Source organism: Infirmifilum sp. NZ (genome assembly GCF_022693705.1).
Lineage (GTDB): Archaea > Thermoproteota > Thermoprotei > Thermofilales > Thermofilaceae > Thermofilum.
This window is the reverse complement of sequence record NZ_CP094288.1, coordinates 1,350,451-1,406,081: the sequence shown is the minus strand read 5'-3', so window position 1 is coordinate 1,406,081 and position 55,631 is coordinate 1,350,451. Positions and strand designations below refer to the sequence as shown.

Genomic DNA, 55,631 nt, shown 5'->3' with positions numbered 1-55,631 from the left:
CGCCCACGGTCTTCCCGGCCCTCTCTTTATCCCATATCCATACGAGCGGAGCGCGAGCCTGGGGCACTGTCATCTTTGACCTCCGCGGAGTTCTAGCGAACTCCTTGAAGTGTTACAGGCTACGTGAGTCCGACTCTTAGGGTGGTAGGAGAAGGTTTTGGGAGTGCTTCCTGTCTGAGAAGTATATAGATCTCGACAGGCCCAGGAGAGGAGTACATCCAGATCTTAAAGGGCTATACAGCCGCTGGCGAAGTAGCGGAGAAGGTGTTCAGTGCATCTTCTAAGCTGCCGAATACGAATATATCGTGCTTCTCTGAAAGCTTCATGTAGCCTATGCCTGCGCGGCTCTCCTCAGGTATACTTTCTATGCGTTCGCGTAGCTCCTGCAACGCTTCTGGAGGCATACCAGACTCCACGCCTCTCTCGTACTCCATCCAGTACACCATCTTCTGGAAAACACCAGCCTTAGTCCCGTTCACATATATCATTGAGCCTCTGTCGGCGAACAGCATGATCATCTCCTTAACCTCTTCTCTACCCGCATTCTCTGCAAGCCACTCATCACTCAAAACAAGCACCGTGGATCTGCCCGCGTACCGCAGAATTTCCGGGTTGAAGCCGCTGTACACGATCACCTTATCAACTCTACCGCTGAGCCTCTCAGCAATCACTCCGGCGAATTTCCCGGGACCCAGAACCACGACTGTTACATTAAGCTTGGTAATCCTCGGAGGGATCACCGGGCGAGTAGCTGATGATGCGTAGTTATATAAGACCACTGCAATTACAATAGTCGCAATTACGAGGACTAACACTACCAGAGCAATGTATCTTGTTCTTGTCATACTGTCTATATCTAACTAAATTCTAAACTAACAAATTAATAAACGTTGTCTAAGATTCATAAAAAGGAGGCTTCATTGATGTTATAAAGGCTTACACCATCGAAGAAAAGCGAGCCCACCTTAGACTCAAGCCTAGTGGACGCGCCGTGCTTTTAGCCCTCATGACGGTCTGCGGTTCGGAGAGAGTGAGGGAGAAGAGAGTTAGAGAGGGATTCGAGAAGAATAGGTGCAAAGCCCTCGTATACATTGTCCTAGACCTCCTAGCAACTGCGCTCCGTGCTCTCTACGGAGAAGCTAGGGGAGAGGCCTGGGTCAGCCTCCTTAAGCCTTGGGACATGACTCTTCGCAGGTGTCTTATGGGTTGACAAGAAAAGTGACTTGGGCCTGTTGCTGCGGTGGATCAAGAGGACTCCCAGCCTTGGCATGCCAGCCCGCGAGCTTGAGCCTATCTAGAGGAGCTGTCTGCACTCGAAGTGCTTAAAGTAATGGCCATTACGCTGTATTTCTCTACAGCCTTCGTTGAGGTCGTATACCAGGCATGCATGGAGGGGGATAACGGGTCTAGTTAGGGGCTCACCGATCTCTGGCAGAGGGGATCATAGGGGGAGAGGCTTACCCTTACTGCGAGGCCGCTGGAGCTCAGGATGGGGGTGTGCCGGGGCTACGTGAAGATCGCAGCCGTGCTGCTGGCCAACTTCTACCCGGGCGGCGAGGTCTACCTGCTCAACTTATCGTTGCACACGGCCAAGGCGTGAGGCTGGGCGGGAGGGTGTACGTCCTCGACCAGAAGCTGCCCGTACCGGTGTATGTGACGTGGCTCGCCAAGTGAGGCAAGGAGGAGGCGCGGGTGCATAAGGAATCCCGGGAAGAGCTAAAAATAGCATTGCTACCTAAAAACGGTTCACTGAATTAATCGAAGATCAGGTGTCAGATACCCCAGGACCAGCTCACCGCTCGCGCTTGCATGACTGTCATCATCACCCTTTAGCTCGGCAAGCGGTATTTTAATAGGTTTCGCGCTATGCTAGCGGGGAGTATGGTCAGCGAGGTCGTTGCGAGGCGCAGAAACGCGTTCAACGTGGAGCGCAGGCTGGTGAAGTTGCTCTCGGCGAATAAGGAGAACCACGTGTTCAGGGTCCCGGTGAGCGGGGTGGGCGAGAGCTTCCCGGACGTCTTCATGGTGAACAACGTCGAGGACAGGATAGTTGCCTTCGAGGTGAAAGCGACCAGCGGTAAAAAGGTCAAGGTTAAGAGCTTCCAGGTCTCGAAGCTCTACCGTTTCCTCGAGGCGTTCAAAAAGTACTCGAGGAGAGAAGCCGTGCTGGCTGTCTGGTTCTCGAGCGAGCAGAAGTGGGTTTTCAAGCGCGTGGACGGCCTCTTCAGCGAAGACATCGTAGTGCGCTCAGATGAGGCGAGCGACTGGGAGCCGAACGTCAAGATGAGAAGAAAGGCTTAAATTATCGCTTCTTAAAAAACTTTTCGATGATCGCGGTGGCTGAACGCGTCGGAACGCACAGCCACATTAGGGGGCTGGGCGTCAGAAATGGAGAAGTTCTGCCCGTCGGAGACGGCCTAGTCGGCCAGGTGGAGGCCAGGAAGGCTGCTTGGCTCGTCGTGCAGCTCATCAAAGCTGGGAAAATGGCCGGTCGCGCCATCCTGCTGGTTGGCCCCCCGGGGACGGGGAAGACGGCGCTGGCCGTCGCTATAGCCCGCGAGCTCGGGGCGGAGACGCCATTCATGGCCCTCTCCGGGAGCGAAATCTACTCCGCGGAGCTGAAGAAGACGGAGGTCCTCATGCAGGCCATGAGGAAATCTATAGGCGTGAGGATCAGGGAGAGGAGGTGGGTCTACGAGGGTGTTCTCGAGAAGTTGGATGTGCGGTACGACAGGCACCCGCTCAACCCCTACTCCCAGGTCCCAGTCGGCGGTACGATCACTCTGAAAACCGACAGGGAGACGCGGAGCCTGCGCGTCGACTCCAACGTCATTTACCAGATTCTATCGAAGGGCATCAGCGAGGGGGACGTCATCTGGATCGACGAGGAGACTGGCAGGGTTTCGCGCGCGGGGAGGGCTAAGGGCTACGGCGAGTACGATGTGAGGCCCCGGGACCTCGTGGACATCCCGACGGGCCCGATCTACAAGGAGAAGGAGTTCGTCTACACCTTGACGCTTCACGACCTAGATGAGATGGAGAGCCGGAGCGAGAGCATACTTTCGATCTTCTTCGGCGCTCCCTCGGCTAAAGAGATCCCGCCGGATGTGAGGGCCAGGGTCGATAAGACCGTGAAGGAGTGGGTTGAGTCGAAGAGGGCGGAGCTGATCCCTGGGGTCCTCTTCATCGACGATGCTCACATGCTTGACATCGAGGCGTACAGCTTCCTCTCGCGGGCGATGGAGAGCGAGCTGAGCCCGATCATTATACTCGCTACTAACAGGGGGTTCACGAGGATTAGGGGGACGGACATCGAGGCCCCTCACGGGATGCCCTTGGACCTCCTAGACAGGCTCCTCATAATCAGGACGAGACCCTACACTCCTGACGAGATCAGGGAGATCATCAAGATCAGGGCGCACGAGGAGGGTGTGGAGCTCGAGCCGGATGCCCTCGAGGAGCTCGTAAGGCTGGGGAGCGAGAAGAGCCTCCGCTACGCCACCCAGCTGCTCGCTCCCGCTAGGCTGATGGCTGAGCAGAGGGGGAGAAGCAGGGTAATGAGGGAGGACGTCGCCGAGGTTTCTCAGCTCTTCATAAGCACTAAGGAGTCTTCGAGCTACCTTAAGGAGCTAGAGGAGAAGATGCTCAAGTAGGTTCACCGGTTTCGCCTCAAGGCAGAGATTATTTCTTTTCGGAACGCTAATAGCGTTAGAATAGCCACGAGCTGGCCGAGGTCGAGCGTGGGTGGGCTGTTGCCCACCGTGAAAATCAGCAGCGTAACCGTTACCGGGATGCGCGTCGAGACAATGAAGAGCGTCCAGTAGTGGAAGGCCACAAATGACGCCGCCGAGCCCAGGAAGAACTCCTTCAGCCAGTACCGCTTGTCGCTGTAAAGGGCGCCGCTCAGGAGCCACAGGATAATCGAGGCCGTCGCGCCCCGCCAGGGGACGTACCAGATAAAGGTGCTCGGAACGGGGTAGACGCTGAGGATGCTCTCGAAGGGTATGGCTGTGAGAGTGGAGGCGATGAGAGCGGGCGAGACAACGAGGACCAGATCCCTCACGAACTCTTTAGACAAAGCAATCACCTACGGGAATGGGAGCAAGCCGAATATGTTCGTGGAGAGATAAATGTTCACCGCTACCAAAGCCACCGTGTACAGAGTTGCCGCGCCCGCCGCGAACCTCGCCTTCTGCTCACCTATAAGCTTCTCGAGTAAAGCCTTGAAGATGCGCCCGCCGTCCAGCGGGACTATGGGAAGCATGTTTATCACGGCTACGCTTGAGGTAACCATCAGACTCCACATGAGAAGGTTGTAGGCGTTCTCGTCGCTGACCGCCTGCTGTATTTGGACACCGAGGAAGCCTCTTGAGGCGTTCCCAGGGTGGGTGGCCAGGGTGAGCGAGAAGGTCAGCTCGCTCCGGCCTCGTAGGACCGTAAGGTTAACCTTTTCGCCGGGGTGGAGCCCAGCCATAACGTTCGTGAAGGTCTCCAGCGTGGGCGTCTTAACTCCGTTCAAGCTGATTATGATGTCCCCTGGCTTCAGGGAGCTCGCGGCCGGGTACCCCGGCATAACGCCCGTGACCTTCACACCTACAGGTTGCACAAGCGCAACCATCAGAGGCAGTAGGATGATGAAGGTTAGGATGTTGGCCGTGCTCCCGGAGGAGAGCACTCTGAGCTTCGCCCTGAGCCCTGCCTTCTCGAGCTGGTCCTCGTCGATCTCGGCGAACCCACCGGGAAAAACCGCGGCCAGGAAAAGCCCTGTGGACTTCACCCTTAGGCCCTCAGCGCTCGCTGTCAAGGCGTGCGCCAGCTCGTGCGGTGCTATAGCCACGAAAACCGCCAGGAGGAAGTAGGGAAGAACGTCTAGACCCACCGTCAGGCCTGGAACCACAGGCGACACGGGGCTCGCGGTCTCGGGGTGCGCGAGGAAGCTGATAAGGTTCCGGTGGAAAAAGTACAGGCCGTAAACCATGAGCGCGAAACCCGCGACGGCGGACAAGTCCCCAAATACCTTCACTGCCGTTGCGTGCCTTTCAGCCACTCTGGCTATTGAGCGGTTTAACTTCTCTGTCCGGTAGAGTATAACTCCTCCCTCGAGCTTAAGGCCGAGCTTTTTTAGGGCTTCAGGTCTCCGCCGCTGCACTACGAGGACAGCTATGTAGATAGCCGCAACTACCAAGAAGAAAGCGACGCTGCTGTTAAAACTCGATATCAGCCTGAACGCCACAGCCGCTAACCTCGTAGCCGAAGTCGTAGCTGTTAAACCTCTTTAATATCGTTTTCCTGGCTTCCATGCTTGTGGAGTGTAAGGGGAGCACTAGCTCAAGCCCGCAGCGAGCGAGCCTTCCGATAAAACTCATGTTGAAGACGTCCCTCGAGGAGATGTTGAGACCTCCGATAAGCCCGATAATCCTGCCTAAACCCACTAGCTCGGCTCCGAAAGTTCGCCTAAGCCCGTGCACGCTGCAGCCGACCAGGACAAGCCACCCCTTAGGCGTCCTCAAGGCTAGCCCCTGCTCGTTCCAGTAAGAGTCGCTCGGCAATACAAAAACGCCGGGAAAGCCCTGTAGCTGGGAAAAATCCCTGCTCGTTGCCGAGAGAGGGGGAGGCGGTAGAACTCGTGGCGTGCTAGGGAAGCCGCTCTGGAGAGCGCCGATGTGGTGAAAGTGCGGCAGGCTCCCGAACACAGCATCAGGATTCAGGTCCACTCCAAGGGTCTCCGCGTTTCTAAGCAGCACACGGTAGCTGGGACCTGTGTCGAAAAGCAGTTTCTTCACTATCCCTTCCTCGTACTCGACGCTCACCAGCACGGAGAGCCCGTGGAGGGGGAAAACCCCTTCCACTGCGGGTATGTCGTCGACGAGCACATCCAGGTGTATGCGTGATATCGTATCCATGGTCGCTAAAGCTTATCAGGCTCTCGGCTTCTATATTAATTTGTGATGCGTGGCGACGAGCTGCTCGATGTCGTGCGCAATGATAGCGGACACAGGGTTGTGTACATCTACTACGAGGACGCGCGCGAGCCCGAGCCCGGGCCCCTCGTGGAGGAGGTTTTGAGGGAAAAACTGCTCGTCGAGGCTCTGAGAAGCAGGGGTATCACCAGGCTCTACAGGTTTCAAGCCGAGGCTATCGAGAAGATAAGGAGGGGGAGGAACGTCTTCATCATCGCTGGCACGGGTGTGGGCAAGACCGAGGCTTTTCTGCTACCCATACTCGAGAGGCTACTGGGAGAAGCTGAGGGAATCGCGTCCCTAGTCTACCCGACTAAAGCGCTCGCCCGGGACCAGCTCGAGAGAATAGAGTGGTACGCTGGGAGGGTCTTCGGCTTCCGCGTGAGCGCACTCGACGGTGACACGCCGGAGGAGGAGCGAAAAAGGATCCTGCTCTACCCTCCGCGTGTACTAGTAACGAACCCTGACATGCTTCACGTGACTCTACACTCTGCCCCCGAATACAGGGATTTGTTCGGCAAGACGAAGTACGTTGTGCTGGACGACGCACACGTGTACAGCGGGGTTTTCGGCTCCCACGTGCACTACGTTCTCAGGAGGTTTAAGCGGGTCCTTAGGGAGAAACCCACGTTCGTCGCTGCCTCCGCGACCGTCGGCAACCCGTCTGAGTTCGCCGAGAAGCTTTTCGGCGAAGAGGCTGACATTGTGGACGCCGGCAGGACCAGGAAAGCTCCGGTCTTCCACGTCATGCTCTCACCCCGAGCTAGGTCCCGCTCCTCGGAGGTGCTCTGGCTTCTCGGAAAGCTATCCGAGAGGGGGATGAAGACAATAGTTTTCGTCGACAGCCACCGAATAGCGGAGAGTCTGGCGATCCAGGCCTCAGGCATGGGAGTCAGGGCGACGGTCCACCGAGCTGGCCTACTTCCCGAGGAGAGGCGGAGGGTTGAAAGAGCCCTCAAGTCAGGTGAGCTCGACGCCGTGATAGCAACCCCCACCCTTGAGCTAGGGATCGACATTGGGGAGCTCGACGCGGCTATACTCTACGGGGTCCCGCCGACCTTCTCGAAGTACCTCCAGCGGGCCGGGCGCGTTGGTAGGAGGCGGAGGACGGGGTACGTCTTCCTATTGCTGGGAAACGACCCCATTAGCGCCTACTACGAGAGAAACCCCGAGGAGTTCTTCGGCCAGGCTCCCGATCCCGTTTTCCTTGAACCCGAAAACTACGAGGTGGTGAAGGTACACCTAGTGGCGATGGCTGCTGACGCCCCGGTTCGTCCCGCAGAGCTGTCCGGGTGGGAGCGTGCACAGCTTGAGGAGCTGGTTAGGCTAGGGTACTTGAAAGTAATAAAGAGCGGATTCATCGCGCCGACTAGGAGCGGTTTGAAGTTCCTTCGCGAGCACGAGAACCTGAGAGGTGTTGGTGATCAGGTAAAGATAGTGACCGAGGGTGGAAAGGTCATAGGCTACAGGGAGAAGCAGATGGCCATTAAGGAGCTTTTCCCGGGAGCTATATACCTGCACGGGGGGAGGAGCTACCTCTCGATCCGCTTCGAGGGTGACAGGGCTGTCGTCAAACCTTTACCATCCAAGGTACCTCCCGTGGTGACCTCGGCGCTATACTACACACTTCCAGAGGAGGGTGAGGTTCACTTCGAGAGGGAGGTTGCGGGCATAAGAGTATCGTACCTTGACCTCACGGTCACGGACGTCGTCTACGGCTACGCGACGAAGACTTTCCCTGAGGGGCAGACCATCAGCCAGAGGCTTCTCGAGGCGGAGCTGCACTACAAGTTCAGCACCAAGGGCCTGCTCCTCGAGTTCCAGCCGGTACACGAGTGGAGCGAGATGCAGAATGCTGAGGCATTTCACGCGGTTGAGCACGCTCTGATCTACGCGGGCCAGCTGGTACTCGGCGCCTCACCCACCGATATGGGCGGTATAAGCTTCCCCTCGGGGCACATATTCATCTACGATAGCTTTCCCGGCGGGTCAGGCGTGACAAAAGCGCTCTACCACAGGCTTGAAGAGGCGCTCAGAAAGGCTTTCGACATTGTATCGCGCTGCACCTGTGAGGACGGGTGCCCCAGGTGCATATTCTCCCCCTACTGCGGTAACAACAACAGAATCCTCTCGCGCAGGAGAGCCGAGAGGGTGCTAGGGGAAGCGTTGACCTTGAAGCTCAGGGCTGAGCGCTCTCAGAGGAGCGGTAAGCCCCTGGTTTGAGCAACACGACGTAGATGTTGTCCCCCAAGCCCCTGCCCCTCGCCAGAACAACTCCAAGACTGTGGGGCGGCTTCCCGGAGGCTAGGTCGCTCACCGCGAAGAGAGCCCAGCCCCTCTTCTTCGCGACGCGGTAGCAATCCCTCACCATTGCTTTGAAGACCTCAAGCTCTCTGCCGCCCGCGAGGGGCAGGTCTCTGTCGTCTTTCCGCTCGTAGGGCAGAAAGGGAGGGTTCGTCACGCAGACGTCCGCCGACCCACTCCTCAGGCAGCTCCCCGCGTCGCACGCCACGAAGTCGGTCAGGCTGTAGACCCCGTTGCGGATCGCGTTCACCCTAGCCGCCTTTAGACACGTAACTGAGACGTCGGTCCCGACAGCGTAGAAGCCCTTCCCAGCAAGGAGAAGCGTGAGGCTACCCGGACCGCACCCGACGTCCACCGCGCGCCCGGCGCTTAGCGGGATCGCGGTGAATGCGATCGAGAGCAGCTCGGTGGTGACGGTCCTGAGCGGGGGGAAGCAACCCGGGAGTAGTAGAAGGCGGAGCCCCTGGAATTCCTGGAGCTTCTGAGGGGTGAGGTAGATCTTAAGCAAAGTTTTTGTAGCAAGCGTGAATAGGGTCTCCTTGATGCGGTTTATGACAGGCACAGGCATCTTGCCGATCAGTGAGGCTTTAAAGCTTCAGCCCGGCGCAGAGGTGCGAGTCAGGGGCTGGGTTTACCGGAGGAGAGATCTCGGGGACAAGGCTTTCGTGGTGGTCAGGGACTCGACCGGGATAATACAATCGGTTTTCACTCCGGAGTCAAGGAGCCACGCGGAGGCCAGGCGGGTCACCGTTGAGAGCTCAGTCGTCGTGCAGGGAAAGCTCCGCGAGGACCCGCGGGCTCCAGGCGGGAAGGAGATACAGGGCGAGGAGCTGGTGATAATCGGCCTGGCTGAGAACTTCCCGATTAGGAGGGACGCTTCGAGGGAGTTCCTTCTCAATGTGCGCCACCTTGCAGTGAGGTCTAGGAAAATGACGGCCGTCCTCAAGATAAGGCACACGGTTTTCGGCGCTCTTCACGAGTGGTTCCGTGAGAACGGTTTCTACGAGGTCCAGTGCCCCATGTTCATCTCAGCGGCTGTGGAAGGTGGGGCCACTCTCTTCCCGGTCAAGTACGTCGACGAGTCCACGGTGTACCTCACGCAGTCGTCCCAGTTCTACCTTGAGGCGCTGATATTCAGCCTCGAAAAAGTGTACACGGTGGCGCCCTCGTTCAGGGCTGAGAAGTCAAGGACAAGGAGGCATCTTACAGAGTTCTGGCACGCGGAAGCCGAGGTAGCATGGGTGGGCCTCGAGGGTATCCTTAAGGTGGAGGAGGAGCTCGTATCCCACATTGTGAGGAGAGTCCTAGAGAGAAATAGGGAGGAGCTCGACCTCCTAGGTAGAAACCTCGAAGGGCTGAAGCAGGTCGAGCCGCCCTTCCCGCGCGTCAGCTACGATAATGCCATCGAGATCCTGCAGAGCAAGGGCATCCAAGTCGCTTGGGGCGACGACCTGGGTGCGGACGAAGAGCGCGCGCTCACGCTGGAGTTCGACAAGCCCTTCTTCCTTTACGGCTTCCCGGAGAAAGCTAAGGCGTTCTACCACAAGAACGACCCCTCACGCCCCGAGGTCACGCTCTCAGCAGACCTCCTAGCCCCGGAAGGCTACGGGGAGATAATCGGCGGCGGTGAGAGGATCGACAGGCTCGACGAGCTTGTCGAGAAGATTAAGAGGTTCGGCCTCAACCCGAAGGACTACGAGTGGTACTTAGACCTGAGAAGGTTCGGCACCGTCCCCCACGCGGGGTTCGGGCTCGGGATGGATAGGCTCGTGATGTGGATCGGCGGCCTCGAGCACATAGTGGACTCCGTGCCTTTCCCGAGAACGGTCGCTAGGACCTACCCCTGATCCGGCTAAACGTTTTTAAGTTGCGCGGCGATACTACGACGGAGCTTTATATGACGGTGTCAAGCGCGATCCCTTTGACCTTCGCTAGGCCAGGTGCGCTCGTGAGGGTTGTGGAGGTCCGCGGGGGGAGGGGGGCTTTCAGGCGTCTCTTCGAGCTAGGCATCATCCCCGGTCAGACTCTGAAGGTTGTGTTCAATGACGCTGGTCCCGTCGTCGTCGAAAGAGGCGGTACACGGTTCGCCATCGGAAGAGGATTAGCTGCTAAGATACTCGTCGAGGTGGTGGGATGAAGGAAATCAGGGTGGCGCTCGCAGGCCCCCCCAATGTTGGGAAGAGCACCCTCTTCAACATGCTCGTTGGAGCCAACAGGTTTGTTGGAAACTGGCCTGGGAAGACCGTGGATAAGTACGAGGGTTACTTTGAACACATGGGGTACCGAATCAGGGTCGTCGACCTTCCCGGCACTTACAGCCTTAACGCGTACACGGAGGAGGAGGCTATAGCGCGCGAGTACATTGTCACCGAGAAGCCTGACATCGTGGTCGTCCTTGTCAACGCTGTCTCGCTTGAGACCACGCTATACCTGGCCGTGCAGGTTCTGGAGCTCTACGACAAAGTCGTCGTAGCGGTGAACAAGGTCGATGCTGCATTGAAAAGGGGGATCCACGTCAGCACCGAGAGGCTGAGTAGGCGTCTAGGCGTTCCCGTTGTTGCGATCTCAGCTCTCAAGAGGGAGGGGCTCCACGAGCTCGTGGACACAATTATCCTCGTCGCCGAGGGTCGCGTCCCCACAAGCAGGCTGGAGCTGAACTACAGGGGGCTCGACTACTTCGCGCACACCTTAGCCGAGGCTATTAAGGGCTGCCCAGGTGTCAGCAAGTACCCTTTAAGTTGGAGCTCGCTGAGGTTGCTCGAGGGAGATGCGGAGCTGGAGCGCGCTCTAGCGAGCGAGGGGTGCGCTGAAGCTCTAAGCCTTGTCGAGAGAGTTCGCGAGAAAGTCGAGGAGGAGCTGGGCTCTCCCCCCTCTCTCATAGCGGCTAGCGTCAGGTATTCCTTCATTGAGGAGGTGGTCGCAGAGAGCGTCTCTACAACGGGCGTGGTCAAACGGGAAATAACCGAGAGGCTTGACAGCGTCCTTCTCCACCCACTGCTCGGCCCCCTGGCGAGCCTCGGGCTGATCTTGCTCGTCCTCTTGGCGACGCTTTCGGTGAACACGGGGTTTCCCCTCAAGCAACTGCTGGAGTTCACGGGTAATGAGGAGCTAGCCCAGTTTTTCGAGAATTACACGTTAGCTGGTCTGCTGTCATCGCTCTTCGACTCTCTCAGCAAGGCTCTCAGCGAGTACCTGGTTCAGGTGGGCGTCCCGTACCCAATAGTGTCACTGATAGCTGACGGCGTCATCGGGGGGGTTGGGGCAGTCATAACCTTCCTGCCCCTCATCTTCTTAGTCTTTGTAGCCTTCGGGTTTCTAGAGGACACTGGCCTCATGGCACGCATAGCGACGGTCTACCACAGCGTTATGCGTAAGGCCGGGCTTTCGGGAAAGGCTCTGATGCCGCTGCTCCTCGGCTTGGGTTGCAACGTTCCCGCAATAATGGGTACAAAGATCCTTGAGACGGACCGGGAGAAAATCATAGCCTCGCTAGTCGCGCCTCTAATACCTTGTCAGGCAAGGCTCGTGGTCCTGCTGATACTAGTATCCGCTCTACCCGTTTCCCCGACCTCCAAGTTGGTTGCCATCGTGGCCGTCTACCTCTACTCACTGCTGCTCGTAGCAGTGGTCGCGAGGGCGCTGTCCAGGCTTCTCGTACCCGGTGAGGCGCCCGAGCTTGTGCTGGAGCTACCTCCCTACCACAGGCCGAGCTTAAAGGTCATATGGTGGTTCGCTTGGGACAACACTCTGCACTTCCTCAAGAAGGCAGGTAGCGTGATTTTAGGCCTCTCTGTACTCGTCTGGCTGCTTCTGCATATCGGTCCTAGCGGGTTCACAGATGACGCATCAGCGTCAATGGCTAGGGTGATCGGCGAGTCTCTAACGCCTTTAACGTCGATCATCGGTCTACCGCAGTGGCAGGTCGCATTGGCGTTGCTGACCGGCTTCGTTGCTAAGGAAACAATCGCGTCCACGCTGATGGTGATAACGGGAACCCTGAACCCGGCGCAAGCGATTCAGGCCTTATCTCTGACACCCGCTCAGGTCGCCAGCTTGATGGTGTTTTCCACGCTGTACACCCCTTGCGTCGCCACCCTCTCGGCCTTCCACGCGCAGTTCCGCCGGCGTAAGCTGACGGCTCTACTCGTACTCTACGAGTTCCTGGTAGCTACAATTTCAGCCATAATCGTTTATTTAGCCGTTAACCTACTTGTTTTTTGATGGGAGCCTTTCTCTGGGTTGGAGGCTGGAAGGAGAACAGTTTAGTTGACGTGCTTGAGAACGTTAGCTTCACCGTTTGGTTCTCGTACTGCAACTTCCGGTGCCCCTGGTGCGCGAACTCCAGGCTCGCCCGCGGCCTCGAGAAGAGGGCTGTGGCGCTGGAAGAAATTTTAGAGGCTGTCAAGCAGGCGGCTCCATTCGTGGATTACTTCCACGTCACTGGCGGGGAGCCCACACTGCAGTACAGGGCCTTGGCGGAGCTCCTATTCCGCGTAAAGGCGGATACGGGCCTGAGGGTCAGCTTCGACACGAATGCGAGCATACCGGAGGCCGTCTCCTACATCATGAGCCGAGTCGATGTGGATCACATAGCCATCGATGTGAAAGCTCCGTTATCCAAGCCCGAGCTGTACGCGCGGGTCATCGGATTATGGGAGGGAGCCGGGAAGGTGGTGGTGGAGAAGGTTAAAAGGGGGATTAAGAGCTCCGTCGGCGTCAGGGACTTCCTTGAGCTTCGGACGCTTCTCGTACCCGGGCTCATCACGGTCGAGGACGTGGCACAGATATCGCGCGAGCTACGCGACATGGGTCTCGAGAAAGCCCCACGCATCGTTTACGTCGTGCAACAGTTCATACCCTATGAGGGCGTTCCGGAGGAGTACCGGCGGGCACCCAAAACTCCGCGCGAGCAGGTTGTCGCTGCCGCGAAGCTCGCGTCTGAGGAGCTGAGGGGACTCGCGGACGTGTACTACAGGACGATAGAGGATGGGAGCAAAAGAGTGTGATCACATCGACTCTATCTTCTCGGGCGGTATCGCCGCGTGCTTGTATGCGATTATCCTGATTATGTCGGCGGCGTCCTGGAAGTCGTCCGAAGATATCTCTATTAGGTTCACAGCCTCCATGACGTTGAGCGCCGACATCAGGTCGATTTTCCCCTCTTCGACAAGCCTTCTAACCTCCTGTAGAACCTCGAACCTGAGAACGTCGACCCTCCTCTCGCCAGCGTCAATCTCAGCCGTGATGTTAACGGCGTAGGCGGGTGAGAGACGGAGCATCTGCATGTTGTCTATGAGCTTCTTCGAGAGCTTCTCCGTCTCCTCGATCATTTCCAGGATTTTCGGCTCGAGCTTCTTGATCTCTGGGCTGTACTTCACCCACAGCAGCCTCTCGTTGCACTCTATCACGGCCCCGGCAACTTTGTCGATCTCCTCTACAAGGCGCTCGAAGTCCATCCTGCTTGAAACGGGTATGAAGCCAGACCATATCCGCCACATCAGCTCTCTCTTTATCCTGTCAGCCTTCCTCTCGAGGCTCTTTACCTCCCCCATTTTGGCCTGAGCTTCCTCAATTCTCCCAGCGAAGATGTCGCTGACCACCTCTTTCTGAACCGAGAGGATCTCGCCGATCGTTTCGAGGTGCCTGATCACAAGGTCGAAGAAAGGCCACGTCGGCCTCGTCTCCCTGAAGAACACGGAGTAGAAGGCCGCCGTTATCGCGAGTAAAGCGCCGATGTTCGTGAACACAGAGGAGTAGTTACCTTGAGCCCCCTGTAGGAGTAGGCTCCCTATTATGGCGCCCGTGGCGTACCCCGAGTCCCTGGCGAAGCGGTAGAAGCCGACAGCAATATCTCTCACAGCAGGGGGGCTCATGTCGGATATAGGCGCGGGGAGCACGGGGTAGTACATCGCGTAGCTAATCCCCAGGGCCAGTGCGACGAGGAGGATCTCCGGGAACGACCTGGTGCTGGGGAGAGCGATAAGCATGAAGGCGGTTACCATGAGCCCTAGCGTGGACACGAGCCTTCTCCCAGCCCTGTCCGAGTAGGAGGACCAGAAGGGCATTGTCGCCGACCAGACGAGCAAGAGTAGCGACTGCGCGTAGCCGGCGTAGTAAACGTCAAGCCCCTTGCTCAGAACGTAAAGGGGCATAACGCCCCACACTACGCTGTCCGCAACCTTGGCCATGTGCGCCGCGATGAGGGCTGAGAGAGTGCTCGGGTTTGTGACAACGATCCTGAGGGCCCCCTGAGGCTTGGGCGTCAAAGAGAACCTTCTCCGATCGGCCTCAGAGTAAGCCTTCGTCTCGATGCTCGAGAGAGCCACGAGTGCGGCTAAACCCGATGAAATCGCTATGTAGGTCAGCGTCTCACGCGGCCCGAGAGCGTTCCACACCCACCCTCCCACGTAGGCGCCCAGCGCGTAACCTACGTAGCACGCGCTCTCGATGTAACCGAATGTCAGCGAGGACCTCTCTATGCCCAGGATATCTCCAATTGCTATAGCCGAGGTGGCGAATACGATTCCCTCCCCCACGCCGACCAGAACGTTACCGAGGATGAAGTTCGCAGGGGGCTCGAGTAGCAGGATTACGAGAGCACCCAGGAAGTACGCGAGAGTCCCGGAGACGAGAGCAGCCTTTCTCCCTTTCTTGTGCGAGATGAAGCCCGCCGCCAGGTCGAAGGTGGCCTTGAATATGCCGAAGGAGAGTATTGGGAGAAGCGTTGGAAGGCTTCCCAGGGCTTCGTGGGTGGCAACCGTGAGTATCGTCCTTTGGACGCCTGTAGCGCTGCCAATAAGCACTTCCGTCGCTAGTATGAGCAGGAGGGCTAAAGTTTCCCTGCGCAAGCAGATACCCCAACTTACTCTCCAGGAGGGACTTTTATAAAATTATTTTTATGTAAATTCTATATAACTATTTAATGTATCGTCGAGGTATATAGAGGATAATTTTTAAGCATGAAACTTGTGAGGTAAACCAGTGGAATAATGAGCCAGGAGAGGCTTGACGTGCAACGTTACCTGAGGGCTGGCTACAGGCTCGTTGGGGAGCACAGTGCCGTGGCCATCTGCAGGTGGACGAGGTCGGCGCTGAGGGGGGAGCGCCTGTGCTACAAGAATTGGTACGGTATTCAGAGCCACAGGTGCGTTCAGATGACGCCTGTTCTCAACTTCTGTGATTTCTCCTGCAAGTTCTGCTGGAGGATGCACCAGCCGGGGAGGTTCAAGATCCCGCCCAACTGGAAGTGGGACACGCCGGACGAGATAATCGATGGATCCATAATCGCCCAGCGGCTTCTGCTGATCGGCTTTAAGGGTAACCCGCGGGTGACGCGGGAGCGCTTCCTGGAGGCGATGTTCCCGAGGCACTTCACCATGAGCCTTGACGGCGAGCCCACACTGTACCCCATGCTTCCCGAACTTATAAAGCGCGTCAAGGAGAGGAACATGACCGCGTTCCTGGTAACCAACGGCTCCATCCCCGTTAGGCTCGAACAGCTCATCAAGAGGGACGCCCAGCCCACGAACCTCTACGTCAGCGTGTACGGGCCCAACGAGGAGGTATTCAACTACACAGCGGAGCCGAAGATTCCGCGCGCCTGGGAGATGGTGAAGCGGAGCCTCGAGATTCTGGACAGGTTCACCGAAAGCAGGACGGTCATCAGGTTCACGATGGTTAAGGGTGTGAACATGACAGATCCCGACGGCTACGCTTCGCTCGTAAAGCTGGGGAACCCCATGTTCGTGGAGCTGAAGGGCTACACCTGGGTCGGCGAGAGCCAGAAAAGGCTGCCCATCACCGCTATGCCCACGCAGGACGAGATGCTCAAGTTCGCTGAGGAGATCTCGAGGAGAACAGGCTACCAGATCAAGCTGACGGACGAGAAGAGCCGCGTGGTCCTGCTCGTGCGCGACGAGGACGCTTGGGAGAGGAACCTAAAGATGCGGGAGGAGTGGTTCAAGAGAGTCGAGAAGCTGGACGAAAAGTGGAAGAGCAAGGTCGAGGACTTCACGATGGAGGAGCACGGCTACAAGATACTGAACTACTAGAATCATGGACGACAGGTGAGCATGATTTATAAGCTGTAAGCAAGAATGTTGCTGGGGTGTAGCGTATGGCGCTTGAGGACCTCAGGCTCTCGATGATCCTGACTCTAGCATTCATCTTCGGTTTAACGACGCTGGCGTTCGTCTTCCTGCTGGACGTCTTTGGCCTGGCATCGCCGCTCGCGGCGCTCATCATCGCCGTAGTGTTCAACGTGGGGCAGTGGCTTGTCTCACCGTTCCTCGTCGAGCTCTTCTACCACGTGCGGGAGCTACCTTACAGCGAGGCCCCCCACGTGCACCAGGCTTTGGAGGAGGTGGTGGCGAGGAGCGGGCTGCGGGAGAAGCCGAAGCTCATGATTGCCGAGGTCCCTTACCCCAACGCCTTCGCCTACGGATCCCCCTTGACGGGTAACAGGGTTGCTGTAACGCGCGGCCTGCTAAACACGCTTAGCAAGGAGGAGATAGCGGGGGTGCTGGGCCACGAGGTTGGGCACATTGTCCACAGGGACGTGCAGATAATGACCTTCGTATCCGTGCTACCGGCGTTCTTCTACATTCTCGGCAGGATGTTTCTCTACTCTGGAGGCGACAGGGATAGGGACAGGAGCGGGGTTATCGCCTTAGGTTTTCTGAGCCTGTTCATCTACTTTATCCTAAGCTTAGCGAACCTGCACCTCAGCAGGATCAGGGAGTACTACGCTGACTACCATAGCGTCAAAACCGCACCGTCGCCGTCGGTAGGCGCCGCAAGGCTCATGTCCGCGCTCGCGAAGATCGTTAGCTACACTGGTAGGATGAAGCTTCAGGGCGCTGAGCTTCGGGTTGCAGGCTTCAAGGAGCTTTTCATAGCCGACCCGGACAGAGCAGTGGAGGACATGGAGAGCCTGGAGGGCTACCAGCTCGCGAGGAGGATCGCCGAGAGGAGAGTGACGTTAGCAGACAAGATACTTGAGCTCTTCTCAACCCACCCTAACATAGTTGAGAGGCTTAGGAGGCTCGAGGAGCTGGGACGATACGAGAAGCTTTAAACGGGCCTTTTTCTCCCAGTTTCACGTGGATGATCTAGCCGAGAGAATACGCGAATCCATCAGGAGGAGGGAAGTAATCGTCATTGTCGGGGACTGCGAGGTTGAGTACAGGGGCCGCGCCTCCTCGAGGCTCGGCCGCGGGGAGAGGGTGATACTGATTAAAGGAGACGGCACGGTGCTCGTGCACAGGCCTTCTGGCGCGAATCCCGTAAACTACCAGCCTGAGGGTAGCATTGTGAGCGTCTACGAGCAGGATGGTAGGCTTGTGTTAAGGTCCCTTCGGCCTAGGCCTGAGGAGGAGCTCGTTATCGTGCTTCACAGGGTCCTGGACTTTCGCTCCTACAGGCTCGAAGACACAGCTACGTTTGAAATGTGGGGTGACGAGGAGAGCATTAAAAAAGCGATTCTGCTGGAGCCTGAGGCGATCCTCGGGGAGAGCCTGAAGCCCGTCGAGGAGGAGGTGCGTTTGGGAGCAGCCGGCTACGCCGATTTGATTTTCGTCGATGAGAGCGGGAACTACGTGGTGGTTGAGGTGAAGAAGAACACCGCTGGCGTGGAGACGGTCTACCAGCTTAAGAGGTACGTGGACAGGCTGAGAAACGCTACAGGGTTTCGTGTCAGGGGTATCCTAGCGGCCCCGGGCTTCACAAGGTCCGCGATCATAGCCCTGGGGAAGGAGGGGCTGGAGTTTAGACGCGTGAATATGAGGAAGGTTTACGAGCTGACGAGAGGGGGCATCGCTAGCTTCCTCTGAAGAGCGGGCACGCCTCTCGGAACTCGCAGTAGTCGCAGAGCCAGCCTTTCTCGGGGTCGGGCGGGTTTCCCTGCTTGAGAGACAGGCTGAGCCTGATCGCGCGGTCCAGCAGAGATTTTATCCTCTCCTCGTCCCTCGCGACGGGGAATGCCTTTACCTGACCTGTCGTTTTCGAGACGTAGACTATGAAGCCCCTCGAGCGGTCTGTCAGCCAGAAGTAGAGCTGCATCTGGTCCACGTGGTGTTCCCGGGGCTCCCTCGGTATAGCACTCGCGGTTTTGAACTCGAATATCGTCTCACCCGCTATCCTGTCAACGCGGCCTCTGAGCCTCACGCCTTGGAATTCCTTCTCGAAGCTCTTCTCCCCCTCCCCCAGGGGGAACTCGCTGTTTATGAGTAGGTGGACGTCGTCGCCCAGTAGGAGGATGACTATCTTCTCGTCGGGTAGCGGTCCCCCCATGGCCCGTATGTACCATGACCTCCTTAGGCAGCCTGTAACCTCGGTGACGTACACGACGTCTGGAGGAGCCGTCCACACGTCTCTGTCCTTCTCGTAGGCTGTGCGGAGAGACCTATAGACGATCCTTTCAACGTCCTGAGGTGTGAGGGACATATACCGTTAAAATTACGCGTTAGTATAATAAAAAAGGTTTTCCAGAGTAACTTGGTGGTAGTAATTGCCTCTAGCTTACACTGTTTTTGAAGTTAGGGAGAACGTCTCGGCGGAGGAGATACTCGAGAAGCTGAGCAACTTCTCCCTTATGAAGGGTAGCTTAGAGGTGTTTGGGCAAAAGTACAGCCTAGGGGTTAGGGTCACCGACCTTGAGGGCTTCGAGGGTGGTGTGAGCGGTAAGTACGAGGAGGTTGCCCCTTACACCTTACCCGTGAACGAGGAGACGATAAGGGTACCGAGGGTCTTACGATTAGGGTTTCACTTCACATGGGTTAGGAGCGGGATTTTCCTCCTTGTGGCGTCGGGCAAGCGAAAGAGCCTCAGGGTGTCTTCCACTCTCTCGGAGGCGATATTCGGCAAACCAGACCTCATCTCGCCGGTCTACATACCCCCGCAGAGGCTACGTGAGCTTTACAGCGAGGGGGCTGAGCCTAGGCAGGTGGTCTTCACAGGCCTCAGGGAGGTCGCCGGGGTCGACACTGTGGCCCTCTACGGTAAGCTCCTTGCTCAGAGCTCGCTTCTTAAGCGGTACATGCAGGTGGGGCAGGAGAGGTACGTCGTTTACCGCGACGAGAGGGGGCTGTTTGGGGTCTCGGCCGGAGGGCTTATCATAGCCTTCTCACGCATAGAGGATGAGGAGTTCAGAAGCTACATCGTTGAAAGGATACTGCCAAAGGTTGAGCCCGTCCCGATCTAAGAGCAAGGATAAGCTAGGTGGGTAGACTACCTGAAACGCCTGAGAGCTCTCGAAAGGTCGACGGGGCTCGGCACCCTAGCGGCGGGCGGCGGGTTCATGGCGTGGCTGAAGGCCTCCTCCAGCGTGGGGGCCTGCGTCCTGTAGAAAACACCAATTGGTATTCGGCCGTCGCTGAGCATCGCCATTTTCATAGCGCTCTCCAGGTCTGAAGGGTCGTGCCCAGCCTCTTCGAGCTTGAACACGCGCTCACGGATCACCTGGTACGTGTTGAAAAACGTCACGCACGGCTGAAGGACGTCTATGAACGCGAAGCCCTTGTGGAGTATGCCCGCCTTTATCACCTCTTTCAGGTGCTCCACGTCTCCGCTAAAGCCACGGGCAACGAATGTCGCGCCGCTCGCGAGCGCGAGCAGGACAGGGTTTAACGGCTGCTCGGGGTTCCCGAAGGGGGTTGACCTGGTCTTGACGCCACGGGGTGTCGTGGGGGTGACCTGCCCGGTTGTCAAGCCGAAGACCATGTTGTTGTGCACAATGTAGGTCATGTCGACGTTACGCCTCGCGGCGTGAGGGAGGTGACCTAGGCCGATGGCGTAGGCATCGCCGTCGCCGGCATGTCCTATCACTGTAAGCTTCGGGTTTGCCAGCTTTATGCCGGTGGCAAGCGGGAGGACTCTACCGTGTATCGTGTGGAAAGCGTTAGTGCGCATGTAGTCGCTGATGCGCCCATGGCAGCCGATGCCCGTAACTATCACGACTTCCTCGGGGCTCAGCTTCAGCTCCGCCAACGCCTTTCTGAGAGCGAGCAGGATGCCGTAGTTGCCGCAGCCTGGACACCAGACCGGTCTTTTACCGGTGTCGTAGAGCTCTAAGCTCATCTAAACCCACCCCTTCTTCCTCAGGAAGTCCTCGATTTCCTCCGCTTCGAACTGCCTGCCGTCGTACTTCCCCAGGAATCCCTCGGGCTCGACAAGGAGCTTCTCGCGTATAAGGGATACCAGCTGTCCCGTCATGTTGTTCTCAACGACAATGAAGGGCCTTCCTCTCAGCTCTCCTCGCAACCGATCTACGGGAAACGGCTCGAGCCATAGAACCTGAACCACCTTCACGCTGCTCACGTTCTTCACCGCCTCCAGGACCGGCATCTTCGTGGACCCCCAAGTCACAACCGCACGATCACCCTCACCGTACGTCTTGACGCCCTCAGTCTCAGCGATCGCTCTCAGCTTCGGAAGCTTCCTGAACCTCTTCTCCTGCATCGCTTTGACAACGGACGGGTCGATGCTTCCCTGACCGTATTCATCGTGCTCGCTGGTGTTCGCGTAAACGAGTGCCCCTCTAGTGCCAGGCAGAGCCATCGGAGACACTCCGTCCTCCGTTATCCTGTAGCGAGCGTAACCACCTCCAACCTCACCGCGCACCACCGAGCCCGCGCTGGGGGTCATCTGCGGGAGCTGCTGGACCGTCCAGTAACTCTCCCCCAGGAACTTGTCCGAGAGCAGGATCACCGGTATCTGGAACGCCCACGCCACCTCCATAGCCTTGAAGCCTAGCAAGTACGCCTCGTAGGGGTCACCCGGGGCCAGCACAGCTCTAGGGAACTCGCCCTGAGAAGCGTGTATAACGAACCTTAAGTCACCCTGAGCTGTGTGGGTTGGCAGGCCTGTGCTTGGCCCGGGCCTCTGAACCTCGACTACGACTAGTGGGGTCTCGGTCATAGCGGCTTGCCCGAGAGCCTCAACCATCAGTGAAAAGCCGCCCCCGCTTGTTGCTACCATGGAGCGCGCTCCAGCATACGCTGCACCGATGGCCATGTTTATAGCCGCTATCTCGCTCTCAGGCTGAAACACTACGATATTGTAATCACGTTGTATCTCCGCAAGGAAGTGAAGTATGGGGGATGCTGGGGTCATAGGGTACGCCACGAAGAACGACATGCCTCCGGCAAGAGCCCCTAGGGCAACGGCGGAGTTCCCATCTATTAGTAGCCTCTCTTCACCGTTTCCCAGAATTTCAAGGCTCGGGAAAGCACCGGTGTTTAGGCCTACGCCTAGCTCATAGCCCTTCTCGGCTAGGCTTACGTTTAGCCTAGCCAAATCCTCACGGGCCGCGAATTGGTCACGTATGACGGAGCCGACGATCTCGCGCGAAGCTCCGAGGATCCCGAAGACAACGCCTGAAGCAAGGGTGTTGAGCGCTACGGGTGGAGCTCCAAGCTCCTTCAGGATTCGCCTGAGGGGTAGGGGCTTGACGCGGGGGTCCTGGGCTGGGGCGCAGTCGGCCTCGTCGCAGATGACTATGCCTCTCTCGCTTAGCCGCCCCACGTAGGCAAACGCTGAGCTCCTGTCTAGCGCTATGATGATATCTATGATCCTCCTGTGGGAGTATATGTACTCGTCAGGGGAGCTCCTCACGAGGGCCCACTGGTGGCCGCCCCGTATGAGAGAGGGGTACTCGTTTGTCACGAAAACATAGTGGCCGTGTCTTAGTAAGGTCTTCCCGATAATGAGGCTGGTGGCGAATACTCCAGCCCCGGCTGGGCCAGCCACAAGCACTGACAACGGCCATCCTTTAGCCACTGGGCACCGAGGTTTTAACTATGTAAAAAAGCCTATAAATTTATTGTAATCGGCATAATAAGCAGTGATGAAGTTGCTGCATCACGACTGCGAAAGAGGCATCTACGCACTGGTGGTGGAAATTGAGTCACCCTCCCTTATCAGATTAAAGGGAAAAGATGTGTCGATAAGCCCCGGGATTTACGTTTACGTCGGGTCGGCCAAGGGTCCAGGAGGCGTTCGGGCTAGGGTTTCAAGGCACGTTAGGAAGGCAAAGAAGGTCAAGTGGCACATCGACCTCGTCACTACGCTCCCTCAAGCCCGCGTTCTCGGAGCTTTCTGCGCGGAGACCGATGAGCCCGAGTGCGTTCTGGTGCCACCGCTCGAGAGCTTGGGGTTCGAGCACGTGGTTAAAGGCTTCGGGTCAAGCGACTGCACGAGGGGGTGCACATCGCACTTCCTCAGGTGGACGAAGAGCGGAGGCGTTGATGGGGTTCTTCTCGAGGCGTTCCGGCTAGCGGGGCTGAGGGGCAAGGTGTTAGAGCTCAAGCCTGTTTAAGGCTTCGAGGACCCTGCGCCTCACCTCCTTCGGCTCAAGCGGCTTCGCGATGGGCTTTCCGTTCTCGATGTAAGTCTCTAGGAGAGACTCCATGCTACCCCCGCAGACGGGGCACTTGGGTGGCTCCTCCTCGAGGAGCTGGACTACGTCCACCATGCACTTCCTGCACCTGTACACCTGCTTTCTCCCAGAGAGCTTGCCTCTCTTCGCGATGGGCTCCCAATTGCCGTTACGGTTCACCGAGGTTATGTCCATGGCGAAGTCCACAGGAGGGGCGGTGGAGATCGCCGAGCCAACCCCGAAGGCGTCGGCACCCGCCTTGACGAGTGAAGGTATCTTGTACTCGTCTACGCCACCTGAAACAACCACTTTCACGTCTCTGAAGCCCTTTGCCCTCAGCTTCCACTTGACCTCCCTTATTATTTCCTCGAGGCTACCTCTCCGGCTTCCAGGCGTGTCAAGCCGCACACCCCAGAGTTTAGACCCCAGTGTCTGGGCTGCGAGTAGTGACTCCTCGACCTCGTCCAGGAAAGTGTCGGCCAAAACTATCCTGGGGACGTCCTCCTCCACGACCTCGTCGAAAGCCTTCCAGGCCAGCGTGTGGTCACCCTTGAACGCCTTGAAGATGATCATCAGGCTGTGAGGCATCGTACCCGTAGCCCTGATCCCCAGGGCCTGCGCCCCGAGGACGGCTGAAACCCCGTCTGCACCTCCGATGTAAGCGTAGTACTCTATGAACGGCGCTAGGGCCGGGTGCTGCCGCCTGGCTCCAAACGATAAGACGATCTTGTCGCCAGCCGCCTTCTTCACCCTAGCGGCCTTCGTCGCGATGCCCGTGGCTGAGGCGAGGAAGCCGAGCAACGGGGTTTCCAGCTCAAGGAACTCACCGTAGGGCCCCTCGATCGTCATGATGGGGATCCTGTTCCCGTAGAAGTCCGTAGGCGTGAAAACCTCACCTTCAGGCAGTGAACGCAGAGTGATTTTCTTGCCCTCAAGGAGCTTGAGAACCTCCCTCAAACCAGCGAAGACCGCCCAGCGGTAGTCGTCGGGAAGCTTGCTGGTCGTTATCTCCGCGTGAACTACGGCGTCTATGAGCCCATACTTCTCGAGGATGCGCCTCGTGCGCGTGAAGTACACATCCGTCGTGAGGCCTGATTTAACTTCGTCGAATGTAGCGTAAATAAACCTGCTCTCCCATTCCCCCATGCGATCACCCCTAAACCCGAAGACTCTGATTAAATACTTTCTCAACCGGCCGTTGGCTTGGCCAAGCCACTACGAGGTTATGTCCAATGTGCGCGCCTAGAGCCCGCTGCATGGCTTGTGGCTGGTTCCTTGAAGGCAAGCAAAGGGGCCCGTTACTTGGCTAAACCGGCATCGCTCGCTTCTTCCTGGAGAACCGCGCTTAGAGCTTTCTCGGCCAGCATCTCATCGTTAACGTACAGCTGTAGCCTCCTGCTATTCCTAACCTCAACGACAAGGCCAACTCGCTCAAGGATCACGAGGTGCCCCGTCAGGGAGCCAATGCTGACCCCTAGGTCCCTCGCAAGTTGCCGGACGCTGAGGCCAGGCTTTTCGAGGAGACGCGACACGATTTTCCTGCGCAACGGGTGCTCTAGAGCTTCCCGAAGCGACAGCACCTTGTCAGGCATCACCGCATCCCTCACGCGCTTAAATCCCTTGAAGAAAAGCCTACAAATAAACTCTCTGTTCATTCTTGTGCATGTAGTTGTTGGAATATCTAACTCGATTACCCTTAACCTTTGAGTGACACACTTTACCACTTTCCAGCACTTGAAGTGCGGCGTAGAGGAGTTCAGGAGAAGGTGCGGCCGCCGGGATTTGAACCCGGGATCTGCGGCGTGGCAGGCCGCCATCCTACCAGACTAGACTACGGCCGCCTCTGCGTTTTTACCTGGACGAGGTTTTTATACTTTGCTCAGAGAGTCCTCGCCGAGGCCCTTTACTTTTATTATGCTTGCAAGTTTGGAAGGCTCGGGGGTGTAGAGCCTGACTCTCTGCTTGACTTCATTGCCCATAACCTGCTGCTTTAGGGTTACCTCCACGAACTTCCTCTTTGTGTCCGTCTTGAGGCTTCCCTGTATCGGGAACTTAACAGGGAGCCTGTCGTCAACAATTATACCCTTTGTCGTGATCACGTACTTCGTCGCTATAGTCAGAGTCCCTGTCCTCGCCTGGAGCCTCCTGGTGTAGAGCCCTGTGATTAGCGAGAGTACGTAGAACGCCCCGTACATCGCGAGGAAGGAGTAGAAGTTGGCCGTTCTCTGGTCGGTGGACAGCGAAGAGCCTATACTGCTGAAGAAGCTGCGGAGTGGTGGGACGTAGAAGACCACTATGAACAGTATCATGGTGACAAAGGGTATTAAGCTGGCCTTGACTTGGGCGGCAAGCTCCCCCTGGGTTTTATCCATGTCTTTCTCTCTCAGCCTCAAAACCTCCTCTGGGTTAGCTTCAAGCAGGACCTCACCGCTCTTTATCTCCTCTATGTCCCTGAAAATGCTTCTCGCCTGACGCCCGGTGATGAGAAATATTATTCCCATGAACACCAAGAGGTAGAGCGTGAAGAAGAGCCAGGTCTTATCAGGGTAGTTAGCGTTCATGAAGGCGAAGAGCACCATCAGCACGAGCCCCAATAGGTACTGTGCCACAAGCGCGAGCTTCATCTATGACCTCCCAACCCCTATGAGGCGCATGTTTTTATATTTTCTCGACCCTCCCTCTCCCGTGGAGAGGCACAGGCTGGTGACCGCACTGGCTCTCGCATGGGCTCTGGTAGCCGCAATCTTCACGGTCACGCTGGCGCTCAAGGTTCTCTCCCTTAAAGAGGAGCTCGAGGGGATAAGGAGGGATCTTGAGGTCCTACAAGGCACGGTTAACACTGCCACAGGCAGGTTTTCATACGTCCGCTTCTGCGTAGAGACGAGGCAGTCAGTGAGGTGCTTCGACTCAACGCCGGTGTACGAGGGCGAGCCGGCCCTGCTCGTCGCCTCAGCATACAGCGACTTAACCGTCGGCTTCAGGAACAACACCTTCACCATAGTTTCGGCCACCGTTCAACCGGAGTGCAGGAAGTGGGTTCTGGAGGAGGTGAGCTTCAACTCGACGCCCCGCGTGGTTTTGCCCCTGGATCCGGTTTTCGGCGGTGAAACCTTAATCTTGAAGTGCGACGGGTAATCCTTATGCGCATAGCTCCCATCCTCATAGCCGTCGCAGTCCTCATGCCGTCTCTGGTCTTCGGAGCGATGCTCCTAGAGCATCAAGCAGAGACACGGCTCCAGAAGGGCCCCTTCCTAGTCATCTACCCGACCCCCTCTACGATAACCCTGAGCGTCGGAGGCGCCGGACCCGTGAGGGTTTGGGTATACAACTACGGGGACGAGGCGGCGGTAAACTCAACCCTCTACGTGTACGGAGGAGAAGGAGTTAACCTCACAGCTGACGGCATTAAGTGGGGGAGAAACCTTACGCTTAACGTTGGAGTTATTTCACCCGGCAAGCCCGTCCTTCAGACACTCTTCGTCAGACTGGAGAGCCCTAAAAACGCCAGCGTGATGCTGACCCTGCTCTCAGACAATGCTGACCCGGCTGTCGCGTATTTCGAGGTTTACAGCGCAAAGACGCAGGCTGGCGAATCATTTACGCTACCTCTAGTGGTGGCATCTGCTATTGTACTGCTAGCTGGAGTCTACGCCTATGTACTGAGGGGCAAGAAGCGCGCGACCAAACGCTCAAAGAAGCTGTCCAAAAAACGCTGATTACACCAAATTTTATTCTAAAATTCTTCCTCCTCTTCTTCCTCCTCGAACTCTTCCTCTTCCTCCTCCTCTAGGAACTCCTCTTCTTCACCGAAGTCCTCCCATTCCTCCTCCTCTTCCTCTTCCTCGAACTCCTCCTCCCATTCTTCCTCCTCTTCGTCCATCACAGTGTAGGGGTTCATGGTCTGTCAGTGTGAACCGCAGATAACCGCTATTTATGCATGTCGGTGAGGGAGCCCGAGGGGAAAAGTTCATTAGGTGCGTCAACCGTGTGCGAACGGTGCAGGATTCCTTGAGTGGGAGGCCCGTAATCGAGGTGTCTATTGATGATGGCGACATTTTAGAGGCCTTGAAAAAGCTGGGGGTTAAACGCATGGCGGTTTTCGACCCCGAGAGCATTACGTACGCGTACCCGGAGAAAGCCGATGTCGCGGACCTCAGGAGTTTCGCGAGCTCGGCCCTAGCGATAATTGGGGCCGCTGAACCTTGGCTGGCGCTGAAGCAGGGGTCTAGAGCAGTGATAATTTACAAAATGAGTGAGAAGACTGTAGTGATCGAGGGGGAGTTTAACCCCGCTGACTACGATGCTGTAGTAATGCTGTCTCGTCTACTCGTAAAGTAGACAGGTATTGAGACAGCCTCGGTCTATCGCGCTTAGGCAGACAACCCGGAAAACCCCTTTTACAGCGACCCGTCCTAAGCGGGCGGCATGATCCGACATATTTATTCGAGAGCACTAGGGCTCTTCAAGGAGGCTCTTCAATTACATGGCCCAAGAGGATTTCCTCTGGAACCAGGAGGTATGAGGCAAGACGGTTGGGCTACTTGTAGTGCAATCCAAACTGAGAGGTATAGAGTGGAGAGTACCAGAGTTCAGAAGCGACGGTTTTCGGTCACGGTTCCCTGCTTTTCACCTTCATCATTTAATGCCTGGCCTAAACACGACCCCTTGGACACCTTTCATGTTCGTCATTGGCGCCCCTGTTGAGATGGTCTTAGCGCCTCACCTCTCGCTACGCCACTTGCGACACCTTATCCCCGCCGGGGACAGGCGAGAGCTGGTGGCTCCAACCCCTACTTGGCTGTTGGGGGTTATCTCCTTTTTGCTGCGAACACTGAAAGGGCTGGAGAAGCCGAGAAAAAGCATTGCCGCCACGACGTGGGGCTTTAATACCCTGAGTCCGTTTTCCATGGTGTGAGGCACGCCATAGGGATTGATATAGGGGCAACGAATACCCGCATAGCGCTTGGAAACGACGAAGGCGAGCTCATCGAGGTTGTGACTTTCAAGACTTGGGATTACCAAGACCCCAACCTCTACCTTGAGAAGATAGCCTATGCGATCCGCGAGCTCCGCGCGAAGTACAAGGTCGAGGTCGCCGGTGTGGGCGTTGGCAGCCCTGGCCCCCTTGACATGGCCAGGGGGGAAGTTGTGGCTGCACCTAACATGCCGTTTAAGAAGCTGGAAGTCGTTAGGGTTCTGAAGGAGCTTGTTAACCTTCCAGTCGCGTTTGCCAACGACGCTGTCACAGCCGCAGTCGGCGAGAAATTCTGGGGAGAGGGGGCCGGGCTTGACAATCTGGTCTACGTGACGATAAGCACCGGGATTGGTGGAGGCGTGTACGTTGACGGTTCCTTGTTGCTAGGGAAAGATGGCAACGCGCACGAGATAGGTCACGTAGTCGTCGACTCGCAGGAAAGGCTAACGTGCGGTTGCGGTAAAAAAGGCCACTGGGAGGCCTACTGCTCGGGGAGCGGTATACCCAAGTTTGCCAGGTTCATCGCAGAGCACGAGAAGGTTGAAGGATCCCGTCTGATGACCGGAGGCAAGCTTGAGGCACGTGACGTGTTCGAGGCGTACAGAGTGGGGGACCCCCTAGCCCGTCGCGTGATATCGGAGGTTAAGAGGTTCAACGCGTACGGCTTCGCCGCGATAGTGAACTACTACGATCCCGAGCTCGTGACGGTTGGGGGCTCCGTTGCCCTGAACAACCCTGATATCCTGCTCGAGGGGTTGCGCGATAGTGTGAAGAACTACACCGTGAATAGACCCCCCGAAATCAAGTTGACGAGGCTCGGCGCAAACGCCGGGTTGCTGGGGGCACTTGCCCTCGGGCTTGGCCTTGAGAGAAAAGTCCCGCTGAGGTGAAAGAGAGCTTCCGCTTTTTCGCTGGCCGAAGTGCTATTTGGGTCGTGGGCTGATTATCCACCTAGTCTTGTCCTTCTCGTCCATCAGGATTACTCCGAGCTCATTGAGCCTAGCTCTGATGTAGTCGCTCAGCTCCCAGTTTTTCTGCGAGCGCAGCGCGCTCCTCACCTCCACGAGGAGGTTTATCAGCTCGTCAACAGGAACCAGCTCCTTCGGGAGCTCGGCGAGGACGTCATCCATAACGCCCAATACTTTGTTAAACTCGTCTAGGAGCTTGTAGGCGTAGAGCACCGTGGTGTAGGAGGGCTTAGCTGCGATCTGCGAGTAAATGATGGAAGCCAGCCTCATCGCTGAGGCAAACGCTGAGCTGGCGTTGAAGTCTTGGTCCATGCTCTCGTAAAAGCTCTTCCTGATATCGGAGAGCTCTGCTAGCACGCTGAGCTCGGCGTCGGATAGCCGGCCTGAGGGCTCAACCTCGCGTGTCAGTCTGTAGACGAGCTGAGCCGCCCCTCTGAGCCTCTGCAGGTTAGCTTGAGCCTGCTGGAGGGAGTCGTCGCTGAAGCTCAGCACGGTCCTGTAGTGCGCGCTGGCGAGCCACAGTCTGACGACTAGGGGGTCGTATTCTTTGAAGAGGTCCTTCAATGGCACGATGTTCTTCAGGCTCTTGCTCATCTTCTCGCCGCCGACTTGAAGCATCCCCGTGTGCATCCAGTACTTGACCCATGGCCTCTCATCGAACAGCGACTCGCTCTGGGCCCGCTCGTTCTCGTGGTGTGGGAAGATCAGATCAGACCCTCCTCCGTGGATATCGAACCTCTTGCCGAGGTAGCGGGACGACATGACACTGCACTCTATGTGCCAGCCCGGCCTCCCCGGCCCCCACGGCGAGTCCCAGTAGGGTTCCCCCGGTTTCCTGGCCTTCCAGAGGGCGAAGTCGTACGGGTTCTTCTTCTCAGTGGCGAACTCCTCCTGGCTCCACATCTTCTTGTCAAGCCTCCCGCTCAGCCTGCCGTAGTCGTCATAGGTGTCTACGTCAAAGTACACACTACCGCTGGGAGCAACGTAAGCATGACCCTTGTCTATCAGCTTCTGTATAAACTCGATTATCTCGCCGATGTGTTCCGTAACGCGCGGATGCACGTCCACGAAGACGCGGAGCTTCTTCAGTGCTTCCAGGTAGTCCCTGCTGTACTCGTCGACGACGTCCCTCCAGTCCCTCCTCTCCTCTGCCGCCCTGTTGATGATCTTATCGTCAATGTCTGTTATGTTCTGCACGTGGAAAACGTCGTACCCCTTGAGCCTCAGGTACCTCTTGATGACGTCGAACGCTACGTATGTCCTAGCATGGCCTACGTGGGAGAAGTCGTAGACCGTTGGCCCGCAAACGTAGATAAGCACCCTTCCAGGGTTCACAGGCTCGAAAACCTCGAGGCTTCTACTCAGGGTGTTGTATACTTGCAACACAATGGTCTTTCACCGGCGGGTGAGAAAGGTCGCAAGAACATTATTATACTTTCCTCAAGCTTAGCACCGCAGGCAATAACCTCCAGGAATCCTATGGAAAAATTCCTAAGCAAGGAGAAGACGTATTGCTACATGAGTAAAGGTGGATAGATGAGCGAAGTTGAACTGATCACTTCATTTCAGCTGCGAGTTCCTCAACCTTCGGTAATCATAAGGGATGAGTGCTCGCCGATCCTGCTACCTGGAGACTTGTTTAACGTGAGCGGTGTCAGCTTCCATGAGTTGGATAAAATTCACTCAGAGTTGAAGAGTAGACCGTCGTTGGGTCTCGTGGGTTTCGGTGGCTTTAACGCGGTTAACGCGGCTAAGGCGTTGTCTGTTAAGCGGCTGAAAAAGGGCGGAATAAAGCAGGCTCTTTTCGAGAGCCCGGCGCCTTCGCGCCCACTCATGCTCATTCCAGTGGCACCCGCCTTCTGCACGGACATCACGCCACTTACAGTTGTCTACGACCCGGGCGTCCCCGTGTACTGCGTCTTGTTCATAGAGCCCGAGAGGGTGATCGTACCCATCGACGTGTACAAAACCCGTTTCGAGGAAACAGGGGACAGCCTGCGGGACCTCAGCCCTACCCTCGAGGGGTCGACTTTCGAGGAGTACCTGCGGTTCTGCCGCAGCCGCGCCCCCGCCGGCCTAAGCGTGGAGTTCATCCTGTCGCTAACGATAGCGGCGCTCGGCAACACCGGTATAAGCGAGGCGTTGAGGTGCGTGGCTTCCGCCTCACGAGGTGAGGCGTGTGCAGATGCGAAGGTCGCCGAAAAGGTCGCACTGCTGGTGAGGAGGAAGATAGACCACCTTGTTGAGCACACGTGGTCGTTTTACATGAGGTTTCTCGTGCAGTGGGGCGTGAGGTCGCGGAGAGAGCTTTACAGCCTGTACTCTACCCTGTTCTCCCGATGAGCTTCAAGAACTGGCGAGTGCGCTCCGTAGAGGGATTCTCGAGAATCCTCCTTGCATCGCCCTCCTCCACGATCCTCCCATCCTCCATTATTATCACACGGTCCGCTATATCCCGCGTGAAGTCCAGCTCGTGCGTCACCGCAAGCATGGCTATGCCGCGCTTAGCAATTTCGCGGAGCGCGTCGAGGACTTCAGCTTTGAGCTCCGGGTCCAGCGCAGAAGTCGGCTCGTCGAGGAGCAGAAGTATCGGATCCATGGCCAGGGCCCTCGCAATGGCTACTCGCTGTTGCTGACCGCCGCTAAGCTGGAGCGGGTACTTCTCCTCAAGCCCCCTCAAGCCTAGCTGGGCTAGCACCTCGCGGGCTTTTCTCTCGGCCTCCGCGGCACTGTACCCCTTCACGATCCTTAAGGGAAGGGTTATGTTTTCAATAACTTTCATGTGGGGGAACAGGTTGTAGCTCTGGAACACGAACCCGGTCTTCGCCCTAGCAACCCTGATGTTGACTCGGCCAGAGGTGAGCTCTTCTCCGTCGAGGAATATTTTGCCGCGCTTCGGCTTCACTAAAAGGACCGCTGTCTTCAGGAGGGTGCTTTTCCCGCTCCCGCTGGGCCCCATTATAACGACCTTCTCCCCCCTGTGCACTTTCAGCGAGACGCCCTTCACCACCTCGGTGTCCTCGTAGCCTGACCACACGTCTTGCATCTCGAGGACGACTTCACCCATCTTCAAGCACCCGTGTAACCCGGAATCCTGAGCCTCCTCTCGATGACCCTGGAGCCGTGCGAGAAGGCGTAGCACACCGCAAAGTAGAGGAGCGCGACAATAATGTATGCCTCGAAGGCCCTGTACGTGTACGCAGCCACGTACTGGCCGCGGCGCGTGAGCTCCACGATCCCTATGACCGCGGCGAGCGAGCTCTCCTTAATCACGGTGACGAACTCGTTCACGAGAGACGGAATCGAGATCCTCAGCGCCTGCGGTAGGACGACATACCTGAGGATCTGGGGGGCTGAGAAGCCCAGGGATTCCGCCGAGAGGATCTGGCTGTCTGGTATGCCCTTCACAGCGGATCTGAAGATCTCGGCTTGGTAGGCGCCGCTGTTAAGCCCCAGTGCCAGCACGCTGGCCGTGAAGGCGTCGAGCTTTATTCCTACTGATGGGAGGCCGAAGTACAGAACGAAGAGTTGCACGAGTAGTGGTGTACCCCTTATCGGCTCGATGTATGCTCTGGCCACCGGCCTAAGTGGGGACAGGGAGAGGCTAAGCATGAGAGCTCCGACCGCTAGCCCCATGGAGAACGCTAGGATCGAGATTTCCAGAGTTGTCGCCAGACCAGTCGCTATAAACGGTGCGTACTCTATCAGGAATTCTGCGAAGTTCAAGGTCTGAACCCCTCACCACAAAAAAGGTGATTTTATAAAGTTTGCTCGGTAAGATAGAGGTGTTTTTTAGCTTCCTCCAAGCCACTTCAGGGTTTCGTTTAAGAATATTTGGTCCATCTCGCCGGAGTTTATGAGGTCCTCTATGACCTTGTCCACCAGTATCTTCAGGTCGACCGCCCCCTTCGGCATGGCAACCGCTGCCCCCGCTGTGGGTTTACCGATGGTGAACGCGATCTTTAGGTCGGGGTTCTTCGTCACGAGGGCTGCTGCGATCTTCTCCCCGATGATTATAGCGTCTACGTCGCCGCGCTGCAGAACCATGACCATGTCGGGGTAGACTTTATCGTAGGTTTTGATCTCCGCCTTCCCCTTAAGGTTCTGGTTGGCGTAGTCCTCCTGTATCGTGCCCAGCTGGACACCAACCTTCTTGCCGTAGAGGTCCTCCAGCTTAGAGATCTGGGAGGTTTTGAGGGTTACGACTACCCCCTTGCTTGCAAAGTAGTAGGGGAAAGAGAAGTCCACGACTTTCTCGCGCTCAGAGGTAGGTGTCATGTCGGCCAGTACGATGTCGACGTCTCCGTTTTTCACGGCCTCTATGAGCGCGGAGAACTGCATGTCCTTCACCTCGAGGGGGACGCCTATAGCCTGAGCGATCCTCCTGGCGATTTCGATGTCTATTCCCGCGAAGTTGCCGTTTTTGTCCACATACTCGAAGGGCGGCCAGTCAGCCGATGTGCCCAGGATTAGTTTCCCCCGGGCCTTAATCTTGTCGATGTAGCTCGTCTGCTGGGGTGTAGCCGAGTGCCATAGGGGGTATCCTATCCCCACGCCGATTAAAATTCCGATTATCAGTGCAGCAATTATTGCTATAATATTTATTCCTTTTGCCTGGCTCTGCATCAAACCTTTAACAATTCTCTCTTTATAAGCATTTCTTTTCATTAAACAATCTTCGATCAGTTAAAATAATTGATATTTTTACCTTTCTTAGAAAAGCTTAAAAAGTTTACCCTATGCTACTCTCGAATGCCTAGAGACAACGTGGTGAAGTACGTTAAGCTCGCTCTAATGAGCAGGCCCTACATACTGGAGTCCATGCGCCTGGGCATCGTAAACTACTCGGCACTTGCCCGGCTACTACACGGTGAAGTTGAAAAGCTGGCCGGCAGAAAGCTCACGCAGACAGCGATCAAGATGGCCGTTCTCAGGGCGGCGAGAGAGCTAATGGAAGAAGGGGCAAGTGCGCGGAAGCTTGCCGTAGCGCTCGTTGGAAGCGAAATAAAGTTGGTTGACAAGCTGAGCGTGCTCTCGCTGGACCCTTCTAACGCCCGGACAGTGCTTGAGGTCTTGAAGAGGGCGGCATCCGCAAACAAGTACGTGCAGTTTGTGCAGGGCTCGAGCGCTGTGACGCTGATAGGTGACGAGAAACTTATCGAGGAGATCTACCGCGCCCTGGTTAAGGGCGGCGTCAAGCAGTACCTGAGAAACCAGTCTGCAATAATACTGACGGGTCCGCATGAGATTCTCGCTACTCCTGGCGTCGTCTCAATAGCGTCCATGGCTCTCTCTGTGCGTGGAATTAACCTCACAGAGGTTGTGTCGAGCTACCGGGACGTGGTTTTCGTCCTGAGCTCCGAGGAAGCCCCCAGAGCGTACAGCATCATCAGGGACCTTGTCCTGAGCTTGAAGTCCCTTCTCTAGCGGCCTCGGGCGTGGCTTTCAGCGCCTCCACTACCCTCTCCGCGAGGTCCATCAGGCTTCTAGCGGTCTCGCTCTCCGGGTACGCTAGAACGAACGGGACGCCGTTGTCCACGGACTCGTTGATCCTGGGGTCGATGGGGATGTCGGCGAGCACCCTGACCCCTGTTTCCTCCGTCAAGCGGGACGTCCCAGCCTGGCCGAAGATGTAGTGCTTAGTGCCGCAGACGGGGCACGTGAAGTGGCTCATGTTGTTGACGACGCCTAGGAGTGGGACGTTGAGCTGCTTGCAGAAGGTTATAGCCTTCTTCACGACGATTCTGGTCAGGTCGCTGGGGGTCGTGACGACGATGGCCCCGCTCAGGTCCTTGATGAGCTGCGCTATCGTGAGGGGCTCGTCCCCGGTGCCCGGAGGCAGGTCGACGAGGAGGAAGTCCAGCGGGCCCCAGGCGACCATCGATAGGAGCTCACGGATGAAGCCCGTTTTGAGTGGGCCGCGCCATATTAGAGCTGTGTCCTCGTCCGGTAGCATGAGGTCCGCTGAAACGACGCGAACCCCGCCTACTCCCGCTATGGGTAGTAGCCCAGCGGGCCCGGCGTAGATCGCCTGCCCGTGTATCCCGAACATCTTGGGTATGGACGGCCCGTGGATGTCGGCGTCGAGAACACCCACCTCGAAGCCCTTCTTCGCCAAAGCCGCTGCCAGGTTAGCGGTTATGAAGCTCTTCCCGACACCTCCCTTCCCGCTCAAAACAACGAGCTTGTGCTTTATCTGGCTTAGCCTTTTCCTGGCCTCCTCCTCCTGCTCTCGGATCTTCTTGAGAGATTCTATTTTCATTTGGCGCTCCTTCTCTGATGACACAGGCATTGAATATGCAACCGCAATTTAACGTTTGCTATCTTCAAGAGGCTTGCTGCCCTGCGCTAACTTAGTAGTAAAACGCCATGATGAGCGCGGTCAGAGTCAGAGCAAGCCACACGGCCGCGTTCCAGCTTAGGACCTTCCTGCCATCAAGCGGGCCGATGGGGAGCAAATTGAAAAACGCTATCCAGCCGCTGAAGTTTACAACTGTCCTTGCAAATGGACCACCGGCGAGGAGGCCGACGAGGCCTAGGAGTATGTTGGTTGCAGGCCCTGCGGCCGAGATCACTCCGTTGGTTTTTCTGTCAATGCCTGGACCGGCGTAGATGTAGACTGTCCCAGGCGCTATGAACTTTATGGGAATTACGGGGATCGCGGACAGGAGCGTGAGGAGTAGGAACTCCCACACGATGGAGTACCTTGCGGGGTAGCCGTAGTACTGCGCGACGAACTTGTGGGCGAGCTCGTGCGGGACGTAAATCAGGAATGCCAGTGTTAGCAGCCTCAAAATCTGCAAGGTGCTTAATGAGTAGAGGTACTGGCCTGCTAGAACAGCGAATACCGCTATGGTTGCGAGCGTCAGCTCCTGAACCTCGCGCGGGTAGAACACCTCTCGTAGCACAGAAACAGCATGCTATGCACACGAATATATGTTTCTCCATTAGCAGCGAGCCCGCTCCACTCGCCTCTTCTTACTCTCCGCGCTTTTTGAAGCACATCAACTGGGGTCTCGGTCTAGGCGCGTTGCGGAGACTTCCCAGTTATCCAAAAGATAGTGTGGGAGAGGGGTGGTTAGGCGCAGCCAAGATAGCTTTATAACGCTACAACATAACTTGGCACTCTCGTGAAGATAACCAGGAGGCAGTTCATAGTCGGCGCAGCGGCGGCAGCGGCTCTCGCGGGCCTCGGCTACTACTTTGCGCTCGCCCCTCGTAGGAGGACGTTGAGGGTCTACAACTACAGCTCCTACATAAACCCTGAGCTCATACGCGAGTTCGAGGCCAGGTACGGTGTAAGCGTTGTTTACGACGAGTACGAGTCCGCGGAGGAGGCCTACGCCAAGATTCAGCTCGGAGGCGGGGGGTACGACGTCGTCGTGCTGACCGACCAGTTCGTGCCTCAGGCCGCCAGGAAGGGCCTGATAGCCCCGCTGGACAAGTCAAGGATCCCGAACCTCGCCAACATAGACCCGTTCTTCCTCAACAACAAGTTCGACCCAGGTTTGAGCTACGCGGTGCCCTACGCGTGGGGAACCACGGGGATCGGCTACAACGGCAAATTCGTGGAAGAGGGGGAGATCGAGGGCTACGAGCAGCTGTTCGACACCAAAGGCTTCCTGCCTAGGCACAAGGGCAAGGTGTCCATGCTGGAGGAGTTCCTAGAGGTGGTGAACGCGGCGAAGCTTTACCTGGGTATTCCGCTCGACGACTGGTCGGAGGACTCCGTTAACAGGATCATCGAGCTCCTCAGGAGCCAGAGAGACTTCCTGGCCGGGTACTACGGCGCCAGCGTCTACATCCCCCAGCTGGCCAAAGGGGACCTGCACGCGGCCCAAGCGTGGAGCGGTGATGTGATCCAGGCTCAGAGCGAGGAGAGCTCGGTGGGCTATGTTCTCCCGAAGGAGGGCACGTTCATCTGGATAGACTTCATGGTCATCCCCCGCAACGCGCGGGAGGTGGACCTGGCGTACGCGTGGATCAACTTCCTGCTGGAGAAGGAGGTGGCCGCTAAAAACGTCAGCTACACATACTACCCGAGCCCCGTTAGGAAGGACTTCTTGAAGGGGCTTGTCCCCGAAGAAGTCCTCAGCAACCCCGCGGTCTACCCACCTTCAGGCGCCAAACTGGTCTTCACAAGCCCCGTCGACGAGAATACCCTGGCCGTAGTCGAGAGGATAAGCACCGCAGTCAAGAGAGTTTAAATTTTAGTCTTTTCTCTTTGCGAAAACCTGCTTCGTGTAAACGTAGCTCGTGACCAGTGAAATAGCTATGAGTATGGTCGCAAGCGCGTTGAGCTCGGACGTGGCCCTTCCGCGTGCGGCGCGTGCCCATATCACCAGCGGGAGGGTCTTGAAGCCCGGCCCCGTCGTGAAGGCGGTCTTCACGAAGTCGTCGAACGACATGGAGAAGGTTATGAGGATTGAGGAGATTATACCCGGTAGAGCCATCGGGAAGTAAACCCTCACGAATACGTCGAAGGGCTTTGCTCCCAGCGTGTAAGCGGCGTCCTCCACGCTACTCGAAGTCATCCTGAACTGAGGCTTGAGCGCCACGTAGGAGTAGGAGATGTTGTATGCTGTGTGGCCTATCAGCACGGTCCAGAAGCCGAGCTCCGCTCCCACGTAGTAGTAGAGCATTAGCAGGCTCACTGACTCGACGATCTCGGGTATCACTATAGGGGTGTAGAAGAAGTTGTCCACGATGGATGAGCTCCCGCGGCGCGCGAAGTAGTAGGCGGCGATACCCCCAAGGGCTGTGGAGAGGAGCGACGAGAGCAGCGCAACCGCCAGGCCGTTCACCGCCGCGTTGACTACCTCCGTGTCCCTTGCGAGCTCAAGGTACCACTGCAGGGTAAAACCCCTAAATTCTCCAGGGTACTTCGCGGCGTTGAAGGACTGCGCGACCACGAAGAGTATCGGCGTGTAAACGGCTACAAGGAGGAGGGCCGTGTAGACCTTAAGCGCCTCCTTAAGCACCGCCACCACCGTACTTCACGTAGACATAGACCGCGGCTAGGCTCGTTAAAGTAACGAGGAAAGCCAGCGCCGAACCCACGGCCCAGTTCCTGTACTTCAGGAAGAGGTCCCATATTAGGTAACCTACCGTGTAGCCGTAAACACCCCCGAGCATAGCCGGCACAACGAACTCTGTCAGGGACATCAGGAACACGAGGATAACGCCCGCCGCTATCCCCGGAGCCGCGAGAGGCAGGGTAATCCTGATGGTGGTCTGCCAAGGCCTTGCGCCGAGGGTTTCAGCGGCCTCCAGCAGCCTCTTCTCGATCCGCTCGAAGGTGGAGTATATCGGTAGCAGCATGTAGGGTAGGTACTCGTAGACCATGCCTATTACCATCCCTGTAAGCGTGTTGGCGAGACCTATGAGGGAGAATATGTTCATCAGAGCATAGGCCCTTAACAGGAAGTTTACGAGCATAGGCACCGTGAACGCAACCAGAAGCCTGTTTTTAGCCTCGTCCCCTTCAACCATGAAGGCTATATAGTATGCGGCGGGAGCGGCCACGAGGAGAGTGGCCAGGGTTGTGGCCAGCGCGACCCCTGCCGAATAGAGCATGATCGAGACATAGTCCGTGTTCGCCAGAACACTCGCGTAGAGGGCCGGGCCCCCGCTTCTCAAGCTCTCGGCGAACATCAGTATCAGCGGGAGATAGAACGTTACGAGGACGTAGAGGAGCGGTAGCGATGAGAGGAGGGAGAGAGCGCCCTTCTTCATTCCAGAGGCTACCCTGTGAACACCTTTAGCGAGGAGTAGCTAACGTACACCTTAACCTTGTCACCCGCCGTGACGCCGAGCGCCTCCCTTGTGGTGGCTAAAGCCTCGATCTTCAAATCGCCCCAGCCGTCAAGCAGGACTTTCACGAGGGGGCCCAGGAAGAGCTTCTCGACAACGACCGCCTCCAGCTCCACGCCGGGCTCTTCGCCCTTGAAGAGCCTCACGTCTTCAGGCCTGAAGAGCAGTAGCACTGGCCCAGAGTAGCCGCGGAGTCCCGGGGACACGAGCGAAAGGTCGAGGCTCACCCCCTTGAACTCGACTATCCCCTCACGAGCCTCAGCGGTGATCGCGTTCGCCTCCCCGAGGAAAGAGGCGACGAACTCGTTTGCCGGGCTCGTGTAGACCTCGAAGGGTGTGCCGACCTGTTGCACAGTGCCGTCGCGCATCAAGGCTAGGCGGTCGGAGAGCATCATCGCCTCGTTCTGGTCGTGAGTGACGTAGATCATCGTGACTCCGGTCTCGCGCTGGAGCCTCTTAAGCTCGCGTATCAGCTCCACCCTTATCTTGTAGTCCAGGTGGCTGAACGGCTCGTCGAGCAGTAGGACTCTGGGCTCCCTCGCGAGCGCCCTCGCCAGCGCCACTCTCTGCTGCTGACCGCCGCTGAGCTGGCTTATCTTCCTCCCGGCGAACACGTCGGGCGGGAGGCGCACCAGCTCTAAAACTTCCCTCACGCGCCTCTCGATCCTGTCCTGCGGCCACCCGGCGACCTCGAGGCCGAAGGAAACGTTCTTGAAGACTGTCAGGTGTGGGAAGAGCGCGAGGTCCTGGAACACCATACCGATTGGCCTCTCATATGCAGGCTTGCCTGTGACGTCCTCGCCGTCGAAGTACACCCTACCGCTGTCGGGGCTGAGAAGGCCGGCGATGATCCTTAAGAGGGTCGTCTTACCGCAGCCGCTTGGCCCGAGGATGCTGAAGAGCTCGCCCGCGTTCACCTCGAGCGTCACTCCCCGCAGCGCTGTGGTGGTGCCTTTGTCCCTGTACACTTTGCTTACGTTATCCACCCTAACGCTAACTCCCTTAGCCATCTCTCTGCAGGGGACATTAGCACTGCGCTTAAAAACGTATCGTTTGAGGGTTTGCTCCTCACATCTGAATTCTGTAGGGCCTCAGCCTCTCGATCTCGCCCAAAACCCTCGACACGAACGCCTCGACGTAGGCCCAGCTCACGCCCCGCTGGCGCAGAACATCCTTGACGTAGTTCTCAGTGTCCCTGTAGCTCTTGAACTTCTCGTTCAGCTCCCTCCACGGGATGCCCTTCAGCGCCTCTGCCAGCTTGGCGTCGAATGGTAGAACCCCCTTGAGCATGAGGAAGGCTATCGAGGGGTAGCCCAGGTAGCCCCGGTAGACGGAGCCGTTATCGTTCGAGGCGATGCCCAGCTTCCCGTCCCACACAACCCTGTACACCCTCTGCCCATCGGAGCCGACAACCCGAGCCTCTCGCTCACCGGTGAACTCGATCCTACCGTCTCCTATACACCCGAGGGCCTCTAAAACCTTGACACGGGGCGGCAACTTCCAAACCTCCACACTTACTACGTGCCAAAACCTGTATTTTAACGTTAACAGGATCCCCGCGCCCAGCAGATCCCCTCAGCTCTCGGTAAGGCTGAGGAGGGGTTAAGAGAGCTCCAGCAGCGCGAAGCCATAAGACCTGGAGAGACGCCTGGAATAAGCGTGAAGCGTGAGCGCGCCGGGCGTATCTGAGTGATGGGCTAAGCTGGCTTGCCGACGGGCATCAGGTAGAGCGGGTTCTCAACCCCCGTGACTCTAGCTACCCCCTCGTCGTCGAACGCCCCTATAGCGACCGTTCCGAGGCCGTCGTGGGTGGCGTTTAGGTAGATGTTCTGCCCCACAAGCCCGCACTCAACCTCCGCCTCAACCCCTTCGCCGGCCAGGATCACCACTGCAGGTGCTTTCAGCACGCTGGGCTGCCGCAGGGAGTGTCTCCACAGCTCCTCGGAGATGTCCCCCAGCTTGACAGGCTCTAGCTCCGCTGTGCTGGGCTCGAAGAAGTAGACTCCCCGCTCCAGGCCCTTCACGCTCCTGGCGAAGACGTAGGTTTCCACGAGGTAGTCCGAGAAGAGCTTGGGGTACGGCCTGCCGCCCTCGACGACGTTCCCCGCAGACCACTTGAGCAGGGTGAGCAGCTGCTCCTCCGAGACCCCCTCTTTCCTGTAGGTGCGGATGCTGCTCCTCGAGGCTATGACCTTGTCCAGCGGTTCGCCGCGCTCCAGGAGGAAGCCCCTGCAGTAGCTGGTAGCCCTCTGCACCTCCACTTCCGCGACCCGGGTCTCTCCCACGAGCTCCTCTAGCTTCAGGCTCTGGAGGCGGGTCGCGAAGGAGAAGCCGTGGCTGACTAGTGAGAGGTAGAGGTTCTGAAGGGCGTGGCCGACCTCCTGCCTCACGTACCTGTAGCCCCGCAGCCCGTAGAAGCTGGTCGTCCTCTCGCTCACGCTACTTAAGGCGAAGCCCTCGAAGGCCGCGCCGACACCCCCCACGGGTTCGAGTGCTGAGCTGCAGGGCCTGTACCTGTAGACGCCCTGGTCCAAGGGGAGGAGCACGTTCCTCGAGTAAACGTACAGCTCCAGCGGGTAGGTTGCACCGGCCGAGGGGACGGTCCTGAACCTGCCGTCCCTGCAGCCCTGAACATGGAACAGTATGCGGGCCACGCCCCGCACGTCGCATGGCGAGCACTCCAGCGGCGCGCCGTTCGCCAGGCACCACAGGGCTTCGCGCAGCGAGGGGGCGTCGCGGTGCTGAACCTTGGGAAGGGTGTACATACCGCTAAAAGGATATGTCGAATGGATAATATTCTTTTCGTACGCGGCAAACTATATCAGAGGCCTGCCCCTGCAGGCACGAGGTATGAGGCTGTACATCGCGACATCGAACAGGCACAAGGTGGAGGAGATCGAGCTCGCGCTGGCCCCCTACGGGATAAGAGTGGTGCAGGTCCCTCTGCCGAAGCTCGAGATACAGTCGAGCAATCTAGAGGAGATCGCCCTCACAGCGGCCCGTAGCTTAAGGGAGATGGACGCGCCCGTGGCGGTCGAGGACGCCGGCCTCTTCATCCGCGCGCTACGGGGTTTCCCGGGCCCCTACAGCCACTACGTCTACGAGACAATAGGCATACGCGGGGTGCTAAGGCTCCTGGAGGGGGTGAGCGACCGCAGGGCCTCCTTCGTCTCGGTGATCGCCGTTAAGATGCCTGACGGGAAGACTCTGGCGTTCAGGGGCGAGATTGAAGGCACGATAACCAGCGAGCCCCGCGGCGAGAGAGGCTTCGGCTTCGACCCGATCTTCCAGCCCCTCGGCTCCAGCAGGACCTTCGCGGAGATGACTGTCGAGGAAAAAAACGCTTACTCGCACAGGACCCGAGCCGCTAAGGCCCTGGCCGACTTCTTGCTGAAAAGTTTACATGATTAAAAGAGTGCTTCGTGAAAGATATATTACCTAGCTTGAGAAGAGCATAAATACCTCCACTGAATGCCAGTGCATGGGGCCGTTTGGAGGCGGCGGTAACCTCACCCGGGGTAGCGGGAAAAGCGGGCCGCTAGCCCACGGCCCCTAGGTAACTGATTTTTTGAGGCAGTGGCCTGAGCTAGGTAAGGGTCTAGTTGATTTACTTACATTTGTCCTTTAGATATTGGAATGTCAGGACATTGCAATGAAATACGCAGCAGAATTGTGTCAAATAGATGAAAAATGGGAAAGAAAAACTAAAAATTCACACAGAGTTATAAAGCAAACGGGAAGATCAAGGAGGTGCAACCGATGGAGCGTACTTTTCGAGGAACATGGGAGCGTATATGTAGGCGTTTTTCCAGCAACTGTCACCGGTGCAACTTATCCAGCCAGTGCCACTCAACCTGAAGTCGAAGATCACTGTTGTGAAGTTCAGTCTTGTTCCAGAGTTCACAGTATAGGAGTTGTAGTAGGGCCACAGCACGTACTCCAGGGAGCCCTGCTTTGCGCCACCTGGAGCCGTCATTGTGCAAGCGAACATTTCATTCCTACCCACGGCGTAGAAGGTTTGAAGACCTTTGATGTTCAGGTAGAGCGCCCTGCCGAAGCCGCTCCCCCACATCGCCAGGAGGAAGCCCGGATTGGATAAGTGGTACACGCTGTCGGATCTACCGTCTTGGTCGGTTCCCCATGCAAAGGGTGTCGATGAGGTAGAGTTTATCCTTGAGCTCGTCTGCGACCAGTTCAGGTAGACGAAGCGATCAGCCTGCCCAGCACCCATCATTGACGCCAGCCAGTACCCTTCACCGCTACGCGTTGTGCTCCAGTAGATGTACGTGGTGACCGGTATGTACCGGGTGTTGTTCACGATCTGGACGATGGCAAGCGTGTAGTAGTAATCGCTCCTTATGTCACCGCTACTGTACACGTTTCCAACGCGGGTGGTGTTAAGGACCGCGAATATCCGGATGGGCGCCTGTATCCAGCTGTACCTCATGTACTGGTAGTAAATTTCCCACTTCCCGTAAGGCCTGTACCTCCCTAAGGATGAGCCGTACACATCGAATGCGTGGAGGTTGTAGGGGCCAAATGCGCCTCCAGTGTAGGAGTCCCTGAGCACCAACGCGGCCACCCCATAGTAGTTGTAGTAGTTTCTAGCCTGTTGGTGCTCCGTGTCTACGAACTCTACGTCGTAGAGCGGGTGCCAGACGTCCTTATGCGTCTGGTTGTAGTAGAACTTTATCTGGGTGGGATAGGATGCTGGCTCGGCGTCCAGGTCGTCGCTCCACCACAGCACCACCAGTTGCTCTTTCAGGGTAACGCTTGGGTATGAGGCTTGGAAAACCAGCCTGGTGTTGAACCTATCGCCCTTCACGAAGTCCATCTGAGGATCCGCGAGGCCCACCGGGACGTCAACATTCACGCCGTACCAACTCACCGTGGTCCAGTTCTCGTACTGTATGGGAACCTCCCTAAGCGTGTTGCGCGTGCCATCGAGGGTCGCGTTTACTCTAATCTGCTTTATCGGCATAATCGGGAAAGGCGGCAGCTTGAGGCTGGGATCGACTGTAAGCCTGTTGCCCAGCCAGTATAGGGAGAGGTTGGAGCTCATCTCCAGCGTGTAGACCTCGAAAGGCGTCGTGCTGTTTCTCGGGACCTGAGCGTAGCTCCTTGTGGTGGAGTTGTAGTAGTAGAGGATGCTGGGGGTGTTCTTCTGGATGGCGAAGCCTATGTAGTTGTACGCTGAGGCCTCGACGAGTACACCCCTCTCGTCCGAGACGACGACCATCACAGGGACGTAGCGCTGGCCGTTTAGGGGGTCTGTGAGAATGTCCACGTAGGGCTCGAACGTTATGGTGTAGTTGCCCATGCCGTCGTAGCGGACGTCCTTTATCGTAGCCTTGAGCCACCTACCCGTGTAGGTGCTCCCGACCTTCTCCGGGTAGTAGATCTCGACCCAGCCCTTGGCGAGGAGGTTCCCGTAGTACTCCCCCCTGTCGAACAGGACGTTGATCGTCAACGACACGTTCCCTTTTGAGCTAGAAGAGGGGAGACTGTAGCTGACGGGGGTCCTGTAGACCCTGACCGTGAGCCCCACGAGGACGTCGGACTCCCAGTTGTAGAGGCCGAGGCGCGTCAGGTTCATCCTGAGCTTGGCGTATGCGTAGGACCCGGAGGCGGGGAGGTACCAGTACCCCTTCATCAGGTCGTACACGGCCCGTGACCTGTTGAGGTACTGGGAGACATCGAGCCTCTCGAGGCTGTACGACACCTGTATCCCGTACTCGGCATAAGCCTTCGTCACGGACTGCCTCCAGTACTCGAGGAAGGTCTTCGCCACCTGCCTGGCCACGGTGAAGTTGTGCCTGTTGTAGTAGCTCATGCCGAAGTTGCTGAAGCGCCCCGTGAGGTCCGAAAAGCGAGAGTAGTTGAAGTACGCCCTCGTGGCCACGGCCAGCATCGCCGCCAGCGCCCTCTGGAAGTCACCCGTTATCGACGCGACGATCTCCCGGGCGACGGGCGACCTCGTCTGGAGGAAGACCGCGTGGGCCTGGTAGACCATGACGAGGATCGACATGACGTAGAGAGCTATCAGCAGGACCGCCGCAACAACTACCTGACCCCTCCTCTTCAACAGAATCACCCCGCGAAGCCCACCGTGAGCACGATGTAGATCACGGAGCCCCTCACGCTGTCCGGGTCGCCTGTGGCCACGTAGGTGTACGTGACGGACTCGGACTCGTACAGTCTGATGCTGGAGAAGTTGGCGTTCGCCACGGACCCTAGGTAGCTGAACTCCGCCCTGCCGGTTTGAAGGTTGAAGTCGAGCCTGTAGACCGTCATGTTAAAGACGAGGTCGGGGGGGAGGCTAGAGGAGATGAGCAGGCGCAGGTCGTCGACCCAGCTCCTGTCGCTTGGGTTCACCAGGGCCCTGCCGACCGTCCTCTCGTAGACGCCTGCCGTCGCCATGTCGTTGAGCAGGTTGTAGGCTAGCCGCCGCAGGTCGGTGGTCTCGCGTATGTAGACGCTCTTAAGGGGACGCGTGAACGCCATCACCATAAGTATGACTGCCACCACTATGAAGGTGGCGAGGACGGCCTCGACGACGCGGACTTGACCCTTCCTGCGCATCGCTAGCCCTCGACGCTCCTCCATAGAGTCAGCTGGATGACGTAGGGGTAGTTGTATATCGTGGCGAACCTCGTGAGAGACACGGAGTTCGCCGGCGATGCTTGCCTCGGGCCGAACGTCACGTCTATCTCAGGGATCCTGTTTATCACGATGGCTATGGGGTCGCCCCTCCACTGCGCGAAGATGAAGACGTGCGAAGAGAGCTTCTCCACGTAATTAACCCTGCCCACGAGGTAGCGCCCCTGAGATGATGGGAGCACTCTCCCAGCCACCTGCTGGCACCAGAGCGGGTCGTTCGGCTGGTTCCTGCACCACTCGATGCCCGTCACGTTCAAGAGCTCCTCGTACTGCGGCACAAGCTGGACGACCTCGTCCTTGAAGAGCACTGCTCCCGACTTCTTGGGAGTACTTTTGTAGCGAATATCGGAGACGTTCGCGTCCCTTGAGATGATTATCGCGTCGCCTATTATGTAACCCTGAACCGGCGCGCCTCCGGAAGGCGTCGCGCTGTAGCCGTAGACGGCGACGAAGCCGTGCCAGCTCGTGTGCAGGAGGAGGAACCAGAACCACCACTTGTTCGTGGGTTGCTGGGAGAGGTAGGGGACCACTTGACTGGAGAAATCTAGGGTCGTGTAGCCGAGGGCGTCGGTGGTAGAAGAGACGGTGAAGACCATCTTCTCCTCCAGGTCGGGTTGGGGATTGTTCCCAGAGCCGGGGTCCACCTTGAAGACCGCGTATATCCCCGTGACGTTGGCGTTGGGCAGGCCCATCCCGTACCAGTTGTGGACGTTCACCGCGAACCTTGTCGGGAAGGACTGCTTGCCGCCTTGCGGAGTGTACCACTCTAGCACGGAGACGCTGTGCCCTATCATGGGCTTCATGACGAGCCTGAAGCCGTAGCCCTGGCTAAGGCCGAGGAGCTCAGCGAGCCTGGTAGCGTTCAGAAGCAGGGGGTTCGGGAGGGTGGAGAGGTTCGCAAGCCTCATCACCTTGTCTGGGTCCACGACGTAGGGCTCCCTCGTTCCGTAGAGGGCGAGCCCGAAGTCCTGAATGTCTCCGGCGGAGACGGTCACGTTCGTGCCCCAGTCAGGGGGGTAGCCGGGGGTGAGGAGAATCTTGTCCATGACCCTCTGTGCAACAGTGTAGAGTTGCTCTTCCCGCACCGTGGTGAGCGTCCCGGTGGAGGCTGATATCATCTGGTTGGCTGCCAGGACCAGGATGACGACCAGCAGTGCCACGGCGATGTACTCAAGCACTGTCTCCAAAACACACCACTGGGCTTTTAAGCGGATTTTCCAAATATTAAGGTTTCTGCTGCAACTGCGTGAAGCCTATGTAGACATACCCGCCCTGCCTGTACGCTACTAGGGCAGGCCTGTAGCCTTGAGGAAGGGGTAGCATGATAGTGGGCTTAACGGTGAGGCCCGCGACCTGTGTTTCTGAGGGTGTGGCGTGGACGGGGTTTGAGCCGAAGTTGGGTGTCACCACTACGCGCACCTGCTGGTATATCTGCAGGCTCGCGTTGACGAGGAGCTTGTTTTCCCCCACGTCGGCCACTTGCAGCGCGTAGGGCTGGCCTCCGAGGTCGCTGGGGACTGTGAGGAGCATCACGGTGTAATTGCCCCCTCCCAGTGTGTGCACGGATACGAGCTCCACGATCTCCCTGGCGCAGCTCTCGGCGACCTCGGCGAGCATGGTGTTGACGGTCTCCATGTTGTACAGGAACGCCACGAAGGAGAAGACCTCCACCAGTATCAGCGCGACAGCTAGGAGCGTCAGCGTGCCGATGAGGTGCGATAGGACGGGAGTCGGCAAGCTGCATCACCCGGTGCTTATGGTGACTTCGGCTACTTTGACCACAACGACTGACCCGTCGGCTGGCGGCCCCATTAGAAGCCTGCTTTCGCTCCTCTGGCCGAAGCTGACCGTTATAGTCACGCTGGGGCTCGAGAACCTGTACTCCTTCAGGCTCGAGTTGGTGTTGCGGAGCACTACGGGTATGGTGCCGGAGCCCCCGAGCTGGCCGAACCTCAAGCTTATCACGTGGACCGTGTAGAAGTTGTATCGCTTGACAGCGTTGTTCTCGGTCACGTTGATCGCGCCGTTGTAGAAGGCTCTGACACGGTAGGTCTCAAGGTGGGCGCAGGCTGCTCCCTGGAAGTCCTCGTAAACGAGGACTATCGGCTCGCCGGGCGTCACGATCAGCTTACTCACCTCCGCGGCGAAGTCGCCGGACTCAGGTACGATTAGCTGGCTCGTCGTCGTCACCAGGCTACCCCCGCAGACCGATATCCTGCCGGACTGGATGGACGTGGTGTTCGTCGCCCTGCCGTCAGTTATGGTTATGGTTACGCTGCTGTCATAGCGCTCGAAGTTTATCCTCGTGCTAGTGAGGGAGAAGCGGATGTACCTTGAGCCGCCGGTGCCCAGAGCCACCTGCTCGAGGGCTGTGGCGGCGTAGGCCAGGTTGTCCTTAGCGTACTGGTACTCCATCATCTGCCTGTTGAGGTCGATGAGGGACGTTGAGTAGTAGAGGGCTACGGCGACTATAGTCAGCATGATCCCAGTCATTATCGTAGCCGCGATGACCGGCGATATCCCTCTCCTAAGACGCATACCTACACGCCTTCATCCCGCAGGCGGGATATAAGCTTGAGCCCGCCCAGCTTGGCGGCGAACTCCGGATCCAGGTAGGCTCTGAAGAGGCACGCCTTGCAGACGGGCTTCGAGGAGGGCTCGCCGCACACTACGCACTTCTGCACGCCGCCGGGAGGCTCGGGCAGGGCTTTCCGGGCAAGTTCCTTAACCGCTAGAACCCTGTACTTGAAACCGGGCGCCTCGTCTTCGACCTCGTTTACCCAGTGCCGTACGGGGTGCCTCAGAGCGTAGACGATGTAGGGGCACTCCACGAATGGGGTCTGGATCCCCTTGAGGAGCGTGTACGTCAGGACCTCCTTCTCCGTCACGAAGTACAGCGGCTTTATCCTCGGGACGAGCCCCTCGCCCCCTGTTGCCGATGCTATCCCCTCGCGTACTACACCCTCGATGTGCGCTTTGAGGGCGTTCATTATGAAGACCTGCACCTCGTCGTCCAGGTTGTGGCCTGTCGCCAGCTTGGTCGCGCCGAGCTCGCGGGCGAGCTTGTTCATTACGTACCTTCTGAACACCCCGCACACGCTGCAGGGCTTGTACTCGAAGCCCTTCTCCTTCAGGACCCCCACGGCCTCGTCCAGGGTGATCCCGAAGTAGTCCTCGAACCTTCCGATGAAGATCCTGACGCCTAGCCTCTCAGCCAGGTCCGCTAGGGCTTTGAGCTTGTACTCCCTGTAGCCCGCGATCCCCTCGTCCACGGCCACGCCTATGACCTCGATGCCGAGCTCCCCCGAGAACCTTTTGAGCAGGTAGAGGGTGGTTAAGCTGTCCTTCCCCCCGCTCACGGCAACGGCCACCCGGTCCCCGGGCTCGACGAGCCTGAAGGTCTTCAGCGTCTCGAGGACCCTTCTCTCGAAGTACTCGACGAAGTGCTCCCTGCAGAGGTAATCGCCCAGGTACGGGACGTACGCCACCGCCTTCGAGCCGCAGACAAAGCACCTCGCCGTTCTACCCACCCGAAACAACAGAGTGTATCTTGACGCGCGAGCCGGGCCTGAGGGGCTCGTCCTCCGCCACGACTTCCCCGTCCACGGCGACCACAACCTCGCTGGCACGCAACCCCAGCTGGCCGAGCAGGTCCCTGACCGTGGAGCCCTCTTCAACACAAGCCTCAATGCTCTCGCGGCCGAACTTGTCGACTAGGACCCTGAAGCCCCGGGCGCAGGGCGCTTCTCTACTCATCGAGCGCTCCGGCTACTTCGTAGCAATGCTACTATTTAGCCTTTCCCTTGTTTCCTCCCGTGTTCGATTCTGAGCTTTCCCTCGCCCCGAGGATTTGAAGGGGATTATGGGAGGGTGTTCGAGCGTGGGTTCTGGAGCCGTGCAGTCACAGTAGCTGTGAAAATCTCCAGCGGCCTTATTGCGGAGCTGGGGCGCTCTGAGGGGAGAAGTCTCAAAAAAGGAGAGAAAAGCTTTACTGCCTTCAGCCTAGGAGCTTGAGCCGCAGGTAGTCCGAGCCTCAGGCCCCTCTCCCCCGCCTCCTTTTTAAGCCTCTCCTTCTCGGCCGGCGTCAAGCGCGCGCAGGTGATCTCTGTTCGCTCCGCTTCTTACAGCATGACGTGGTGGTCGTCACGTCGACAGCCCTCGACCTCGCAACTCTAGCACAGCATGTGTGAAGGCTTATAACCCCCCTCTAGCGCTTAGCCATGATGGTCGAGGTCAGCGCTGAGGTGTGGGAGAGCGTGGCGAGGTGGCTCGAGCTGACAGGCCTCGCGAAGACGCTGTGGCGCCTGCGCGAGCCGAAGCCCCTCAGCAGGGCGTTCACCACGAGGAACACACAGGCACATTGCCTCGGCGCTTGAGAGGCTGCGCCTCGAGGGTTTTGCCAAAGAGGCCGTGGTCGGCGGCACGCGCTACGTCTACTTGACGGAGAGGGCCTGTGGCCTCCTCGAACTGCTTCCTGTGAAGCATGACGGTGGCGATGTGGCTGCATATCCGTGCTTTGCGCGCGTAGCCGTAAGCCCTGAAAAAGCAGTCGCAGCGGTACCTTCCTCCGCTTATCCACACGTTGTACCAGGGGGTAGGTGTCCCCCAGCTCCGGCAGCCCCTTCACCAGCCAGTGCTCGCTCCCAACCCTCTCCACCTTCCCAACGAGGAGCCTGTACGTGGCCCTGTAGAGCTACTCCGTGGGCTTATCGGGAAAGAAGCTTGTAGCTCGCCCAGTGCGTCAAGCAGGTCGCCACGCTCCTCGACCACCTTCTCGCTGCAGTAGCCGTAGAGGGCGCACCCAACGAGGGCTCAGGCGAGCCTGCTCTCACTGCTCCTAGCCCTCAGTCGAGAGCACCCACAGCGCCTTCTCCGTAACGGAGACCGCCACGCTGGCGGGATGCAGGCCCCTCCTCAGGGAGCCGTAGTCCAGCAGCCTCAAACAGTCCTCCAGCCTAGCTGGTCTGAGCCGGCATGAATACTTCCTTGTTTTGTGCGTTTTCACTTTCGGCGTTCATTTTCGGCGCAGGGATATAAGGCCGCGTAGCGCATTCAAACGCGAGGCTCAAGCTCAGGGAGGGCTCGGGGCGCAGCGTGCCAGGCTCCCTGGAGGTGGGAGCGTGGACTGGGAGGGCAGGAGAAACGGCAGGAAGCGCGAGGAGCTGATCGACGCCTACAGGGTCTGGGAGGTCAAGGCTAACAGGGAAAAGAGGCAGAGGCTGCAACAACTGTACGTGAGGATGTCGAGCGCTGTGAGGCAGGCCTGCAGAGCCCTCGAAGAGAGGCACGGCGACGCGTTCAGGGAGGAGCCGGAGAGGTTCAGCGACGAACTGGTCGGGGAGGCCTCGAAGACGGCTGGGCTGCCGAAGAACATCCTCTACTACGCTGTTGAGTGGTACAAAATGATCGCGGAGGCTAGGGGGAAGTCGAAGCTCCGCACTAGGTTCACCCCGCCGGCGATACCGCTGCTCGTCAGGGTGGTCGGCAACGGCAATAGGCTCCACGGCAGAGACAGCGCCGCCGCAGTCCTCGACGCCTCGAGGTGCGAGCTTCGCGTTCCCAGCGCTGGCGTTGCGATAAAAATGAAGCCGTCCCTCATCAGGGCTGTGCTCGAGGACGTCCAGCGCTTCAGAGATGTCAAGCTGACGCTATGGCTGACGGCTAGGGGCACGCTCCGCCTAGTGGCTCACCGCGAGGTTAAGCCCGCTTGGTGGGGCGGCGACGGCAAGCTCGCAGTGATAGCGGTGGACGTGAACAGCTCTCACGGCCTCTACCTCCTTGCCTTCGCCTTCGACAGTGAGGTGAAGCTGGTGGCTCAGCGCGTGCTTAAGCCTCCCAACACGACGTTGCTGAGGCTACTGGCAGCGGTGATGCGCAGCTACTCCAAGGTTAAGAGCTGGAGTGAAGCCGTCCAGAGGTTCATGGGGAGGAGGGACGTCGGGAGGCTACGGAGAGCGGGAAAGGGCTACGCAGCGGAGGAAGCGCTGAGGCTCGCGGAGAGGCTCAGGGCGAAGCTAAAACTGACCCCTGAGAGAGCAGAGCACATAGCTAGGCAGGCATCGAGGAAAGTGAAGAAGGTTAACAACGACTGGATCAGAGGCGTGCTCAGGGAGGTGAGGGCGCTGGTGAGAAAGCTACGGGATCAGGGCTACACAGTCGTACTCGTAGTGGACGTGCCTCGGGCCGAGTCCCTGAGGGGCTCACAGCTGCAGAGGACGCTGCTCAGGGTGGCGAGGCGGCTTGAGAACCTAGCGCTCTACGAGGGGGCTAAGTGGTTCCAGCCGGAGAACAACATCAGCGGGAAGCATTGCCCAGTATGCGGGAAAGAGGGGGTGGAGCTGAGGAGGCGCTACTACCGCTGCCCGAAGTGCGGCTTGGAGTGGACCAGGGACTGGGCAGCGTGCTACAACGCAACAAAGCTCTTCCTAAAGGCCTACAGAGCAGAAAGGCACCTCGAAGCTCTGGACAAGTGGCTCAGCCAGCACCTCAGAGCCCCGACCCACGGCACCAGAGAAAGGCCAGCAGGCCCCAGTTCCCGGCACGGCCACACGGCCGCCCGCCGGGTGCCGCGCGCGGCGCGAGGAGGGGATGTGCCCGCGGCGACGCGGGCAGAAGGCCGCCTAGCACGGCGGCCCGCCCCGAAAGGGGGCGACCCATGACCCTAGGGGGCCCTCAGACAAGTGAAGGGGGCAGATGAGCCAGGCGCGGCCGGCTACTTCCCGCCTTCTATGCTAAAAACTTTTTCAGAGCCGCAAAGGTTAAAGATGTCCTCGGGTGTGAGGAGTGGCAGGTGTGTTGCTTGTCGAGCGTGTTCCAGGATCCCACTGTAGCCACAGTTAACATCGGCAAAAAGGGGCTCAGCGAGGAGGTCCTCGCGGAGATCAGCAACGTCTTGGATTCTAGGGGTGTCGTGAAGGTCAGGCTCCTCAAAAACTTCCGCGACACGTACGGGTACACGAGGGAGGACGTGGCTGTGATCCTCTCGCAGAGGCTGGGAGCCGAGGTCGTGGGCATCAGGGGATACGTGATAGCTTTGAGGAAGAAGAGGAGGAGGAGGCTCTGAGAGGCGCGGGCTCTAGTAGAGCGATGGGCTGCTCGCCAGCCTCAGGTACTTTATGAGACCGAAGTCGAAGACTCCGGCTTCCAGGTCGACGGCGTAGGCTTTGAAGCTCTCGATGTCGGCCTCCCTCAGGATCGGTGACAGCAGGTTTCTCTCGACGTTAACCTCTGTGCCGGGCATGAGGGGGCTGAGAGCGGGTAGAACTATGACCCTCTTGTCCATGTACTGGCCCTCTAGGAGGGCCTTGAGCTTCAGCCTGGCACCTACCTCGTCTCTCAGCGCGATGGCCGGGTGCTCGTGCCCCATGAGAATCACCTCTACATCCTCAGCGAAACCCTCGACCGGGAGGGGCTTGTGGCCGTGAATGAACATGATTCCTTCCTCAAGGAGGTAGGGGTCTCTGAGGGGTATGTTCATTTTCTTCAGCAGAGCGATCAGGTAGTTGTCGTGATTGCCTCTCACAACCTCCACGCTCACGCCGAGACCCTCCTTCAGGAAGCTCAGCAGCTCGCCTGTCTCCCGCCACTCCTGGCGCGTAACGTCTCCGAATTCGTGCTTCACGTCCCCGAGGATGACTACCCGCGAGGCTCCGGTCTCTCCAACCATCGACTCCAGAACACTCCTGATCTCGGTGCTCTGAACGGGGGGTATGTAGACACCCTCTTCGGCGAGCGCCTCCTCGTAGCCTATGTGGAGGTCTGCGACCGCCAGCACTCCAAGCTTGGCTATGTACACGCCTAGGCCGACTATCTCGATACCCTTGGATATGCTGAGTGATGGTAGCAAGCGGACTACCCTCTGGTTATTCCTCACAAACCGGACAGATTTATATTGTAGCTCTGCTTGGTGTAGGCGATGAGCGAGGGGAGAACTTCCCGCATCCCGGAGTTCTACAAGAAGAGCATCGACGAGAGGCTGAAGATAGTCGCTGAGTTCGCGGGTCTGACTGAGGAGGAGGTTAAGCTTCTGAGAAACTTCGGCAACCTCGACCCTAAGATCGCCGACTCCATGATCGAGAACGTGATAGGGGCTATGAGCTACCCGTTCGCCGTGGCAGTCAACTTCCTGATTAACGGCAAGGATTACCTCGTGCCCATGGTGATAGAGGAGGCGAGCGTCGTCGCAGCGGCCAGCAACGCGGCTAGGGTGATGAGGAGGGACGGCGGTATAAAATCTATCACAACCGGCCCGCTCATGATAGGGCAGGTGCAGGTTGTAGGGCTCAAGGATCCCTGGTATAAGCGCATGCTGGTGCTCGAGCACAAGGACGAGATCCTGCAGAGGGCCAACGAGGTCGACCCTGTTCTCGTGAAGTTCGGCGGGGGGGCGAGAGACGTGGAGGCCAGGGTAGTTGAGGGGCCGCACGGGCCCATGCTCGTCGTCCACTTAATCGTTGATGTCAGGGACGCTATGGGCGCGAACGCCGTCAACACCATGGCCGAGAGAGTCGCGCCCCTCATCGAGAGGATAACCGGGGGGAGGGTACTCCTCAGGATAATCTCGAACCTCGCGGACAAGAGGCTCGTCAGGAGCTACGTGAAAGTGTACAAGGAGGACATTGGAGGAGAGGAAGTGGTGGACGGTATCGTTAACGCCTGGGCTTTCGCAGCGGCCGACCCCTACCGGGCCGCGACGCACAATAAGGGCATCATGAACGGGGTCATCGCCGTAGCTCTAGCTACCGCGCAGGACCACAGGGCAATAGAGGCTGGGGCTCACGCCTACGCTGCTAGGAACGGCAGGTACGAGCCGCTGTCGAGGTGGGAAAAGGACGCTGACGGGAACCTGGTGGGTAGCCTGGAGATGCCCATGGCTGTCGGCATCATCGGCGGTGCCACGAAGGTTCACCCGGTGGCAAGAGTGGCGCTGAAAATCCTCGGGGTTAAAACTGCCACCGAGCTCGCCGAGGTCATGGGCGCGGTGGGCCTTGCTCAGAACTTTGCGGCGCTGAGGGCATTGGCGACGGAGGGGATCCAGAGAGGGCACATGAGGCTGCACGCGAGGAACCTTGCCATAATGGCCGGCGCTACTGGAGACCTGATAGACAAGGTCGTTGAGATAATGGTGAGCGAGAACAAGATAAACTTCGCCTACGCACAGGAACTCGTGGCTAAGCTGTCCAAGGAAGGTGAGGCTGACAGGAAATAGACTTAACTTTTTCTCAGCGTGTTTAGCTCGCTACTCAGGCTAAGGTAGTACTCGTTGATAACTTCATCCGAGGTAAGGCTGACCCTCACCTTTTCATCCGCTAATATGATCAGCCTGTCCCGCTCGCCCCCTTCCCTTTCCGTGGCACGGATCCTCTCTTCAGCCTTAACCAGCCCTTTTGCTGCAAGGCTTGACACGGCTCTTTCCACAGATTCCATGTCGAGTTGTAGGACCGGGAGTCTTCCTAGGTACAGCCTCTCGATGGCTGAAGGTACCTCCGAGAGCCACAGTGAGCCGCCGAACACCACGAGCGCTCTCAGGATGTCTAGCTGAAGCCGGGAGCCTTTATCCTGTCTCGACCTCAACTCACTAATGTACTCATCCATGAAGCTTACTCTTTTTATGGCCGGTTATTTGTTTAACGCCGGGGAGAGTGCTGCGCTCAGCTAGCGTGAATGCTGGAGAGATGTGGATGGCTGTCTTCCTAGCTTACTTTGTACTAGTGAACGTGGGGCACGTTCTAGCTGGGTATGCTATACTCTTACTTTATGGGGCGCTTGCAGTCGTTGCGGAGATACAGGATCCGCCGGGCTTGACTCTACTTGACTGCTTAGCCTTACCGTTCATCGGTATTCTGCCCCATATCTTCCTGATACCCGTTTTCGCTACGGGTAGTGTGAGCCTCCTTGCTATCATTTTCACCGTGATTTCGGCTATTACCGAGGAGATATTCTTCAGGGGTTTTCTCATGAAGCGCCTTGGCCTCCCGATCCAGGCGCTTGTCTTCATGTACTCGCATCTCTCAGTAACCGACCCCCTGTTTCTCGTGAACTCATCTCTACTAGCCCCACACTACTTTATCTTCGGGCTTACCGCTGGACTCATAGCAGAGAGAAAAGGGTTTGAGGGGTCAAGCCTCTTCCACGCTACCTACAACTCAGCCGCCACTTTATACTTCCTCGCCCTTAACACGACGACGATTTCCCTGCTCCTAGCCTCGGATATCTTAAGCCTCGCGGCGGTGTTGGTATACATGTTGTTTTCTAAACGTAAAATATTGTTTTCACGGGTATGATTTCAGCAGGCAAAGTTAATATGTTTTAACCCTCTAGGGGCTTCCGTGCACAGGACCCAGAGGCTCGCCGTTACCGCTTTAATGGCTTCCTTGGCGCTCGCGCTCTCAATCCTCAAAGTGGAGCTACCGTACCCCGTCCTACCGTACTTGAAGTTCGACTCAGCCGAAATACCCGTAACCCTCGTCTACTTCATGTGCGGGCTCTCCTGCGGGCTCCTCGCCGAGGCCCTGCACTTCACCGGCCTCGTCGCGAGGGGGGCCGACCCCCTCGGGGCCCTGATGAAGCTCCTGGTC

At 57.8% G+C, this 55,631-nt stretch carries 60 protein-coding genes, 1 tRNA gene and 1 pseudogene; 27 read left to right on the top strand and 35 right to left on the bottom strand.

Annotated elements, in window-relative coordinates:
• Nucleotides 1-233: 233 nt before the first annotated feature.
• Nucleotides 234-845, bottom strand: coding sequence for a hypothetical protein (locus tag MOV14_RS07690; RefSeq protein WP_318536741.1), 612 nt, complete (start codon nt 843-845; stop codon nt 234-236).
• Between the two features lie 185 nt (nt 846-1,030).
• Here MOV14_RS07690 and MOV14_RS07685 point away from each other — a divergent pair, with 185 nt between their 5' ends.
• The 3 genes from MOV14_RS07685 to MOV14_RS07675 all read left to right on the top strand — a co-directional run bounded on the left by MOV14_RS07685 (nt 1,031) and on the right by MOV14_RS07675 (nt 3,653).
• Complete coding sequence (locus MOV14_RS07685; protein ID WP_318536740.1) at nt 1,031-1,210, top strand: hypothetical protein; 180 nt, start codon at nt 1,031-1,033, stop codon at nt 1,208-1,210.
• A gap of 671 nt (nt 1,211-1,881) precedes the next feature.
• Nucleotides 1,882-2,301 (top strand): hypothetical protein, encoded by a 420-nt coding sequence (locus MOV14_RS07680; RefSeq protein WP_318536739.1) that lies wholly within the window; start codon nt 1,882-1,884, stop codon nt 2,299-2,301.
• A gap of 26 nt (nt 2,302-2,327) precedes the next feature.
• The gene (locus MOV14_RS07675; RefSeq protein ID WP_326403645.1) at nt 2,328-3,653 is read left to right on the top strand and encodes a RuvB-like helicase; all 1,326 of its coding nucleotides are present in this window, start codon (nt 2,328-2,330) and stop codon (nt 3,651-3,653) included.
• A 2-nt stretch (nt 3,654-3,655) separates the two neighbouring features.
• Here the strand turns inward: MOV14_RS07675 and MOV14_RS07665 are convergent, their stop codons facing one another.
• The 3 genes from MOV14_RS07665 to MOV14_RS07655 are packed head-to-tail and all read right to left on the bottom strand — an operon-like array spanning nt 3,656 to nt 5,903.
• Nucleotides 3,656-4,078 (bottom strand): hypothetical protein, encoded by a 423-nt coding sequence (locus MOV14_RS07665; protein WP_318536738.1) that lies wholly within the window; start codon nt 4,076-4,078, stop codon nt 3,656-3,658.
• A gap of 9 nt (nt 4,079-4,087) precedes the next feature.
• Entirely contained in the window at nt 4,088-5,233 is a 1,146-nt protein-coding gene (locus MOV14_RS07660; protein WP_318536737.1) for a site-2 protease family protein, read from the bottom strand.
• On the bottom strand, nt 5,205-5,903 hold the full coding sequence (locus MOV14_RS07655) for a hypothetical protein (protein ID WP_318536736.1): 699 nt from the start codon (nt 5,901-5,903) through the stop codon (nt 5,205-5,207). Before MOV14_RS07655 ends, MOV14_RS07660 begins: the two co-directional genes overlap by 29 nt.
• A gap of 45 nt (nt 5,904-5,948) precedes the next feature.
• On the opposite strand from MOV14_RS07655, the gene MOV14_RS07650 reads away from it, so the two are divergent.
• Complete coding sequence (locus tag MOV14_RS07650) at nt 5,949-8,183, top strand: DEAD/DEAH box helicase (RefSeq protein WP_318536735.1); 2,235 nt, start codon at nt 5,949-5,951, stop codon at nt 8,181-8,183.
• On the opposite strand, the gene MOV14_RS07645 is transcribed toward MOV14_RS07650, so the two are convergent.
• A complete protein-coding gene (locus MOV14_RS07645) occupies nt 8,140-8,826 on the bottom strand; it encodes a class I SAM-dependent methyltransferase (protein ID WP_318536734.1) in 687 nt (228 codons plus the stop codon). The two genes, MOV14_RS07650 and MOV14_RS07645, sit on opposite strands and share 44 nt — an antisense overlap.
• Here MOV14_RS07645 and asnS point away from each other — a divergent pair.
• From asnS to MOV14_RS07625, 4 genes are read left to right on the top strand one after another with little or no spacing between them, the layout of a single operon-like run.
• Complete coding sequence (gene asnS / locus MOV14_RS07640) at nt 8,816-10,111, top strand: asparagine--tRNA ligase (protein ID WP_318536733.1); 1,296 nt, start codon at nt 8,816-8,818, stop codon at nt 10,109-10,111. The genes MOV14_RS07645 and asnS overlap by 11 nt on opposite strands.
• A 50-nt stretch (nt 10,112-10,161) precedes the next feature.
• The gene (locus MOV14_RS07635) at nt 10,162-10,401 is read left to right on the top strand and encodes a FeoA family protein (protein WP_318536732.1); all 240 of its coding nucleotides are present in this window, start codon (nt 10,162-10,164) and stop codon (nt 10,399-10,401) included.
• Complete coding sequence (gene feoB, locus MOV14_RS07630) at nt 10,398-12,485, top strand: ferrous iron transport protein B (protein ID WP_318536731.1); 2,088 nt, start codon at nt 10,398-10,400, stop codon at nt 12,483-12,485. Before MOV14_RS07635 ends, feoB begins: the two co-directional genes overlap by 4 nt.
• Nucleotides 12,485-13,270, top strand: coding sequence for an anaerobic ribonucleoside-triphosphate reductase activating protein (locus tag MOV14_RS07625; RefSeq protein ID WP_318536730.1), 786 nt, complete (start codon nt 12,485-12,487; stop codon nt 13,268-13,270). The genes feoB and MOV14_RS07625 overlap by 1 nt, the downstream gene beginning before the upstream one ends.
• Here the strand turns inward: MOV14_RS07625 and MOV14_RS07620 are convergent, their stop codons facing one another.
• Nucleotides 13,271-15,112: an MFS transporter gene (locus tag MOV14_RS07620; RefSeq protein WP_318536729.1), complete on the bottom strand. Its 1,842-nt coding sequence runs from the start codon at nt 15,110-15,112 to the stop codon at nt 13,271-13,273.
• A gap of 141 nt (nt 15,113-15,253) precedes the next feature.
• Between MOV14_RS07620 and twy1 the strand changes: the two genes are divergently transcribed.
• The 3 genes from twy1 (at nt 15,254) to nucS (ending at nt 18,094) form a co-directional block, all read left to right on the top strand.
• A complete protein-coding gene (gene twy1, locus MOV14_RS07615) occupies nt 15,254-16,315 on the top strand; it encodes a 4-demethylwyosine synthase TYW1 (RefSeq protein ID WP_318536728.1) in 1,062 nt (353 codons plus the stop codon).
• A 65-nt stretch (nt 16,316-16,380) separates the two neighbouring features.
• Nucleotides 16,381-17,340: a zinc metalloprotease HtpX gene (locus tag MOV14_RS07610; RefSeq protein WP_318536727.1), complete on the top strand. Its 960-nt coding sequence runs from the start codon at nt 16,381-16,383 to the stop codon at nt 17,338-17,340.
• Nucleotides 17,341-17,365: 25 nt separating this feature from the next.
• On the top strand, nt 17,366-18,094 hold the full coding sequence (nucS, locus tag MOV14_RS07605; RefSeq protein WP_318536726.1) for an endonuclease NucS: 729 nt from the start codon (nt 17,366-17,368) through the stop codon (nt 18,092-18,094).
• Here nucS and MOV14_RS07600 read toward each other — a convergent pair.
• Nucleotides 18,081-18,707, bottom strand: coding sequence for a PD-(D/E)XK nuclease family protein (locus MOV14_RS07600; protein WP_318536725.1), 627 nt, complete (start codon nt 18,705-18,707; stop codon nt 18,081-18,083). The two genes, nucS and MOV14_RS07600, sit on opposite strands and share 14 nt — an antisense overlap.
• Nucleotides 18,708-18,771: 64 nt before the next feature.
• On the opposite strand from MOV14_RS07600, the gene MOV14_RS07595 reads away from it, so the two are divergent.
• Nucleotides 18,772-19,464, top strand: coding sequence for a hypothetical protein (locus MOV14_RS07595; RefSeq protein WP_318536724.1), 693 nt, complete (start codon nt 18,772-18,774; stop codon nt 19,462-19,464).
• A gap of 26 nt (nt 19,465-19,490) precedes the next feature.
• Here the strand turns inward: MOV14_RS07595 and MOV14_RS07590 are convergent, their stop codons facing one another.
• Both MOV14_RS07590 and MOV14_RS07585 read right to left on the bottom strand, forming a co-directional pair.
• Nucleotides 19,491-20,339: a thiamine pyrophosphate-dependent enzyme gene (locus MOV14_RS07590; RefSeq protein ID WP_318536723.1), complete on the bottom strand. Its 849-nt coding sequence runs from the start codon at nt 20,337-20,339 to the stop codon at nt 19,491-19,493.
• Nucleotides 20,340-22,016, bottom strand: coding sequence for a 2-oxoacid:acceptor oxidoreductase subunit alpha (locus MOV14_RS07585; RefSeq protein ID WP_318538150.1), 1,677 nt, complete (start codon nt 22,014-22,016; stop codon nt 20,340-20,342).
• Nucleotides 22,017-22,107: 91 nt separating this feature from the next.
• Between MOV14_RS07585 and MOV14_RS07580 the strand changes: the two genes are divergently transcribed.
• Nucleotides 22,108-22,578 carry a GIY-YIG nuclease family protein gene (locus MOV14_RS07580; RefSeq protein WP_318536722.1) on the top strand — a complete coding sequence of 157 codons (471 nt, stop codon included), beginning with the start codon at nt 22,108-22,110 and terminating at the stop codon, nt 22,576-22,578.
• On the opposite strand, the gene MOV14_RS07575 is transcribed toward MOV14_RS07580, so the two are convergent.
• From MOV14_RS07575 to MOV14_RS07560, 4 genes are all read right to left on the bottom strand, one after another.
• Nucleotides 22,558-23,784: a nicotinate phosphoribosyltransferase gene (locus tag MOV14_RS07575; protein WP_318536721.1), complete on the bottom strand. Its 1,227-nt coding sequence runs from the start codon at nt 23,782-23,784 to the stop codon at nt 22,558-22,560. The two genes, MOV14_RS07580 and MOV14_RS07575, sit on opposite strands and share 21 nt — an antisense overlap.
• Nucleotides 23,785-23,936: 152 nt before the next feature.
• Nucleotides 23,937-24,245 (bottom strand): winged helix-turn-helix domain-containing protein, encoded by a 309-nt coding sequence (locus MOV14_RS07570; protein ID WP_318536720.1) that lies wholly within the window; start codon nt 24,243-24,245, stop codon nt 23,937-23,939.
• Between the two features lie 160 nt (nt 24,246-24,405).
• Nucleotides 24,406-24,479: transfer RNA gene (locus MOV14_RS07565), tRNA-Gly, on the bottom strand.
• 27 nt (nt 24,480-24,506) lie between these two features.
• Complete coding sequence (locus tag MOV14_RS07560; RefSeq protein ID WP_318536719.1) at nt 24,507-25,262, bottom strand: DUF2208 domain-containing protein; 756 nt, start codon at nt 25,260-25,262, stop codon at nt 24,507-24,509.
• Nucleotides 25,263-25,323: 61 nt separating this feature from the next.
• On the opposite strand from MOV14_RS07560, the gene MOV14_RS07555 reads away from it, so the two are divergent.
• Both MOV14_RS07555 and MOV14_RS07550 read left to right on the top strand, forming a co-directional pair.
• Nucleotides 25,324-25,773, top strand: a complete 450-nt coding sequence (locus tag MOV14_RS07555; protein ID WP_318536718.1) for a hypothetical protein — start codon at nt 25,324-25,326, stop codon at nt 25,771-25,773.
• Nucleotides 25,774-25,778: 5 nt separating this feature from the next.
• Entirely contained in the window at nt 25,779-26,354 is a 576-nt protein-coding gene (locus MOV14_RS07550; RefSeq protein ID WP_318536717.1) for a hypothetical protein, read from the top strand.
• A 17-nt stretch (nt 26,355-26,371) separates the two neighbouring features.
• Here the strand turns inward: MOV14_RS07550 and MOV14_RS07545 are convergent, their stop codons facing one another.
• A complete protein-coding gene (locus MOV14_RS07545) occupies nt 26,372-26,518 on the bottom strand; it encodes a hypothetical protein (protein ID WP_318536716.1) in 147 nt (48 codons plus the stop codon).
• 107 nt (nt 26,519-26,625) lie between these two features.
• On the opposite strand from MOV14_RS07545, the gene MOV14_RS07540 reads away from it, so the two are divergent.
• Both MOV14_RS07540 and MOV14_RS07535 read left to right on the top strand, forming a co-directional pair.
• The gene (locus MOV14_RS07540) at nt 26,626-26,976 is read left to right on the top strand and encodes a hypothetical protein (RefSeq protein ID WP_318536715.1); all 351 of its coding nucleotides are present in this window, start codon (nt 26,626-26,628) and stop codon (nt 26,974-26,976) included.
• A 573-nt stretch (nt 26,977-27,549) separates the two neighbouring features.
• On the top strand, nt 27,550-28,503 hold the full coding sequence (locus MOV14_RS07535; RefSeq protein ID WP_318536714.1) for an ROK family protein: 954 nt from the start codon (nt 27,550-27,552) through the stop codon (nt 28,501-28,503).
• A gap of 33 nt (nt 28,504-28,536) precedes the next feature.
• Here the strand turns inward: MOV14_RS07535 and cysS are convergent, their stop codons facing one another.
• Nucleotides 28,537-29,967 carry a cysteine--tRNA ligase gene (gene cysS, locus MOV14_RS07530; RefSeq protein WP_318536713.1) on the bottom strand — a complete coding sequence of 477 codons (1,431 nt, stop codon included), beginning with the start codon at nt 29,965-29,967 and terminating at the stop codon, nt 28,537-28,539.
• 150 nt (nt 29,968-30,117) lie between these two features.
• Between cysS and MOV14_RS07525 the strand changes: the two genes are divergently transcribed.
• Nucleotides 30,118-30,924: a hypothetical protein gene (locus MOV14_RS07525; RefSeq protein ID WP_318536712.1), complete on the top strand. Its 807-nt coding sequence runs from the start codon at nt 30,118-30,120 to the stop codon at nt 30,922-30,924.
• Here the strand turns inward: MOV14_RS07525 and MOV14_RS07520 are convergent.
• The 3 genes from MOV14_RS07520 to MOV14_RS07510 all read right to left on the bottom strand — a co-directional run bounded on the left by MOV14_RS07520 (nt 30,905) and on the right by MOV14_RS07510 (nt 33,207).
• Nucleotides 30,905-31,648 (bottom strand): amino acid ABC transporter ATP-binding protein, encoded by a 744-nt coding sequence (locus MOV14_RS07520; RefSeq protein ID WP_318536711.1) that lies wholly within the window; start codon nt 31,646-31,648, stop codon nt 30,905-30,907. The genes MOV14_RS07525 and MOV14_RS07520 overlap by 20 nt on opposite strands.
• Before the next feature lie 2 nt (nt 31,649-31,650).
• Entirely contained in the window at nt 31,651-32,307 is a 657-nt protein-coding gene (locus MOV14_RS07515) for an amino acid ABC transporter permease (RefSeq protein WP_318536710.1), read from the bottom strand.
• A gap of 66 nt (nt 32,308-32,373) precedes the next feature.
• The gene (locus MOV14_RS07510; RefSeq protein ID WP_318536709.1) at nt 32,374-33,207 is read right to left on the bottom strand and encodes an ABC transporter substrate-binding protein; all 834 of its coding nucleotides are present in this window, start codon (nt 33,205-33,207) and stop codon (nt 32,374-32,376) included.
• 126 nt (nt 33,208-33,333) lie between these two features.
• Here MOV14_RS07510 and MOV14_RS07505 point away from each other — a divergent pair, with 126 nt between their 5' ends.
• Entirely contained in the window at nt 33,334-34,008 is a 675-nt protein-coding gene (locus tag MOV14_RS07505; RefSeq protein WP_318536708.1) for a hypothetical protein, read from the top strand.
• Here MOV14_RS07505 and MOV14_RS07500 read toward each other — a convergent pair.
• Together MOV14_RS07500 and MOV14_RS07495 are read right to left on the bottom strand one after the other, a co-directional pair.
• Entirely contained in the window at nt 33,971-34,843 is an 873-nt protein-coding gene (locus MOV14_RS07500; RefSeq protein ID WP_318536707.1) for an Mrp/NBP35 family ATP-binding protein, read from the bottom strand. The genes MOV14_RS07505 and MOV14_RS07500 overlap by 38 nt on opposite strands.
• A 91-nt stretch (nt 34,844-34,934) precedes the next feature.
• The gene (locus tag MOV14_RS07495; RefSeq protein WP_318536706.1) at nt 34,935-35,489 is read right to left on the bottom strand and encodes a hypothetical protein; all 555 of its coding nucleotides are present in this window, start codon (nt 35,487-35,489) and stop codon (nt 34,935-34,937) included.
• Nucleotides 35,490-35,711: 222 nt separating this feature from the next.
• Here MOV14_RS07495 and MOV14_RS07490 point away from each other — a divergent pair, with 222 nt between their 5' ends.
• Nucleotides 35,712-36,788, top strand: coding sequence for an ABC transporter substrate-binding protein (locus MOV14_RS07490; RefSeq protein ID WP_318536705.1), 1,077 nt, complete (start codon nt 35,712-35,714; stop codon nt 36,786-36,788).
• Between the two features lie 3 nt (nt 36,789-36,791).
• Here the strand turns inward: MOV14_RS07490 and MOV14_RS07485 are convergent, their stop codons facing one another.
• The 5 genes from MOV14_RS07485 to MOV14_RS07465 form a co-directional block, all read right to left on the bottom strand.
• Nucleotides 36,792-37,571: an ABC transporter permease gene (locus MOV14_RS07485; protein WP_318536704.1), complete on the bottom strand. Its 780-nt coding sequence runs from the start codon at nt 37,569-37,571 to the stop codon at nt 36,792-36,794.
• Entirely contained in the window at nt 37,555-38,316 is a 762-nt protein-coding gene (locus MOV14_RS07480) for an ABC transporter permease (protein WP_318536703.1), read from the bottom strand. The genes MOV14_RS07485 and MOV14_RS07480 overlap by 17 nt, the downstream gene beginning before the upstream one ends.
• Before the next feature lie 8 nt (nt 38,317-38,324).
• Entirely contained in the window at nt 38,325-39,404 is a 1,080-nt protein-coding gene (locus MOV14_RS07475) for an ABC transporter ATP-binding protein (RefSeq protein WP_318536702.1), read from the bottom strand.
• A 58-nt stretch (nt 39,405-39,462) separates the two neighbouring features.
• Complete coding sequence (locus MOV14_RS07470; RefSeq protein WP_318536701.1) at nt 39,463-39,906, bottom strand: hypothetical protein; 444 nt, start codon at nt 39,904-39,906, stop codon at nt 39,463-39,465.
• A gap of 185 nt (nt 39,907-40,091) precedes the next feature.
• Nucleotides 40,092-41,159, bottom strand: coding sequence for a SagB/ThcOx family dehydrogenase (locus MOV14_RS07465; protein WP_318536700.1), 1,068 nt, complete (start codon nt 41,157-41,159; stop codon nt 40,092-40,094).
• Nucleotides 41,160-41,244: 85 nt separating this feature from the next.
• On the opposite strand from MOV14_RS07465, the gene MOV14_RS07460 reads away from it, so the two are divergent.
• Nucleotides 41,245-41,805 carry an XTP/dITP diphosphatase gene (locus MOV14_RS07460; protein ID WP_442786704.1) on the top strand — a complete coding sequence of 187 codons (561 nt, stop codon included), beginning with the start codon at nt 41,245-41,247 and terminating at the stop codon, nt 41,803-41,805.
• A gap of 331 nt (nt 41,806-42,136) precedes the next feature.
• Here MOV14_RS07460 and MOV14_RS07455 read toward each other — a convergent pair whose 3' ends face one another.
• The 7 genes from MOV14_RS07455 to MOV14_RS07425 are packed head-to-tail and all read right to left on the bottom strand — an operon-like array spanning nt 42,137 to nt 48,810.
• Entirely contained in the window at nt 42,137-44,479 is a 2,343-nt protein-coding gene (locus MOV14_RS07455; RefSeq protein ID WP_318536699.1) for a hypothetical protein, read from the bottom strand.
• A 5-nt stretch (nt 44,480-44,484) separates the two neighbouring features.
• Nucleotides 44,485-45,000 (bottom strand): hypothetical protein, encoded by a 516-nt coding sequence (locus MOV14_RS07450; RefSeq protein WP_318536698.1) that lies wholly within the window; start codon nt 44,998-45,000, stop codon nt 44,485-44,487.
• On the bottom strand, nt 44,979-46,241 hold the full coding sequence (locus MOV14_RS07445) for a hypothetical protein (protein WP_318536697.1): 1,263 nt from the start codon (nt 46,239-46,241) through the stop codon (nt 44,979-44,981). Before MOV14_RS07445 ends, MOV14_RS07450 begins: the two co-directional genes overlap by 22 nt.
• A gap of 37 nt (nt 46,242-46,278) precedes the next feature.
• Entirely contained in the window at nt 46,279-46,791 is a 513-nt protein-coding gene (locus MOV14_RS07440; protein WP_318536696.1) for a hypothetical protein, read from the bottom strand.
• A gap of 6 nt (nt 46,792-46,797) precedes the next feature.
• On the bottom strand, nt 46,798-47,592 hold the full coding sequence (locus tag MOV14_RS07435; RefSeq protein WP_318536695.1) for a hypothetical protein: 795 nt from the start codon (nt 47,590-47,592) through the stop codon (nt 46,798-46,800).
• Nucleotides 47,593-47,594: 2 nt separating this feature from the next.
• Nucleotides 47,595-48,584, bottom strand: coding sequence for a TIGR00269 family protein (locus MOV14_RS07430; RefSeq protein WP_318536694.1), 990 nt, complete (start codon nt 48,582-48,584; stop codon nt 47,595-47,597).
• Nucleotides 48,577-48,810: a MoaD/ThiS family protein gene (locus MOV14_RS07425; RefSeq protein WP_318536693.1), complete on the bottom strand. Its 234-nt coding sequence runs from the start codon at nt 48,808-48,810 to the stop codon at nt 48,577-48,579. The genes MOV14_RS07430 and MOV14_RS07425 overlap by 8 nt, the downstream gene beginning before the upstream one ends.
• A 464-nt stretch (nt 48,811-49,274) precedes the next feature.
• Here MOV14_RS07425 and MOV14_RS07420 point away from each other — a divergent pair, with 464 nt between their 5' ends.
• On the top strand, nt 49,275-49,430 hold the full coding sequence (locus MOV14_RS07420) for a hypothetical protein (RefSeq protein WP_318536692.1): 156 nt from the start codon (nt 49,275-49,277) through the stop codon (nt 49,428-49,430).
• A 461-nt stretch (nt 49,431-49,891) separates the two neighbouring features.
• Here the strand turns inward: MOV14_RS07420 and MOV14_RS07415 are convergent, their stop codons facing one another.
• Complete coding sequence (locus MOV14_RS07415) at nt 49,892-50,059, bottom strand: hypothetical protein (RefSeq protein WP_318536691.1); 168 nt, start codon at nt 50,057-50,059, stop codon at nt 49,892-49,894.
• A 115-nt stretch (nt 50,060-50,174) separates the two neighbouring features.
• On the opposite strand from MOV14_RS07415, the gene MOV14_RS07410 reads away from it, so the two are divergent.
• Nucleotides 50,175-51,713: a transposase gene (locus MOV14_RS07410; protein WP_318536690.1), complete on the top strand. Its 1,539-nt coding sequence runs from the start codon at nt 50,175-50,177 to the stop codon at nt 51,711-51,713.
• Between the two features lie 149 nt (nt 51,714-51,862).
• Nucleotides 51,863-52,117 (top strand): YhbY family RNA-binding protein, encoded by a 255-nt coding sequence (locus tag MOV14_RS07405; protein ID WP_318538148.1) that lies wholly within the window; start codon nt 51,863-51,865, stop codon nt 52,115-52,117.
• 12 nt (nt 52,118-52,129) lie between these two features.
• Here the strand turns inward: MOV14_RS07405 and MOV14_RS07400 are convergent, their stop codons facing one another.
• A complete protein-coding gene (locus MOV14_RS07400) occupies nt 52,130-52,900 on the bottom strand; it encodes a metallophosphoesterase (RefSeq protein ID WP_318536689.1) in 771 nt (256 codons plus the stop codon).
• A gap of 69 nt (nt 52,901-52,969) precedes the next feature.
• On the opposite strand from MOV14_RS07400, the gene MOV14_RS07395 reads away from it, so the two are divergent.
• Entirely contained in the window at nt 52,970-54,262 is a 1,293-nt protein-coding gene (locus MOV14_RS07395; protein ID WP_318536688.1) for a hydroxymethylglutaryl-CoA reductase, degradative, read from the top strand.
• A gap of 2 nt (nt 54,263-54,264) precedes the next feature.
• On the opposite strand, the gene MOV14_RS07390 is transcribed toward MOV14_RS07395, so the two are convergent.
• Nucleotides 54,265-54,648 carry a hypothetical protein gene (locus MOV14_RS07390; RefSeq protein ID WP_318536687.1) on the bottom strand — a complete coding sequence of 128 codons (384 nt, stop codon included), beginning with the start codon at nt 54,646-54,648 and terminating at the stop codon, nt 54,265-54,267.
• A 47-nt stretch (nt 54,649-54,695) separates the two neighbouring features.
• Here MOV14_RS07390 and MOV14_RS07385 point away from each other — a divergent pair, with 47 nt between their 5' ends.
• A complete protein-coding gene (locus tag MOV14_RS07385) occupies nt 54,696-55,337 on the top strand; it encodes a CPBP family glutamic-type intramembrane protease (protein WP_318536686.1) in 642 nt (213 codons plus the stop codon).
• A 45-nt stretch (nt 55,338-55,382) separates the two neighbouring features.
• Nucleotides 55,383-55,631: pseudogene (locus MOV14_RS07380) on the top strand (hypothetical protein); the annotation flags it as partial.

Coding starts and splice junctions, on each gene's coding strand:
- MOV14_RS07575 (WP_318536721.1), bottom strand. CDS start 23,784: ATGGGGGAATGGGAGAGCAGGTTTATTTACGCTACATTCGACGAAGTT.
- MOV14_RS07450 (WP_318536698.1), bottom strand. CDS start 45,000: ATGGAGGAGCGTCGAGGGCTAGCGATGCGCAGGAAGGGTCAAGTCCGC.
- MOV14_RS07655 (WP_318536736.1), bottom strand. CDS start 5,903: ATGGATACGATATCACGCATACACCTGGATGTGCTCGTCGACGACATA.
- MOV14_RS07520 (WP_318536711.1), bottom strand. CDS start 31,648: ATGGGTGAAGTCGTCCTCGAGATGCAAGACGTGTGGTCAGGCTACGAG.
- MOV14_RS07425 (WP_318536693.1), bottom strand. CDS start 48,810: ATGAGTAGAGAAGCGCCCTGCGCCCGGGGCTTCAGGGTCCTAGTCGAC.
- MOV14_RS07635 (WP_318536732.1), top strand. CDS start 10,162: ATGACGGTGTCAAGCGCGATCCCTTTGACCTTCGCTAGGCCAGGTGCG.
- MOV14_RS07650 (WP_318536735.1), top strand. CDS start 5,949: ATGCGTGGCGACGAGCTGCTCGATGTCGTGCGCAATGATAGCGGACAC.
- MOV14_RS07625 (WP_318536730.1), top strand. CDS start 12,485: ATGGGAGCCTTTCTCTGGGTTGGAGGCTGGAAGGAGAACAGTTTAGTT.
- MOV14_RS07475 (WP_318536702.1), bottom strand. CDS start 39,404: ATGGCTAAGGGAGTTAGCGTTAGGGTGGATAACGTAAGCAAAGTGTAC.
- MOV14_RS07390 (WP_318536687.1), bottom strand. CDS start 54,648: ATGGATGAGTACATTAGTGAGTTGAGGTCGAGACAGGATAAAGGCTCC.
- MOV14_RS07500 (WP_318536707.1), bottom strand. CDS start 34,843: ATGAAAATAGAATCTCTCAAGAAGATCCGAGAGCAGGAGGAGGAGGCC.
- MOV14_RS07675 (WP_326403645.1), top strand. CDS start 2,328: ATGATCGCGGTGGCTGAACGCGTCGGAACGCACAGCCACATTAGGGGG.
- MOV14_RS07545 (WP_318536716.1), bottom strand. CDS start 26,518: ATGGACGAAGAGGAGGAAGAATGGGAGGAGGAGTTCGAGGAAGAGGAA.
- MOV14_RS07525 (WP_318536712.1), top strand. CDS start 30,118: ATGAGCGAAGTTGAACTGATCACTTCATTTCAGCTGCGAGTTCCTCAA.
- asnS (WP_318536733.1), top strand. CDS start 8,816: ATGACAGGCACAGGCATCTTGCCGATCAGTGAGGCTTTAAAGCTTCAG.
- MOV14_RS07435 (WP_318536695.1), bottom strand. CDS start 47,592: ATGCGTCTTAGGAGAGGGATATCGCCGGTCATCGCGGCTACGATAATG.
- MOV14_RS07550 (WP_318536717.1), top strand. CDS start 25,779: ATGCGCATAGCTCCCATCCTCATAGCCGTCGCAGTCCTCATGCCGTCT.
- MOV14_RS07590 (WP_318536723.1), bottom strand. CDS start 20,339: ATGAGCTTAGAGCTCTACGACACCGGTAAAAGACCGGTCTGGTGTCCA.
- MOV14_RS07610 (WP_318536727.1), top strand. CDS start 16,381: ATGGCGCTTGAGGACCTCAGGCTCTCGATGATCCTGACTCTAGCATTC.
- MOV14_RS07560 (WP_318536719.1), bottom strand. CDS start 25,262: ATGAAGCTCGCGCTTGTGGCACAGTACCTATTGGGGCTCGTGCTGATG.
- MOV14_RS07465 (WP_318536700.1), bottom strand. CDS start 41,159: ATGTACACCCTTCCCAAGGTTCAGCACCGCGACGCCCCCTCGCTGCGC.
- MOV14_RS07510 (WP_318536709.1), bottom strand. CDS start 33,207: ATGCAGAGCCAGGCAAAAGGAATAAATATTATAGCAATAATTGCTGCA.
- MOV14_RS07690 (WP_318536741.1), bottom strand. CDS start 845: ATGACAAGAACAAGATACATTGCTCTGGTAGTGTTAGTCCTCGTAATT.
- MOV14_RS07480 (WP_318536703.1), bottom strand. CDS start 38,316: ATGAAGAAGGGCGCTCTCTCCCTCCTCTCATCGCTACCGCTCCTCTAC.
- twy1 (WP_318536728.1), top strand. CDS start 15,254: ATGAGCCAGGAGAGGCTTGACGTGCAACGTTACCTGAGGGCTGGCTAC.
- MOV14_RS07420 (WP_318536692.1), top strand. CDS start 49,275: ATGATGGTCGAGGTCAGCGCTGAGGTGTGGGAGAGCGTGGCGAGGTGG.
- MOV14_RS07600 (WP_318536725.1), bottom strand. CDS start 18,707: ATGTCCCTCACACCTCAGGACGTTGAAAGGATCGTCTATAGGTCTCTC.
- MOV14_RS07680 (WP_318536739.1), top strand. CDS start 1,882: ATGGTCAGCGAGGTCGTTGCGAGGCGCAGAAACGCGTTCAACGTGGAG.
- MOV14_RS07580 (WP_318536722.1), top strand. CDS start 22,108: ATGAAGTTGCTGCATCACGACTGCGAAAGAGGCATCTACGCACTGGTG.
- MOV14_RS07505 (WP_318536708.1), top strand. CDS start 33,334: ATGCCTAGAGACAACGTGGTGAAGTACGTTAAGCTCGCTCTAATGAGC.
- MOV14_RS07395 (WP_318536688.1), top strand. CDS start 52,970: ATGAGCGAGGGGAGAACTTCCCGCATCCCGGAGTTCTACAAGAAGAGC.
- MOV14_RS07460 (WP_442786704.1), top strand. CDS start 41,245: ATGAGGCTGTACATCGCGACATCGAACAGGCACAAGGTGGAGGAGATC.
- feoB (WP_318536731.1), top strand. CDS start 10,398: ATGAAGGAAATCAGGGTGGCGCTCGCAGGCCCCCCCAATGTTGGGAAG.